40 protein-coding genes and 1 tRNA gene are annotated in these 57,671 nt (G+C 37.2%); 17 read left to right on the plus strand and 24 right to left on the minus strand.

Annotated features, from left to right (window positions below; translation table 11 throughout):
* Window positions 1–166: 166 nt before the first annotated feature.
* The 4 genes from BZG01_RS09995 to BZG01_RS10010 all read left to right on the plus strand — a co-directional run bounded on the left by BZG01_RS09995 (window position 167) and on the right by BZG01_RS10010 (window position 3,347).
* Window positions 167–739, plus strand: coding sequence for a DUF6261 family protein (locus tag BZG01_RS09995; RefSeq protein ID WP_101309697.1), 573 nt, complete (start codon window positions 167–169; stop codon window positions 737–739).
* 70 nt (window positions 740–809) lie between these two features.
* On the plus strand, window positions 810–1,373 hold the full coding sequence (locus BZG01_RS10000) for a uracil-DNA glycosylase (protein ID WP_180327277.1): 564 nt from the start codon (window positions 810–812) through the stop codon (window positions 1,371–1,373).
* 347 nt (window positions 1,374–1,720) lie between these two features.
* Window positions 1,721–2,833 carry a hypothetical protein gene (locus tag BZG01_RS10005; protein WP_101309699.1) on the plus strand — a complete coding sequence of 371 codons (1,113 nt, stop codon included), beginning with the start codon at window positions 1,721–1,723 and terminating at the stop codon, window positions 2,831–2,833.
* Window positions 2,834–2,906: 73 nt separating this feature from the next.
* A complete protein-coding gene (locus tag BZG01_RS10010) occupies window positions 2,907–3,347 on the plus strand; it encodes a septal ring lytic transglycosylase RlpA family protein (RefSeq protein WP_180327278.1) in 441 nt (146 codons plus the stop codon).
* A gap of 541 nt (window positions 3,348–3,888) precedes the next feature.
* Here the strand turns inward: BZG01_RS10010 and tnpA are convergent.
* From tnpA to BZG01_RS10035, 5 genes are all read right to left on the minus strand, one after another.
* Window positions 3,889–4,362: an IS200/IS605 family transposase gene (gene tnpA, locus BZG01_RS10015; protein WP_101309701.1), complete on the minus strand. Its 474-nt coding sequence runs from the start codon at window positions 4,360–4,362 to the stop codon at window positions 3,889–3,891.
* Window positions 4,363–4,921: 559 nt separating this feature from the next.
* Window positions 4,922–5,683, minus strand: a complete 762-nt coding sequence (locus BZG01_RS10020; protein ID WP_101309702.1) for a succinate dehydrogenase/fumarate reductase iron-sulfur subunit — start codon at window positions 5,681–5,683, stop codon at window positions 4,922–4,924.
* 59 nt (window positions 5,684–5,742) lie between these two features.
* Window positions 5,743–6,093, minus strand: a complete 351-nt coding sequence (locus BZG01_RS10025; RefSeq protein ID WP_180327279.1) for a four helix bundle protein — start codon at window positions 6,091–6,093, stop codon at window positions 5,743–5,745.
* A 71-nt stretch (window positions 6,094–6,164) separates the two neighbouring features.
* Window positions 6,165–8,105, minus strand: coding sequence for a fumarate reductase/succinate dehydrogenase flavoprotein subunit (locus BZG01_RS10030; protein ID WP_101309704.1), 1,941 nt, complete (start codon window positions 8,103–8,105; stop codon window positions 6,165–6,167).
* A 22-nt stretch (window positions 8,106–8,127) separates the two neighbouring features.
* Window positions 8,128–8,784 (minus strand): succinate dehydrogenase cytochrome b subunit, encoded by a 657-nt coding sequence (locus BZG01_RS10035; RefSeq protein WP_101309705.1) that lies wholly within the window; start codon window positions 8,782–8,784, stop codon window positions 8,128–8,130.
* 448 nt (window positions 8,785–9,232) lie between these two features.
* Here BZG01_RS10035 and BZG01_RS10040 point away from each other — a divergent pair, with 448 nt between their 5' ends.
* Window positions 9,233–10,024 (plus strand): alpha/beta fold hydrolase, encoded by a 792-nt coding sequence (locus BZG01_RS10040; protein WP_101309706.1) that lies wholly within the window; start codon window positions 9,233–9,235, stop codon window positions 10,022–10,024.
* A 168-nt stretch (window positions 10,025–10,192) separates the two neighbouring features.
* On the opposite strand, the gene BZG01_RS10045 is transcribed toward BZG01_RS10040, so the two are convergent.
* From BZG01_RS10045 to BZG01_RS10065, 5 genes are all read right to left on the minus strand, one after another.
* A complete protein-coding gene (locus BZG01_RS10045) occupies window positions 10,193–10,771 on the minus strand; it encodes an outer membrane beta-barrel protein (RefSeq protein WP_101309707.1) in 579 nt (192 codons plus the stop codon).
* A 233-nt stretch (window positions 10,772–11,004) separates the two neighbouring features.
* Window positions 11,005–12,744: a bifunctional metallophosphatase/5'-nucleotidase gene (locus tag BZG01_RS10050; protein ID WP_101309708.1), complete on the minus strand. Its 1,740-nt coding sequence runs from the start codon at window positions 12,742–12,744 to the stop codon at window positions 11,005–11,007.
* A gap of 119 nt (window positions 12,745–12,863) precedes the next feature.
* Window positions 12,864–13,736 carry a Spy/CpxP family protein refolding chaperone gene (locus tag BZG01_RS10055; protein WP_101309709.1) on the minus strand — a complete coding sequence of 291 codons (873 nt, stop codon included), beginning with the start codon at window positions 13,734–13,736 and terminating at the stop codon, window positions 12,864–12,866.
* Window positions 13,737–13,923: 187 nt separating this feature from the next.
* Complete coding sequence (locus BZG01_RS10060) at window positions 13,924–15,528, minus strand: S41 family peptidase (RefSeq protein WP_101309710.1); 1,605 nt, start codon at window positions 15,526–15,528, stop codon at window positions 13,924–13,926.
* Between the two features lie 10 nt (window positions 15,529–15,538).
* Window positions 15,539–15,994, minus strand: coding sequence for a deoxycytidylate deaminase (locus BZG01_RS10065; protein ID WP_218973071.1), 456 nt, complete (start codon window positions 15,992–15,994; stop codon window positions 15,539–15,541).
* Window positions 15,995–16,443: 449 nt separating this feature from the next.
* Between BZG01_RS10065 and BZG01_RS10070 the strand changes: the two genes are divergently transcribed.
* The gene (locus tag BZG01_RS10070) at window positions 16,444–18,450 is read left to right on the plus strand and encodes a T9SS type B sorting domain-containing protein (protein WP_101309711.1); all 2,007 of its coding nucleotides are present in this window, start codon (window positions 16,444–16,446) and stop codon (window positions 18,448–18,450) included.
* An 18-nt stretch (window positions 18,451–18,468) separates the two neighbouring features.
* On the plus strand, window positions 18,469–20,046 hold the full coding sequence (locus BZG01_RS10075; protein ID WP_101309712.1) for a PorP/SprF family type IX secretion system membrane protein: 1,578 nt from the start codon (window positions 18,469–18,471) through the stop codon (window positions 20,044–20,046).
* 120 nt (window positions 20,047–20,166) lie between these two features.
* Here BZG01_RS10075 and BZG01_RS10080 read toward each other — a convergent pair whose 3' ends face one another.
* Together BZG01_RS10080 and BZG01_RS10085 are read right to left on the minus strand one after the other, a co-directional pair.
* Complete coding sequence (locus BZG01_RS10080; RefSeq protein ID WP_101309713.1) at window positions 20,167–20,613, minus strand: hypothetical protein; 447 nt, start codon at window positions 20,611–20,613, stop codon at window positions 20,167–20,169.
* 585 nt (window positions 20,614–21,198) lie between these two features.
* A complete protein-coding gene (locus BZG01_RS10085; protein WP_101309714.1) occupies window positions 21,199–22,314 on the minus strand; it encodes a glycoside hydrolase family 130 protein in 1,116 nt (371 codons plus the stop codon).
* Window positions 22,315–22,511: 197 nt separating this feature from the next.
* Here BZG01_RS10085 and BZG01_RS10090 point away from each other — a divergent pair, with 197 nt between their 5' ends.
* The gene (locus BZG01_RS10090; protein WP_101309715.1) at window positions 22,512–26,651 is read left to right on the plus strand and encodes a hybrid sensor histidine kinase/response regulator transcription factor; all 4,140 of its coding nucleotides are present in this window, start codon (window positions 22,512–22,514) and stop codon (window positions 26,649–26,651) included.
* 81 nt (window positions 26,652–26,732) lie between these two features.
* On the opposite strand, the gene BZG01_RS10095 is transcribed toward BZG01_RS10090, so the two are convergent.
* From BZG01_RS10095 to BZG01_RS10120, 6 genes are all read right to left on the minus strand, one after another.
* A complete protein-coding gene (locus tag BZG01_RS10095; RefSeq protein ID WP_101309716.1) occupies window positions 26,733–28,205 on the minus strand; it encodes a RagB/SusD family nutrient uptake outer membrane protein in 1,473 nt (490 codons plus the stop codon).
* A gap of 18 nt (window positions 28,206–28,223) precedes the next feature.
* Window positions 28,224–31,283 carry a SusC/RagA family TonB-linked outer membrane protein gene (locus BZG01_RS10100; RefSeq protein ID WP_218973072.1) on the minus strand — a complete coding sequence of 1,020 codons (3,060 nt, stop codon included), beginning with the start codon at window positions 31,281–31,283 and terminating at the stop codon, window positions 28,224–28,226.
* A gap of 247 nt (window positions 31,284–31,530) precedes the next feature.
* On the minus strand, window positions 31,531–33,246 hold the full coding sequence (locus tag BZG01_RS10105; RefSeq protein ID WP_218973073.1) for a hypothetical protein: 1,716 nt from the start codon (window positions 33,244–33,246) through the stop codon (window positions 31,531–31,533).
* Between the two features lie 164 nt (window positions 33,247–33,410).
* The gene (locus BZG01_RS10110; RefSeq protein ID WP_101309717.1) at window positions 33,411–34,739 is read right to left on the minus strand and encodes an MFS transporter; all 1,329 of its coding nucleotides are present in this window, start codon (window positions 34,737–34,739) and stop codon (window positions 33,411–33,413) included.
* Between the two features lie 3 nt (window positions 34,740–34,742).
* Complete coding sequence (locus tag BZG01_RS10115) at window positions 34,743–35,789, minus strand: glycoside hydrolase family 130 protein (protein WP_101309718.1); 1,047 nt, start codon at window positions 35,787–35,789, stop codon at window positions 34,743–34,745.
* Window positions 35,790–36,192: 403 nt separating this feature from the next.
* Window positions 36,193–36,993: a helix-turn-helix domain-containing protein gene (locus tag BZG01_RS10120; protein WP_101309719.1), complete on the minus strand. Its 801-nt coding sequence runs from the start codon at window positions 36,991–36,993 to the stop codon at window positions 36,193–36,195.
* Window positions 36,994–37,093: 100 nt separating this feature from the next.
* On the opposite strand from BZG01_RS10120, the gene BZG01_RS10125 reads away from it, so the two are divergent.
* From BZG01_RS10125 to BZG01_RS10135, 3 genes are read left to right on the plus strand one after another with little or no spacing between them, the layout of a single operon-like run.
* Window positions 37,094–38,428, plus strand: coding sequence for a TolC family protein (locus BZG01_RS10125; protein ID WP_101309803.1), 1,335 nt, complete (start codon window positions 37,094–37,096; stop codon window positions 38,426–38,428).
* The gene (locus tag BZG01_RS10130; RefSeq protein WP_101309720.1) at window positions 38,428–39,489 is read left to right on the plus strand and encodes an HlyD family secretion protein; all 1,062 of its coding nucleotides are present in this window, start codon (window positions 38,428–38,430) and stop codon (window positions 39,487–39,489) included. The genes BZG01_RS10125 and BZG01_RS10130 overlap by 1 nt, the downstream gene beginning before the upstream one ends.
* A gap of 3 nt (window positions 39,490–39,492) precedes the next feature.
* Complete coding sequence (locus BZG01_RS10135) at window positions 39,493–41,094, plus strand: MFS transporter (RefSeq protein WP_101309721.1); 1,602 nt, start codon at window positions 39,493–39,495, stop codon at window positions 41,092–41,094.
* 543 nt (window positions 41,095–41,637) lie between these two features.
* On the opposite strand, the gene BZG01_RS10145 is transcribed toward BZG01_RS10135, so the two are convergent.
* The 3 genes from BZG01_RS10145 to BZG01_RS10155 form a co-directional block, all read right to left on the minus strand.
* Window positions 41,638–42,876, minus strand: a complete 1,239-nt coding sequence (locus BZG01_RS10145) for a type II toxin-antitoxin system HipA family toxin (RefSeq protein WP_101309723.1) — start codon at window positions 42,874–42,876, stop codon at window positions 41,638–41,640.
* Window positions 42,877–42,879: 3 nt separating this feature from the next.
* Window positions 42,880–43,158, minus strand: coding sequence for a helix-turn-helix domain-containing protein (locus BZG01_RS10150; protein ID WP_101309724.1), 279 nt, complete (start codon window positions 43,156–43,158; stop codon window positions 42,880–42,882).
* Between the two features lie 144 nt (window positions 43,159–43,302).
* Window positions 43,303–43,384, minus strand: a tRNA-Leu gene (locus tag BZG01_RS10155).
* A gap of 373 nt (window positions 43,385–43,757) precedes the next feature.
* On the opposite strand from BZG01_RS10155, the gene BZG01_RS10165 reads away from it, so the two are divergent.
* The 5 genes from BZG01_RS10165 (at window position 43,758) to BZG01_RS10185 (ending at window position 53,142) form a co-directional block, all read left to right on the plus strand.
* Window positions 43,758–44,750: a dihydroorotate dehydrogenase-like protein gene (locus tag BZG01_RS10165; RefSeq protein WP_101309726.1), complete on the plus strand. Its 993-nt coding sequence runs from the start codon at window positions 43,758–43,760 to the stop codon at window positions 44,748–44,750.
* Between the two features lie 307 nt (window positions 44,751–45,057).
* Entirely contained in the window at window positions 45,058–46,590 is a 1,533-nt protein-coding gene (gene amaB / locus BZG01_RS10170) for an L-piperidine-6-carboxylate dehydrogenase (RefSeq protein ID WP_101309727.1), read from the plus strand.
* Window positions 46,591–47,044: 454 nt separating this feature from the next.
* Window positions 47,045–49,807: a hypothetical protein gene (locus tag BZG01_RS10175; RefSeq protein WP_101309728.1), complete on the plus strand. Its 2,763-nt coding sequence runs from the start codon at window positions 47,045–47,047 to the stop codon at window positions 49,805–49,807.
* 170 nt (window positions 49,808–49,977) lie between these two features.
* On the plus strand, window positions 49,978–51,651 hold the full coding sequence (locus BZG01_RS10180) for a hypothetical protein (protein WP_101309729.1): 1,674 nt from the start codon (window positions 49,978–49,980) through the stop codon (window positions 51,649–51,651).
* 18 nt (window positions 51,652–51,669) lie between these two features.
* Window positions 51,670–53,142, plus strand: a complete 1,473-nt coding sequence (locus BZG01_RS10185; protein ID WP_101309730.1) for a DUF5723 family protein — start codon at window positions 51,670–51,672, stop codon at window positions 53,140–53,142.
* A 918-nt stretch (window positions 53,143–54,060) separates the two neighbouring features.
* Here the strand turns inward: BZG01_RS10185 and BZG01_RS10195 are convergent.
* The 3 genes from BZG01_RS10195 to BZG01_RS10210 all read right to left on the minus strand — a co-directional run bounded on the left by BZG01_RS10195 (window position 54,061) and on the right by BZG01_RS10210 (window position 56,942).
* Window positions 54,061–54,885, minus strand: coding sequence for a hypothetical protein (locus BZG01_RS10195; RefSeq protein ID WP_101309732.1), 825 nt, complete (start codon window positions 54,883–54,885; stop codon window positions 54,061–54,063).
* A gap of 589 nt (window positions 54,886–55,474) precedes the next feature.
* Window positions 55,475–55,879, minus strand: coding sequence for a hypothetical protein (locus BZG01_RS10205; protein ID WP_143470875.1), 405 nt, complete (start codon window positions 55,877–55,879; stop codon window positions 55,475–55,477).
* A gap of 10 nt (window positions 55,880–55,889) precedes the next feature.
* Complete coding sequence (locus BZG01_RS10210) at window positions 55,890–56,942, minus strand: hypothetical protein (protein ID WP_101309735.1); 1,053 nt, start codon at window positions 56,940–56,942, stop codon at window positions 55,890–55,892.
* Between the two features lie 316 nt (window positions 56,943–57,258).
* Here BZG01_RS10210 and BZG01_RS10215 point away from each other — a divergent pair, with 316 nt between their 5' ends.
* Window positions 57,259–57,507 (plus strand): DUF4834 family protein, encoded by a 249-nt coding sequence (locus tag BZG01_RS10215; RefSeq protein WP_101309736.1) that lies wholly within the window; start codon window positions 57,259–57,261, stop codon window positions 57,505–57,507.
* Window positions 57,508–57,671: the final 164 nt, after the last annotated feature.

The raw sequence follows: 57,671 nt of genomic DNA on the forward strand, positions 1-57,671 counted from the left end.
TTTCCATGACGTCGTAATGGAAATAGCATGTGGGCTACAAAATTTGAGAGTTTCTATCAGACGATGGAAGTATCCGAAGTTAAAAACAAATAAACAAAACTATATTTCTAATTAGGAATAATGTCTAATAACCGAAGATCTGATCGACTCGATTAACCGTGGGGGTGTGCACAATGACAGGAAGGAGAAAGATGCGATACGCGACGCCGATGTGCGTGCCGTTTTTTATGAAGTTATGGCCAGGTGCAACCGCAGGGCAAGTGAAGATCAAAAAAAAGCTTTGCGGATTAAAAAAATACTGGATCGGTTTGGAATAGAGATTACTGATTACACCTACATCAACGAAAGTGCGAGCATTAACGCCATGTTGATCGATTTAATGGCTCCTGAATTAGCCGAAGAAAGAGCTTCGATACCCGATTTAAATGAATTACTTGCCAACCTGGAAGGCTCACAGGCCGATTTTAACTTATCGAATATACAATTGCTTGAAGATAGTATTGATCGTAAGAAAACAAAATCGGCAACAGTTCTGGCTAAAAACGTAAGAGATTTAATCAACAATGAGCTTTCGGTTTATCTTCAATCAATGGCAATGGCAAAACCAAGCCAATACAAAGAATTTGCAGAATTGCTGCATACAATTATAAAGGACAATAATAATTCAGTAGCAGATCATTTGGCTGCAGTAAAGCGCAAAAAGGAAAAGTTGCAGGCTCAAATAATACAAAAAGAGTAAAACTATCTTCCTGCTCTAGTCTTATTTTTAAATATTTGTATCAGAATCAAACCTCTTAATATAAATACATATGCTTGAATGGGAAGAATTAATTCAGGAATGTGAAAATTGCACCAAATGTGAGCTCGGCAAAACGAGACACAAAGTAGTAATTGGTACAGGCAACCGAAATGCCCGGCTAATGTTCATTGGCGAAGGCCCAGGACAACAGGAAGATGAAACTGGTGTACCCTTTGTAGGAAAAGCCGGACAACTCTTTGATAAAATATTACAGGCAATAGATCTAAAAAGAGAAGATGTTTATATTGCCAATGTTGTTAAATGCCGGCCTCCCAATAACCGGGATCCGGAAGAAAATGAGAAAAAAACATGTCTCCCTTACCTGCGAAATCAAGTACGGCTAATTCGTCCGAAAATTGTCGTTTGCTTAGGGAGAATTGCAGCTCAGGAAATCATTGATTCATCCTTCAGAATTACACGTGAAAGAGGAGTCTGGTTCGAACGAAAAGGCTTCTTGATTACTGCTGTTTATCATCCTTCGGCTCTTCTTAGAGATCCCGCGAAAAAACAAGTCACCTGGAAAGATTTTAAAGAAATAAGGCGCAGATACGATCTACTTGCCACCATAAAATAATTCACATGATTCACAATTTTAATTTCACTGTCAAAACTTCTTGAATTAAAAAATCTGCTGTTGGGTTCCTTACTTTCTTGTGTAGACTTATTCTACACAACTGTCTCCAATTCTACACAAAATGAATTTAAATTTTTCTTTAAAATAATTTTACCCCACCCAAAACAAAGAATCTTATCTCTTAATTTTCAAGACATTACACCTCATGCTTTAGGAGTAACAAACCAAATAAAGTGAATTGGTATCCTATTTGCATAAGTAACTAACGTTAATTTAAAATGATTCTTTAAATCAATCTAAGTTGGTTTTATATTGATTTCAAAAACTTATAATTTAAATTTTTAGATATGAAACGAAACATTATTGCCGTTGGTGCATTATTATTTTTTTCTGCAGTTCTTTTTAGCTGTTCAGACAATTCAGATAATAATCCGGAGAAAGGACTTTCTTTAGAGCAATCTTTAAAAGAAAAGACTGTTAGTTTAAGTACTGCTGTTGATGAAATTACCAGCTCGAAAGGATTTGATATCATCACAATGAACGATCCAACTACCAAAACTGGTGTAGAAGGAGAAGACGATACCAGATTTTCTGCAAACATCACTCTTGATGATGTAAAAGGTGTTTACGAATACAGTGCCGCAATACCTGCTGCAACCACCGAAACAAAAATGGGTTATAACTCAAAGTTTGAAAAAACAGGCGACAGTGAAAATTTCGTTGTTAAATTGCCTAAAGAAAAAGCCGGTAATCCTTGGAAACTGTACATGGCAGAAGATGGTGACAGCGCATTGGTAAACGATTTTGTGATCACTACAACTCAGTACAACTATTCATTTTCTGCGGGAGAAGGATTTAGCTTTGATTATCTTTTAAATTCAGCTATTGAGGTGGATAGTGTTCCTGCTGGTGAATTATTCGTTGATTGGTCTATAAACAACAATCTAAACTTTGAGTACGAATCTAAATTTTCATTTACTGATGATTACTCTGTAGGTATTAAATTCTCACACGGAGATACTGTTTCTTATGCCTACAACCTTAAAAACGGGGAAGATGTTCTTTTTAAAGAAGAAATGCAATTCACAAAAGGAGATAGTACAAACAGCAGAGCCTACGAATACAAACTGACAATCGGAATTATCGAGATTGTTAAGAATTCAACCAGCGATTCGTACATGGTATACCGAGATGGTGTTTTAGAGGAAGGTGCTGTTATTGAAGTAATCAACAACAGTGGAGAATCAACCGAAGCTGACGCTGTATTCTGTAGAAAAGGCCGTGATTTAAAGATTACTTTTGCTGATGATTCAGTTGTTGTTCTTTCGGAACTATTAGGACAGGATACCCGCGATAAAATGGCTGAGATTTTCAGCTCGATGTACGACATGTATTTCGTGAATCACGTGGTTAATAAAGTAGCTCACGAAGCATATTATATGAATCAGGCAGGCAGCTAATACCTGTTTAAACAATATTTGAATCCGGTCTAACGACCGGATTTTTTTGTATGAACTCAATAAATTTACCAGCATGATGTTCCGATTGTCTATACTAATTTGCTTCACCCTATTACAATTCAATTTGCATGCACAAAAAACACAAACAAGCATCGAAAAAGGGAAAGCGAGTTTCTATGCAGACAAATTTGAAGGAAAACGAACATCCTGCGGGGAAAGATATCATCACAAAAACTATACTGCAGCTCACAGAAGCCTTCCTTTTGGCACCTGGGTGAAAGTGGTTAATATGGACAATAAAAAGGCTGTAATCGTCAGAATTACCGACCGGGGGCCATTTATCAAAGGCCGGATCATAGATCTATCCAAATCGGCAATTAAAGAGATAGGCAATATCAATCAGGGAGTATTTTCCGTTTCGGTAGAAGTTTATCAGAAGGATCTGGATATGATTCCAATACAGTATATTTTTAATCCAATACCAGAAAAGGAACAAATGCAGTTCGGCTTTTGAATAAAGCCACGGTGCGATGCACCTTAAAAAGATAAACTCACGATATAACTACAAAAACTGCGCGACTCTGTCGCTTAAAAACTTCAATCAGCCTATAAATCTACCATAAGCATTTTGGTACAAAGCACCGAAGCAAGCTTAGCTTACCTATTATCATCGCAAAAAAAAACAATCAAATCAAAAACCTCGGTGCTCTGCACCTTAAAAAATCAAACTTACGATATGCTACAAAGACTGCGCGACTCTGTCGCTTAAAAAAACCAATTACACAATTTTGTTATTAAAGTGCAAAGCATTTTGGTATTTGTAGTATAAAGCGGTTGATGAAATGAAACAGGTGCAGAGCACCATAGTATTTGTAGAATTATTCGCGTGTAACTATTTTAGGTGCAGAGCACCGAAGCCAAACTGCGTTGCACATTTAAACCTAATTCCCAAATTTACGACACAAACTGCGCGCCCCTGTCGCTTAAGAAATTCAATCAATCCAAAAAATCAAGTAAAGCATATATTTTGGTGCAGAGCACAAGCAAACTTGATATTAATCCATCTCTGCATCTAAAAAATCAAACAAATATTTCACATCAAAAGTGACACTATTTTTTGCAAGAATATCTAAATATTCCTCTTTAAACGACTTCTTCTCATGATGAGCCTCCTGATTAAGAATATAGTTTACAACAGAATCAATCTGCGATTGGGAATGTGAAAAACATCCATAACCTTTCTGCCAACTAAAATCAAATGGAGTTAATCGGTTTACCTTAATCCATTTATTAGAGGAAGTTTTAATTTTCTCCACAAGTTCTGGAATTAATTGATTCATATTGTAGCCAATAAAAATATGAATATGATCGGGCATTGTACCAATCGACAACAATTTGTGACCCTCCCCTTGAATAATACCTGTAATGTACTTTTCCAAACTTTCTTTCCAGTTTTTACTTATGAGTGAATCGCGGTTCTTTACTGCAAAAACCATATGCAGATAGCATTGAGTGTAGGTATTAGCCATAAATTATAATTTTTAATTATGATGTTGTTAAATTTACATTTATCAATCTTAATAATCAAAATAAATGCTGCGGTGCTCTGCACCTTAAAAAATCAAACTTACGATATGCTGCAAAGACTGCGCGACTCTGTCGCTTAAAAACTTCAATCAGCCTCTAAATCTACCATAAGCATTTTGGTACAAAGCACCGAAGCAAGCTTAGCTTACCTATTATCATCGCAAAAAAACAATCAAATCAAAAACCTCGGTGCTCTGCACCTTAAAAAATCAAACTTACGATATGCTGCAAAGACTACGCGACTCTGTCGCTTAAAAAACCAATTACACAATTTTGTTGTTAAAGTTCAAAGCTCTTTGGTGTTTGTAGTATAAAGCGGTTGATGAAATGAAACAGGTGCAGAGCACCATAGTATTTGTAGAATTTACAGCACAATGTATATGTAATGATTTAGGTACAGCGTACCGAAGTCTTAGATTTAATATCCTCCCGCTAATTCTAAATACAAAAAAAGAGCGTCACCCTTAGGTAACGCTCTCTATATTTGGATTACAGTCTAAATTAATCCTTAATTTTTGCTGTTAAGAACTCACGGTTCAAACGAGCAATATTTGCAATAGAAATTCCCTTAGGACATTCTACCTCACAAGCTCCGGTATTGGTACAGTTACCAAATCCCATCTCATCCATTTTTGCAACCATGCTTTTTGCACGACGAGCTGCTTCAACACGACCTTGTGGAAGTTTTGCAAGGTGAGATACCTTAGCAGAAACAAACAACATTGCCGATGAGTTTTTACAAGTTGCAACACAAGCACCACAACCAATACAAGCAGCAGCATCCATTGCTTCCTCAGCATCATCCTGAGAAATTAAAATTGCATTACCATCAGGTACACCACCAGTATTAACTGAAATGTATCCACCCGACTGAAGAATTTTCTCGAATGCAGTACGGTCTACAATTAAATCTTTGATTACCGGAAATGCTCCGGCTCTCCAAGGCTCTATTGTAATGGTTGCGCCATCTTCGAATTTACGCATGTGCAACTGACAAGTAGTAATGTCATCATCTGGTCCATGAGCACGTCCATCAATGAACAAGCTGCACATTCCGCAGATACCTTCTCTACAATCGTGATCAAAAGCAATTGGCTCTGTACCACCATTAACCAACTCTTCATTCAGGATGTCAAGCATCTCCAAAAATGAAGTTCCGGTTGAAATATCATTAATTTTGTAAGTCTCAAACTTACCTTGGGCTTTAGCATTCTTCTGACGCCAAACCTTTATTGTTAATTCTTTTAATATCTTGTCTGCCATTTTTTTTGGTATTGAGTAATTAGATTTTAGTAGATAGTACGTTAGTCAATTAGAACAGCTTATTTAAGACTTTCTTTTAATTTGAAAATCATTTTTTGAATCTCTTGAATTAATAGATTAACCGCATTAAACTGCCCTCTTTGAATATAATTTAAATCGATAGATAGTATCAACAAGCTTTCCAGTTCATAAGAACTTCCGTTCGAAATATCCAAAAAACGTGCAAAGTCTGCATTTGTATTTCTCCCACAGCCTTCGGCAATGTTGGAGGGAATAGAAACAGCACATCTTCTTATTTGTGACACCATTCCAAATCGTTCATCAGAAGGTAATTCATTTGTTAAAATGTAGACTTCTTTTACCAAAGTTCTACTTTTTTGCCAAACAATTAAATCTTTAAAACGATTCATTTTTATTCAGTTTATATTTATTAGACTATGTACTAGTTACTAATTACTATCTACAAGTTACTATCTGCTGATTACTTATATGACCTTTGAGTCAACTTAACGTTTTCAAAAACGAGCTCTTCCTTATGCAAGATTGGATCTTTACCTTCGCCTTGGAATTCCCATGCCGAAACATATGCAAAGTTCTCATCATTACGTTTAGCTTCACCATCTTCAGTAGTTGATTCCTCACGATAGTGACCTCCACAAGATTCTTTACGATCCAGAGCATCGCGGGCCATCAATTCACCTAAATCGATAAAATCTTCTACACGACCGGCTTTTTCCAATTCAATGTTCATTGCATTGTAATCGCCTGTAATACGTAAATCTTTGTAGAAGTCTTCACGAAGCTTCTGAATTTCCTTAATCGCTAATTTCAGACCGTCTTCGTTACGAGCCATTCCAACATACTCCCACATGATGTTCCCCAAACGCTTGTGGAAAGAATCTACAGACTTGCTTCCTTTGATATTGTACAAACGAGTCATACGATCGGTAACCGCCTTTTCTTTCTTAACAAATTCCTGGTGATTTACATCGATACGTGGAACCTGAATCTCATCAGCTAAGTAATCTCCAATAGTGTATGGCAATACGAAATATCCGTCAGCCAAACCTTGCATCAAAGCAGAAGCTCCCAAACGGTTGGCTCCGTGATCAGAGAAGTTAGCCTCACCAATTGCGTAAAGACCCGGGATGTTAGTCATCAAGTTGTAATCAACCCAAACACCACCCATAGTGTAGTGAATAGCAGGGTAAATCTGCATTGGTAATTCATAAGGATTCTGATCAGTAATCTTCTCATACATCTGAAACAAGTTACCATAACGAGCTTCGATAACATCCTTACCTAATCTTTCGATAGAATATTTAAAATCAAGATAAACCGCTTTACCTGTTTCGTTTACACCGAAACCTTCATCACATCTTTCTTTTGCTGCACGCGATGCAACATCACGGGGAACCAGGTTACCATATGATGGATATCTTCTTTCCAAGTAGAAATCACGATCTTCTTCAGCAATATCGTTAGCTGTAATCTGACCTTTTTGCAACTTAACTGCATCTTCCTTTTTCTTAGGAGTCCAAACTCGACCATCATTACGCAAAGATTCCGACATCAATGTCAGTTTTGATTGCTGTTCGCCGTGAATTGGAATACAGGTTGGGTGAATCTGCACATAACAAGGATTCGCGAAGCAAGCACCATTTTTGTAAGCCTGCCATGCAGCACCACCGTTACATCCCATAGCATTTGTCGACAAGAAGAATACATTACCGTATCCACCTGTTGCAATTACTACAGCATGAGCACCATGACGTTCGATTTCACCGGTAACCAAGTTACGGGTAATGATACCACGGGCTTTTCCTTCGATAATTACGATATCCAACAGCTCATTACGTTCGTGCATTTCAATTTTTCCTTGTCCGATCATACGATTCATAGAAGCGTAACAACCTAACAACAACTGCTGTCCGGTTTGACCACGGGCATAGAAAGTACGGCTTACCAATACACCACCGAATGAACGGTTAGATAATGTTCCGCCATATTCGCGTGCAAAAGGTACCCCTTGAGCAACACACTGATCGATGATATCACCACTTACCTCAGCCAAACGATGAACGTTTGCCTCACGTGCACGGTAGTCACCACCTTTAATTGTATCGTAAAATAAACGATGAACTGAATCGTTATCGTTCTGATAATTCTTTGCAGCGTTAATACCACCCTGAGCAGCAATAGAGTGAGCTCTACGACCTGAATCCTGATAGCAAAATGCTTTTACATTGTATCCCATCTCTGCCATAGAAGCGGCAGCAGATCCACCGGCTAAACCAGTTCCTACAACGATAATATCTAATTTTCTCTTATTCGCAGGACTAACCACCTTGATGGCAGCTTTGTGGCTTGACCACTTTTCAGCTAATGGTCCGGCTGGAATTTTTGAGTTTAATACTGTCATAACCGTTTTTTATTATTAGCAATTAAGCAAAAAAGTGTAAATACAAAGGAATGATTGTGAATCCGGCTGCAACAAAAATTGCATAGATATAACCCACTTTTTCCAATCTTGATCTCCAAAGCTTATTGCTTAAACCAACCGACTGAAAAGCTGACCAAAATCCGTGAGCCAGATGCATTCCCAACAAAATAGCACCTACAACATAAAGTCCGGTATAAACCATTCCCAGCGAGCCATTTGTAAATAGATTTTTCACCAACTGATAATCATCGTGAACATTCCCTTCGATCTGAATAGGAATAAAGAAATGCATTAAGTGCATTGCGATGAAAACCAAAACAAGACCACCCAAAACAAACATGTTTCGTGAAGACCAGGTACTGCTTTCTCCCAAATTTTGAGAAGCATACTTCTGTGGACGAGCTTTCATGTTTTGGATGGTTAATATCATCGCATAAATAATATGGATAATGAAACCACCAAACAATACCGGCTGTAAACCAAAACGAATCACCGGCAAAGACATAAAATGTGCTCCGGCATTAAACAACTCTCCTGTGCTGTCAAACATTAAAAAGGAGTTCAATATCAGGTGTACTAAAATAAATAGCACAAGAAAAAGACCTGATAAACTCATTACCAACTTCTTCCCAATAGATGAACTTAAAAAACTGCTCATAAGTTTAAAGATTTAATTAGACTGTTTCTTTGTAAGCTTTACTATATTAATTTGCAAATGTAAATGCTCCTGATTGATGAAACGATATTTAGGAACATGTATAAATTATTTAGACTGATTCTACAACAAATTGATTTCTTAGGTTCATTATAAATTTCAAGATTTGAATCTATATATAATTCTAATTTAAAACCAATTACAGAATTAATTCATTAATTATTTTCCGCTAAAGTCCGCAAGTTATCAAATATTTGTATGTTATAGAACAAGGTTTTGAGATATTGTTTTAATTTAGAATCCAGGATTTGTTCAGATGCTTAAATTTTAGTTCATAAAAAACACCTGATTTACAGTATCATTGAAAATAAAAAGACTAAAATTGTCTCATCTGCAAAACACACTTTAATAATCGAATAACTAATATATATAATAAGTACAGAGTTATAACATGGATCAATTTTTACAACTTAAAAACTACAACTTACGATACCGCGACAAAGGAAAAGGGAACACAGTACTGTTACTGCATGGATATTTGGAATCACTGGAAACATTCGAAAGTTTTGCCAATGATCTGTCCAGATTAGCACGGGTAATTACAGTTGATTTACCCGGACATGGATTATCTGATTTAAAGATAAAATCGTGCAGCGTGGAAGATATGGCTGAAGCTGTGAATGAACTGGCACAACATCTTCAACTCAAAAAAATCAATATCATTGGCCATTCAATGGGTGGTTATGTGGCTCTGGCTTTCGCTGATAAATACAAAGAGAAGCTCGAAAGTTTCTGCTTATTCCATTCCTCGCCAAATGCTGATACCGAAGAGAAAAAGAAAAATAGAAAACGGGAAATAGAACTGGTGATAGAAGGCAAAAAGGAGCAAATTTGTAAAACCAGCATCCCAAATACGTTCTCAAATAAGAATCTGGATAAATTTGCTCATGAAATAGAGCGTGTTACACAAATTGCCTGCAAAACTCCCGATCATGGAATGATTGCTGCCTTAGAAGCCATGATGAACCGACCAGACCGCAATCATGTTCTAAAAGCCCTTGATATGCCCAAAGTAAGCATAATGGGCAAAGAGGATAATTTTATTCCTTTGAAAATTGCCGGTGAAATTGCCAAAGAAAACGGCCTGACGCCTTTTGTATTGCAAACTTCAGGACATATGGGCTTTATTGAACAACGACAGGAATGTTTGAGGGAAGTGTTTCGGATTATTTATGAATGCTGATTTAACCACAAAGTACTCGAAGTTTTTCACGAAGAGCACGAAGTAAAAAATATTTTAGATATAAAAACCTTGTAAACAAGCGCGTGAAAATTCCTGCAAAATATTTTACAAATAAAAAAGGATGCTGTAAACAGCATCCTTTCCATTTTTGTATCTAACAATACAGTCTTATTTTTTTCCACCACCAAAATGGAAACCAACTTTAACAGACATATAGTTATACTCATCATATCCTTTTTCTTGACCGAAAATCAAGTTGTACTGAAGAGCCATATCGAAATGACCGTAAGAAAAACCTACTTTTGGAGCAATACCAAATTTAGATCCTAAATCATGATCTTCATTAATCTCTAAGGTACTTCCACCAGCAAAATTTTGATTAGAATCAAATTCGATTGAACCCAATGAATAAATACCTGCATCCATACCAACAAACGGACGGAAAGAATTTGTGTTGAAATAGTAATCGAAAGTTGCTGCATATGACACTACTGCAGAAACATCAAATGCATCTTCATCAGCTGATCCCATAACAGCACCTTCAACTTTGGCTCCTAATAATATGTTATCAGTAATTTGATACTTAGGATTTAAATAATATCCAACACCAGCATCTAAAGCATCTCCACCTGGAATAGCATACAATAAACCAGCATCAACACGAAACGATTTAAAAGAATCAGACTGAGCTGAAGCAACTCCTGCAAACACAACGCAGGCAACAATTAGAGTTAAAATTTTTCTCATATTACAATAGTTTAATTAAAATTAAGCTCAAATAAATACATAAACTATTATAATAACAAGATGAAAAACAACACATTCTTAACTTAAGAATATAAATACATGTAAAACAGAAGATTGCATTAAATATTAAATTCCCGTTTTTGATTAACAACACAAAACCTTATGTCAGCGCATAAAAAAAACTGGCGTTATATTTCAATAATAACACCAGTTAATTAACAAATAATATTTGGTTAGTCTTTTAAACCATAAAGCAATTCATATTCCCTTTTGGTCGCTTCGGCATGCCACTCTTCCGGAATTACTTTCCAGTTATGGTTGCACTGAATATCAACAATTCCTTTCTCCTCAATCCATTTCATCAGGTAGTAACGCAAATCTTTGGTGGTAGAGTTGATCAAACGAGTGGTCAATTCCTCTTTTGTGAGCCCGGCACCTTCGGTTAAGTGATTGCCACCGCCGTTTCCCCGATAGGAATTTAAGGCTACCCGATACATTTTTGCCTCATCGAAAGGATCGCCATTGCTCATCTTCAAAATTTTTACTCTTTCTCCATATGGTTTTCTAAGATCTACTACATAATCGATTCCTTCAGCCGAGCTGTAATTAAAGAACATCGTACTAAGCTTGCTGCCCTTCTCAGTGGTTTTAATAAATAACATAGGATCACTTGCTTTTTCCATCTGATGAAACCAATCTTTATAACTGAATTCCAAAAATCCATGAATTTCTTTTCCTGTAAGATTTATGGTGTACAACAAATTTTCAAACCGATATAAATTAAATAAATCGCGCACCTGAAGTTCTCCTGAATCAATAATCGCATTAAAAGAGAGTGGTGATGCGAAAGAGATATCGGCATCAGCCAAATCCAATTGAATGTTCTGCACCAAATCAATAAAAGGAGAATCACCAAACATAGCATCTTTTGTAGAAATGCTATGTTTAAAAGTGCCAACCGGGCGCGAAACATATTTACTCACCTCATCAAATAAAGGCTGAAAACGATCAATATATTCTTTCGACGCCGGCAAATCCCGAACCTCAATTAATTTTGGATTCAGAATTTTTTGATACTTTTTTGTTTCCTGGTTCCAGCTGAAATCTACATCAACTTCAGCCAAAAAATGAGCTCTGCTTTGCGGATTTATCACCAAAACCTTCTCCTTGTCAGGATTTTCCACCCAAATAATATTCTCCTGATGATCGTGTCCGCAAATAACCATATCGATACCCGAAACTTTCTCTGCCACAAGAACAGATGCATTTTCAGGATTTATCTCTGTTTTATCATGTTCTACTCCAGCTCCTGAATGAAACAAACCGATTACAAAATCAGGATTCTCTTTCTCCTGAATAATTTTCATCCATTTCTGCGCCGACTCAATCATTGGCTCAAAATGCATTCCCGACCAAATTTTTTCCGGTAACCATTTCGGAATTGCCGGAGTTATCAACCCCAGAACAACAATCTTAACACCCTTCTTCTCAATTATAGAATAAGGCTGAAAGTAAGGCTTGCCGTCTGAGTTACGAACTGCATTGGCAGCCAGCCATGGAAATTGAAATTCTTTCACCAATTTATCGTAAACATCATGACCTGGTTCAATATCATGATTTCCAACCGTCGCCGCATCATACTGCATAAAGTTCATTACTTCAGCACAAATATGTTTGGTTTCAGTCTTTTCAAAATTAGAATAGTAAACCAAAGGGTCACCTTGAAGAATATCGCCGTTATCAAGTAAAATAACCTCAGCCCCTTCTTTCTTTCGCTCCTGATCAACATAGTAGTATACCTGCGCAAGAGAAGAAGTTGTCTCTTTATCGCCAACTAAATCGTATGGAAAAAGTGCTCCGTGAACATCACTTGTTCCAAACACTTTCACCTTAACATGTTCTGCCTTATGGCCATTACAAGAAGAAAAAACAAAAGCTGTAAAAAACAGGAAATAAATATAGAATCTTTTCATTTTTATTTTTTTTGGGCTGATAAGATACTACAAAAATGAATACGGAATTACATAAAAATCTATTTCATAAAAAAAGGGAGCCAAATTACCTGGATCCCTCAATCACAAATCTATAAAATCTAATTATTAAAGCGTCTATGTCTGTTTCCATTCCCAAAATCCTGTCCCTTTCCCGAATGACTTAAAAACAGAGTCAGTTGATCTTCAGCTAAAAGCTTACGAACCTCCATATTGTGATCTACTTTCATCTTTGCCAATTTATTTTGAATTCCCGATAAGCGATCCATATTTTCAATGATCATTTTCTCGTCAATATTTTCTGAAGTCATGATTTGTTTTTGCCTTAACTGCAACATTTCCACCTGATCTCTTAGCTCTTTTGATGCATTAAAATGAGCAATACGAAGATCTTTCATCTGCACCTTCTGCTCGTCCGAAAGATTCAGCCGGTTTTTATCTTGTCTGTCCTTTTGCATTCCTTGATGCTCAAAACCTCGGCCTCCTGCCACAACTCGCCTATCGCGAACACCCTCTCTCTGCATTTTACCTTCTCCGTTTTGCATCATGTCTTTTCCGCCCCGTTTCATTCTCTGATTTCCCATCACACAATTCGACCTCATTTCTTTTTGCTCCTCAGTAATCACAGATTTTATATCCATTCTCATAGCAAACTGTTCCTTTTTCAAGCGGTTTTTTAAATCAGATGCTTTGTCAATATTGGCGTAAATTGCTTTTAAATTTGGTTTATCCGCCGACATCAATGTGTTTTGCCGAGCGCGAAGTTCATTCAATTCATTTTTCAAATCCTTTGTTGCCTTGGCAAACTCTATTTTAGCCTTTTTTATTTGTTCTTTTTGCTGATCACTATACTCAATCCCTTTGGGACAATCTTTATTCAAACGCATATTTCTTTGCGCATTCAGATTTAAACCTGCACACATCAATAAACCTGCAACTCCAATTACTGCGATGTTTTTCTTTATATTTTTCATGCTATTTCGTTTTATGGTATTATCAAATTGATTTATATTAAGAACTTAATATTCTCACTACTGCACCATTGTAAAATCGATTTCAGATTTTAGACCTAATCTTTTTAAAAAGGTTTAAATCACCTTATCAGAAATAAAAAAGACCCGCAAAATGCGAGCCTTCCTATGAAATATATTTTTTAAAAAACTACTTAAACAAAACTTCAGCTTCGAGTAAGGTTTTATCAAGATCTTTAATAATCGGGTAAAAACCTTCGTCGTCAATTACATCTCTTGCAATATAGGCCTTCAACTGAATCTCAATTACATTTAACGATTGAGCCAATCCGTGAGGGTCTGGTTTTACTCCTTTATTTTTAGCGTAAGCAACCAATTCTTTAACCACAGGCTGATGTTTAATAAATGCAAGCACAGACTTATAATCTTTCAATTCAAGCATTTCAGCCCGATGATCATCAACAAAAGAAAATGCATACTGATAGATTACCCCTTTACTTCTTAGTTCTCTAAAGTAATTTGAATAACCGGAAGTGTCAACAGGAATAAATACATCAGGCATAATACCTCCGCCACCATAAACAATATTTCCCCCCGGAGTTTCAAACTTTAATGAATCATCAAAATGAATTGAATCTTGTTTCTCAAATTCTCCATGCAAAAAGCGGTGATTCAAATCATTATAATAATCTTCCTTACCATTCTTGTATGATTTCTGAATGCATCTGCCTGTTGGTGTATAATATCTGGCAACTGTTAATCTTAGTGCTGATCCGTCGGGAAGACTTCTCTGTTCCTGCACCAATCCTTTACCAAATGACCTGCGCCCAACAATCCTTCCTCTATCGTTATCCTGAATGGCTCCCGCAAAAATTTCACTTGCCGATGCAGAAGCTTCATCAATTAAAACCATAAGAGGAAGATCCTGAAACTGCCCGGTTCCGTTTGACAAGTAATCCGCTTTAGGCTGAGATTTGCCCTGCGTGTATACTATCATTTTACCTTCAGTCAAAAACTCATTGATCATGTTTGTTGCTTCGGAAAGATACCCGCCTGTATTCCCCCGCAAATCAACAATCAGCTTTTTCATTCCTTGAGCTGCCAATTTTTGCAATCCTTCGGAGAACTCAAAATAAGTAGTGGCTGCAAATCGACTGACTTTAATATATCCGATGGAGTCCGAAAGCATATAAGCAACATCAACACTGGCTACAGGTATTGATCCTCTCAATAATTCTTTATCAATGATCGTTTTCTCACCTCTTCGATAAATTCCAATTTTAACAGGAGTTCCTTTCGGTCCTTTCAAACGATCAATAATATCATTATCCGACATTTTAACGCCGGCAACAAGCGAATCATCAACCATAACAATTCTGTCACCAGCTTTTATTCCTGCAATTTCCGACGGACCACCAGGAATAACCCGTACAATAGCAACAGTATCCTGATAGCGTATGAACTGAACTCCAATTCCGCCAAAATTACCTTTCAAATCTTCGTTTACACGTTGCAGGTCTTTAGCCGGAATATATACAGTATGAGGATCCAAATCTTTCAATATAGCAGGAATAGCCTTTTCAACCAGATCCCCCGATGACACAGTATCCACATAATCTTTCTCAATCATATCCAATACAACATCCAACTTACTACCTGAACCAGGTAAATTAAAAATGCCTGGCTCAACACCTGCTCCTTTTTGAAAAACGGAATTCAACACCATACCCAATACCACAGCAAAAGCCAAAAGTATTGGAAATAATATTGTGCTTCTCTTGTTATTAATTCCCATGAAAAATATTTTAAATCGGTTCTTTTACATTTACATATTTCACTTCAATCCCTGCTCTTTTCAACAAGTCTTTTCCATCCGTGCTATGATATTCTTCCGAATAAACAACCCGAACAATCCCAGCCTGAATTATTAATTTTGCACACTCAATACATGGTGTAGCAGTTACATAAAGCGTTGCATTTTCACTGCTGTTACTTGATTTTGCAACTTTGGTTATTGCATTTGCCTCTGCGTGCAAAACGTATGGCTTAGTCTGAAAGTTTTCATCCTCACAAACATTCTCAAAACCGGAAGGCGTTCCATTGTATCCATCCGATATAATCATTTGATCCTTCACAATTAATGCTCCAACCTGTCTTCTTACACAATATGAATTTTCAGCCCAAATCAAAGCCATTCTCACATATCTTCTGTCTAATTTATCTTGTTTTTGGTCAAAATCCAACTGTTTAGCATTTTGCATATATACTCTCTTATTTAAAATGGTTCAAACAAATGTATAAAAATATATTGGGAGAACTTCTTCCACTGCATATAGATTCAAATAATTTTGAACCCACTTCCTTGCCATTAAATAAATGCTTATTTGTCATTGTTTTTCCATTGTTAGTCAAAATAAAGTAGAGGCGAAATTAACCCAGTACAAACAATTGGCAATCATGACAATACAACAAACACTTAATTCAGGAAGAATTTGCAAACATAAATTAAACGAGGGGATTTCCTAAGATTTACAGCCACATAAATATACAAACCGGAAACCAATGATTTGCTCCAAATTTCTTAAAATATCAAAAACACCAATCTTAAATTGTTAATATTTCTTAAAAGAACATATTTTACATGCCCCTTTTACAGATATAAATAAAACAACAAATACATTTTAAGAATACTGTAATCAAAAATAAATTAATGAGCCGGATTTACAAACAACTGCGATATATCTTACTTATTATTTATTTACTATCAGCAAGCTTTGTAAAAGAAGGATATTCATTACATCATAACAAGCTTAATCTTTTAACTTCAATTCCGGATAATTCACTTACAGTTACTATTGATAAGGAAATAATCTGTGAAGGAGAACTTACTCAAATCCATATCACACAAAGTGAGATTGGTGTAAACTACCAACTCAAATCTGAAGATACAAATATTGGCAGTCCGCAGGCAGGAAATGGTTCAACAATCCACTTTACCATAACTCCTAATTGCTCAACCTTATACCATATTGCTGCAATTAATGCAATAACATCAGAAAGTATCAGCCTGTCTCAAACTGTAAGCATCGAAGTTATCAGCAAGCCAGTTGACAATATCGCCGTAAGCATATCCGAAGATCAAATCTGCATTGGGGAAAAAACAATCATTTCACTAAACAGCAGTCAATTAGGAGTTAGCTACCAGTTATATGATGGCACATACATGCAGCAAAGTCCAATTCAAGGTAACAATTCAAGCATTTCTTTCCCTGAATTCTCTCCTTTTCGATCTGTAATTTATCATATCGTTGCAACGAACAACACCTGCGCTTCCACCTCAACACTTCAACAAACAGCTAAAGTTTTAGTCGGCCTTCCTCCGGAGGATCATTTACACCCGACTATTGACAAACATACCATTTGCAAAGACGAGGAAGTAATTATTTCTTTGACACCAACCGACCCGGCTGTTAGTTATCAGCTTTTTGCCGGAGATACTCCAATTGGATCACCTTTAACTGGAAATAGTGAGGATATAAACTTTGAACCAACTATCCCCTCTTCTTCAACTACCTATCGAATTGAAGCACTGGGAAACAAATGCATAAACCCAGTAAATATTAGATATACTGTTGACGTTGACGTTCACAATCCACCTCAAACCGATCGGGAGCTTATAGCCAGTCGCGAAAAAATATGCATCGGCGAAGAGGTCGTTTTATCTATTAAGAATAGTGAAGAGGGCATTTATTACCAAATTCACGATGGAAGTAATTTTCTGGAAGCAAACATTATAGGCAATGGAAATACAATCACCTTTCCTTCATTAAAGCCATTAAAACCGACCAAATATCAGGTTTACGCCTATGAATCTGTTTGTACAGATAAAAAGATTTTAAGCAGCAGTAAACAAATTGACCTTTTTGATATTACCCCTCTCTCACTGGAAAGTTTTGTAACTCCTTCGGAAATTTGTCTGGGTGAACTTGTAGATGTTGAGCTGCCCACGTCAATTGATGGAATAGAATATATTTTGCACGATGGAAATGAGGAGATTGGCAGCATAACCGGTTCGGGAGAAGCAATTGTTTTCGAAGAAATTCTGCCAAGCGAACAATCCAGCTACAAAATAACAATTGGCAATTGTGTAGATGAGTTTATTGGCTCCAAACCCGAAATTGTGGTTCATAAAAATCCAAAACTGCAGATTCTTAGCAAAGATGTTCAATTTAAGAATGATGGACAGCTCACAATTAGTACTACTGACGGAATGCCTCCTTACAAATTTATTATCGATCCGGGCGATACCTACTCGACCGACGAGAATGTACTGGAGTTAGATAATTTAGCCATAGGAACCTATCAAATACTTGTTGTTGATGCAAATTATTGCCGATCTTCAGATGCTGGTCAGCTAACCGAAATACATTTAGAGGATGGTAAAAAGGTTGTTGTCGGCAATGCACTCACTCCGAATGGTGACGGAATAAATGACAAATGGCTGATTCAATACGAATCGGATTTAAATGCTCCTGAGGTATCCATTTTCAATATCTACGGACAGGAAATTTATCATGCCAAATCTTATCAAAATAATTGGAAAGGAAGTTATAACGGATCGATTCTGCCCAATGGTGCTTACTACTATCTGATCGATTTTAACTCAGAAAAAATAAACCCAATCAGGGGAACGATATCCATTCTTGGCAAGAATTAAGCTGAATATACGCATATTATGAGAATCCAAGTAAGGCTTACAACAATCATTTTAATACTAATAGCTTTTGCTGATTTTTCTGCAAAAGCACAACAGGTTCCATTACTTGATCAGTATTACATTAATCCGGTTGTATACAACCCGGCAGCTTCAGGAGCAAATGGATTATTCAATTCATACCTTATCCGCAATCAAAAATTCATGGGTTTTGATGGTGGCCAGGTTACCCATGCTTTCACAGCAGATGCTGCATTAAATGATGGGAAATATGGTGTTGGATTAAACCTGACGAACGATGATGTAGGTATTTTTAGTAACACACAAGCATTACTTAGCTATTCGTACCGTTTAAAATTCGCCGACAAGCACAACCTTCGATTCGGCATTTCTGCCGGAATTTCAGATTTCAGAATGGATATGTCAGGAATTATAGCAGACTCAAGCGATCCATACTTACTTAACAACAACATCAAAAACACTGAGTTTATGGCCAACTTAGGTGTTTATTACTCTTATAATAATCTATTGCTGGGCATCACAGTACCTCAACTACTCAACAACTCAATATCCGAATCGAGTGGCGGTAAACAAAGTTCCTACCAATTAAACCGACAATTGCTGGTAACTGGTGGCTACAGGTTTCCAATCAATATGGTTAAAAACCTTAGCATTTCTCCGTTCCTGCTTCTTAGATATGCCGATAGCTCTCCTTTTCAATACGATGTGAATGTTATTGCTGATTTAAAAGACAAAGGATGGTTTGCAGTTAATTATCGTGATGATTTCTCACTGGGACTAAATTTAGGTGTTAAGATTCTTAAAAACTTTACGATTGGATATTCTTATGATCTTGGTATCAAAAAAACCGGACGATACGCATCCAACAATCATGAATTCCTTCTTGGCTTTAGTCTCCCACTATCTTCCGATAAAAAACCAGACAGAATTTTGGACAACGACAGCAGTATCCTTAAAACCCTGTTGGCCGAGAAATACAAAAAAATAGATTATTTAAGAAAGGCTTTGGAGGAAATGGAAAAAAGAGATAAACAGTCTGACCAGGACAGAGATGGCGTGGCCGACGATATTGATCAATGTCCTAATACGCCTTCCTATTACATTGTTGACGAAACCGGTTGTCCGGTAGATTCTGATGGAGATGGAATCGTTGACAGTGAGGATCTTTGTCCGGAAATAGCAGGAAGTTTCGAAAACAAAGGATGCCCGGAACAGAAAGAAGAAAAAATAGATATGGAAGATCATCTTGAAAACATCTATTTCTCGTTTGGAAACTATACCCTTACCGAATATTCCAGAAATAAGTTGGCAACCTTAATAAAAATCCTGAAAAAGAACCAGAACTACACGCTTAAAATGCACGGACATACAGATGACATAGGTTCCGACAGCTCTAACATAGAGTTGGCTTACAAACGCTTGTTAACTGTAAAAAATTATTTGGTTCTAAACGGTATTCCCGATAATCAAATAATTGTTGTACCTCACGGAGAAAGCTTACCTGTTGTGGCAAATACAGACAACAAAAGCCGCGCTAACAACCGAAGAGTTTCCTTTGAAATATACAATTACCAGTAAGAATATAAATTTGCCTTCGATACAAAAATTAAAAAAACAAGACTATTTAACGGGTCAACTAAAGAAAGTCCTGCCGATTTGTATCAGCAGGACTTTCTTGATTTATTCTATTGCAAATTTTTATTTAAACAGAAACACTTTTCTCTCCTGAGAACCTGGTCGTCCAATGATATTTTTAAGGTAATCATTTACTTCAGATAAAACACCCGCCTTTTGGATATAGCCTTTCCCCATTGGCATGCATGCACCCCATGCGCCACTAGGACTGCAATCTTCAAAATCGGTAACCTTAACAATTGTGTGCACTCCTACAGTGATAATGCATGTAGAATAGTTTTTTGCTTCAGCTAAAACTTCAGTAACATTTTCCTTTGTTAAATCCGCTACTTTATCAGCTTTACTGGCTGCCAACTCGTTAATGGTAAAGATTGGTTGTTCTAAATCAATATTGCCTTCATCCAATTGAATAGTTCCTTTTAGAAACTCTTTCAGCACTTCAACTTTGGTATTTTGTGCGCTAAGAGCGAACCCGACAAATACAAAAAGTATTAAAATAGATTTTTTCATGGTCTAATTTTTCAGATTAAAATTGATAGTATTCAATTAAGTTATGATATCAAATCTACGAAATATGTTCACTAATTCCACTATATTTGATTAATAAAAGTTAAATAGTTATTCACTATGTTCTCCAAATGCAAATAAATTAAACAAGTACATCAAAAATAACCGGCTGAAAAACGAATATTATAAAATGAAAAAAGCCCGGGCATCACACCAGGCTTTTTCACTAACCACTAATTACTAACCTAAATCTTTAATCTATGAAAAAAACCACTTACTAGTTTTATTCTCTTTTAAAGGTAAATCATTAAAATGTTAATTGCCTGAAAAAGAAGTTAAAGAAGCTTAAATTAATTGGAGTAATTGGTCTGGTAAGATGAACTGTAGTTAAAAAAAAGAAACCCGGTGTTCGGCCGGGTATCAATTTATCTAAAATCCTAAATCTAATCTACTAAATCTATGAAAAACCTAATCTTTAATCTCTATGAAGCAAATGTACTTCAAAATGTAGTTAACAGATTGGAACAAGTGTTAAAGAATACTAAAATTGCAATCCTTAAAAAGAATCCACTATCCGCTTTTTAAAATCTAAAATGGATACGCCGGAATTCCATTCATAGGATTTTGAGGGTAATTAAGGCAAAGTTCAACCAGCACATCTTCATGTGTAACTCCAACATTCATTACGGTATCATTTCCCCCGTAATAAATAAATATTGTACCATCATCCTTACGATGAGCACCACAACAAAATACGACATTGGGAACATGAACATACTCTTCGTCTTTCGTTCTACAGTCTGCTTTAGCAGGAAATAGAATCGGAATATTAGATACCTGAACTTTCTCCGGTTTTTTCAAATCATGAAGAGCGACACCCAAAGTATAAGGATTACCATCCATAGTGCCTCTCACCCCATGAAAAATATTAATCCACCCATATTTTGTTTTAATGGGAGTTGCTCCCGGTCCTATTTTACTGCCAAATGTGCTTGGTCCTCCAGCCTGTCTCATAATTGGTTCCTTTGTTAAAATCCAATTATGATTAAAAATATCTTTATTGCAACCAATTTGAATCTCTTTAAAAACGCCTCCGGTATGATCTTCAGTATGATCATTAGGCCGGAAAAGAGCATAATACCTGCCATTAATTTTCTCAGGAAAAATTACGACATTCCGCATATCCACATCCATTAACGGACCATGCCTTACAAACGACTTAAAATCCCGAGTTGTAATCAACGAAACCCGAACCTTATCTTTTTCCAGTGCATGATAAGCGCTGTAAGTAATAAAATAAGTGTTTCCTATACAGGAAATCCTTGGATCTTCAACTCCTCCGGTTTCATTTTCAATCAAGTTATTCTTATTTGTTTCTTCAGCAAACACATCCTTATCATTACAGGGTTTTATACTTGGTTCAGGATCAATCGCCCAATTGCTTATTCCATTGCGGCTACGAGCAGTACCAATCACAGAAATTCCATTTCGAAGATGCGATCGAAACAACATAATCACCTCATCGTTATAGAATGTAATACCCGCATTGTGAACAGTAATTACCTGGTATATAGGATCTTTCCAAACACAGTTAACATCGGCACATGTGATAATTGGATTCCCCGGATATCTGGCAACAGGTTTATTTAGATCAACTTCAGTCTCCCAATCAGTAATGTGTAATTTTCTTTTGCAAATCTCCATAAGTCTATCTTTTTTAATGGCTCAAGCCATATTAATTGTCCTACAAATAAAATCCTTACAGCTCACCGGCAAGTATACTCTACTTCCTTATCTGTATACTTTATTCCCTAATTTACTAAAAACGAGTCTAACAGATAAAATTAGAATGACTTCACCTTGTCAGCGTATTCGTATTTTGTTACTTTTCCTAAAAAAAAATGTTAAGGGTTTTTACTTGGGGATTAATACTGTTTTTATTTCTTACTGGTTTTAAAGCCAGCAACTGGAGACACAATCAAATAGGAAGTACAGAAGGACTATCCAATAGTGCCGTAACTTCATCTTATTTAGATTCGAAAGGATACATGTGGTTTGGGACATGGGATGGACTAAATCGATTCGATGGAAGCAATATAAGAGTATTCAAGCCCAATGCCTTTCGCAAAAACACAATCAACAACAACATCATTAGGAATATTCTTGAAGACCGGTTCAATAATTTATGGATCGTGACCGAAAATGGCCTCAATACATATGATTACGAACAAAATATTTTTACATCCTACCTAAACAACACTGATTTTATAGAATATCGTGAAGAAAGTTACCGTACCAGTTTAGATTCTGACTCGATAATTTGGTGCAGTAAATACAATTACGGCATTTGCAAATTTGACTATGAAAACAGACAATTTTCTGAACCAATTCAAATCTCAAATCAGGAAGACATTACCAAAAAAACAGTTGGTTTTGCATTTGCATCCAATGAACAGTTGTGGTGTTTATCGGAAGAAGGAAATGCTTATAAACTGGAGCACAAAGACACATGGAAAATTACAGAAACAATTTATCTAAGCAGTAAATACAAGTTCGATTCTGATAAAAACTGGTTTTACACCTACCATAAACAGCTCTTTCTTTTTGTAAGCTTAACCAATGGAGGACTTCTATCCATTAATCTTGAAGACGGAACAATTCAAGAAACCAAACCTCAGCCCACTCCCTTTTCTGTTACTTCTTTATCGGTAAGCTTAGATGGTGAATTTTTGTGGGGAGGTACCGATGAAGGGGAAATATTTAAATTAAATTTGTGTGAACCCCGCCAAATTAAACTTTTAGAGAACTCTGAAAACAAAAAGGTTAAGATCTGGTCGATCACCCAAACCGAACCAGATCTTTTATGGATTGGCACCGATGGAGATGGAGTACACGAATACATCATGGAGGGCAATTTCTTCGAATTGATAAAAAAAGGAGACCTTTCGGAAGGCAATTTAAACCACAACATTGTTAGAGCCGCGCATGAAGATGAAAATGGAAATTTATGGATAGGTACCAGAGGAAACGGATTAAATTTAATCGCTAAAACTAATACGCCCACCAAGGTTTTTGACACCCGAAACGGACTTTCGAACAATGCAGTATTATCCTTAGGCAATGATTCTTTTAAAAATATTTGGATTGGTGTTGATGGCGAAGGAATTGACATGTTTGAATCTAAAACCGGAAATATCTTGCATTTTCCCAATGATTTTGAAAATACATCAGACATTAAACTGGGATCTGTTTATTCCATTTGTTTGGATGCATTTAACGATTTATGGATAGGTACCAGTGGTTATGGTTTGTTTCGTTTGACAATTGTGCGCAAAAAAGATGGGAAATACCGTCTGGCAGATTACAGCCACTACAAAAGTGATCCTCTCAATAAAAAAGGACTAAACAGCAATATAATCTATTCGATAGTAGAGGGTGAACCCAATATAATGTGGATAGGTACCCGTGGTGGCGGTCTTTACCGCTTAAATACAATTTCAGAAAAATTTGAGGCTTTCAGAAGCAACTCAAACGATCTTAATTCCTTACTGAATGATGATGTTTTAAGCCTGTGCAAATCGAATAATGAGAACCTGTGGATAGGCACCAGCGGAGGACTTGACAGATTAAACCTAACCACTTTTCCTTATCAGTTTACTCACTACACAGAGCAAAATGGATTGCCAAACAATACAATTCACGCTATTCAGACTGATCAAAACCACAATATCTGGGTAAGTACAAATAATGGATTGGCAAAACTAAATTACAGGAACGGACAAATACGGAACTATTTTTATTCTGACGGACTGCAGAGTAATGAATTTACTGATGGTGCATCGTGTTTTGGAAAACAGACCGGCAAATTATATTTTGGAGGTGTTAACGGTCTTACTTATTTTGATCCGAATAAGGTTGCAGACATAGAATATTTCCCAAGGCTTGCCATCACTAATTTTTCGGTATTTAACGAACCTGAGAAAGAAAAGAACCCTGTTCCTTTCTACATTGATATGTCTGATTCGTTAAAACTAAACTACGACCAAAATTTTTTCCGATTCGAATTCACCACCCTAAACTTCCATAACAAGCAAAAGTGCATGTATGCTTTTAAGCTGGAGAATTTTAACACTGATTATACATTAATTAAAAAAGAAGGTGAAGCCACTTACACCAATGTTCCGCCCGGAGATTATATTTTCAAAGTAAAATGTACGAATGAAGACGGTATTTGGAATCCGGACACACGTGAAATCAAACTCACAATTTATCCCCCTTTCTGGAAAACAACCTGGGCATATATTTCATATGTCTTCATTGCATTTATGGCCATTTTTCTATTCATCTTTTTACTTCTTCGCAGAACAAAAATGAGAAACAAGTTGGAAATTGAGAGGTTGGAAATTCAAAAAACCAAAGAAATAAACCATTATAAATTTCAATTTTTCACCAATATTGCTCATGAGTTTAGAACTCCCCTTACCTTAATTATGGCGCCCGCAGCTCAACTCATGGATCTGCACCCCAACGACAAAGAAATTTCTCCATACGTAAAATCCATTTACAACAATTCAACCCGTTTATTGCATCTTATTCGCGAATTGATCGATTTTAGAAAAGTTGAGACTGGTCATTTTGAATTACGGGTTCAAAATTACAACCTTACTGATTTCACAAGAACAATAACAGAGGCATTTACTCAATATGCTCAGGAAAAGGACATTGAATTAAAACTGATCGACAACTCGCAAGATATCATTGGCTGGTTCGATAATAATATCATGGAAAAGATATTGCTGAATCTGATATCTAACGCATTAAAATATACGCCGCAAAAAGGAAGTGTTAGTATTGAATTACTACGCCAACAAAAAAATGCAGTCATAAAAATAACTGATAACGGAATTGGAATCCCAACAAAATATCAGGATAAAATATTTGACCGTTTCTTTCAAAACGCAAACTCTTTGCCTAAAGAAAAAAGATTTTCGGAAAGTGCCGGGGTTGGTTTGTCATTAACCAAGAGTCTGATTGAACTTCACAAAGGAAGTATTCAATTGGAGAGTAAGCCCAATATCGGCAGTTGTTTTACAATCTCAATCCCTATATCTAAAAATCAATACTCAGACAGTGAAAAACAAAATGAAATTGTAATTGATGAGAGTAGAATAAAAGACAGAGCAATTGAAGAAATAATGGGATTAGAACCTGTCTCTTTTGTAAACAAAGACACAGAAACTTCTGATGGAGAGAACCCTAAATACAATATTCTGGTTGTAGATGATAATGAACAGCTTCGAAATTTAATCGACGACATTTTACATCAGGACTATAATGTTTTACTTGCAAAAAATGGTCTTGAAGCACTCGATAAAATAAATTCAAATGATGTTTCGGTCATTGTAAGTGACATTATTATGCCGGAAATGGATGGACTGGAATTGTGCAATGCCATAAAAGAAAACATTAACACCTGTCATATTCCGGTTATTTTATTGACTGCAAAGGGAGAATTAGAACATCGGATTCAAGGAATTGAATCGGGTGCAGACAGTTACATTCCAAAACCATTTGATCCCCGTCATCTTAAAGTGCGAATTCGAAAATTAATCGAAATGCGAAATCAAATTCGGGATGCTTTTCAATCGGTTCAAACGGTTTTGGTAAAAGATGTATCGGGACTTTACAAACGAGATGTGAAATTTGTGGACAATTTGCAGAAATTTGTCGATGACAATCTGGATAAAACCGAATTAAACGCCGACCTATTGGCAGATCAACTGGCAATGAGTAAAACCCAATTGTACCGTAAAATAAAAGCGGTTACCGGATTTACGCCTCATGGATTCATTCGTAATTTTCGATTGAAGAAAGCGGCATCTCTTCTACTGGAATCTTCTTACACGGTCTCTGAGATTATTTATGAAACAGGATTTAATAACCGAACCTATTTTTACCGTTGTTTTAAAGAGCTTTATGGTGAATCGCCTACTGATTACAAGAAAAATATCATCGGGAAAGCCAAACAGGAAAACTCTTGAAGACCATTGGTTATGGTACCAAAAAGATGTCCCCAATATCACATTTGATATTGAGAACATTTCATTAAAAGAATATATATGCTAATATCCCGAGTTTTGTGTAATTGATCCGCCAGACTTATCAATATCTTTTTGAGGAATTGGATAGAGAGCATTGTGATCCCGGTAATTTCTTCCAAGTGCTGCTAATACCGCTTTGGCTATTCCCCATCTTTTCAAGTCATTAAATCTTTGTGATTCAAAACCTAACTCAACTCTTCTTTCAGACATTAACCAAGCTTTTATTTCTTCCGGATTTGTTGAATTTCCTCTGTTTGCAAGTGTTCCTGCAGGCACCACAGAACCATCAGCTGTTGGACTGGTTCTGGCTCTGGTTCTTATCTGGTTAATGATTGCAACAGCTCCAGAATAGTCTCCTGTTTCGTTAAGAGCTTCTGCTTTCCAAAGTAATACATCAGCATAGCGTATGTATACTTTATTTCCATAATCAATTAGCTCAGTTGTTGATCCCACTATTTTTGATGCACGCTTGTTGGGAACATCAATGGTATACAGCAATCTGGGATCGTTGGCTTCAAAAGCATTGATAAAATCATCAGTAGGAGAAAAGAATCCCCACCCAATTACATCGCCAAGTCCATTCGTATTATTGGGAGTTTCACCTGAACGATGATCGTACGCAAAAATAACCTCATCTTCCGTAAATTCCTTACTTGCATCGAAGCTATCAAAATAATTTCCATTCAAACTGTAAAAGCCAAGTGCGTCCAATTCTGTAATTAAACTAAGTACTGCAGCCCAATCATTACTGTACAAAGCTACTTTAGCCTGTAATGCAATAATAGCTCCTTTTGAAGCTCGCCATGGTTCTGCAGCATCAGGATATTTGGCATTCGGAGCGATCGCTTTCGCTGCTGTTAAATCTAAATTTATCTGTGTTCTGACTTCATCTGCAGATGCTCTGACCGAAACAGCAAAAGCTTCTTCAAATGAATCCGGAGACTTAAGCACCAATGGCACACCGCCAAAATTATTTACCAAATCAAAATAGTAGAAAGCTCTTAAAAAATAAGCTTCTGCCAGCAATTGATTTTTGCGGGCATCATCAATTCCTGTTTTCTGAACTATCTCAGCATCAGTTAAAAAGTTAATGGCCAGGTTTACTCTGCTAATTCCTTCATAATCGTACACCCATATTCCATTAAACGCCTGATTTTCGGGTGTAAAGGTAAAGCTTGCCAGTTCATCCATCCAAGCTTGGTCACCATCTGGATTCCATTTCTTATTCATATCATTGGCTGCAATATCCTGCAAAACAATATCATTTCTAAATACGGTTCCCAAATCCCATCTCCAATCAGGAATAATCCCATTTAAAGTGTTTTTAAGAGGTAAGTATGATGAGCTCACCGAAGACTCAATTGTAGTAATTGTAGGATCTGAATCGACCTGATCTTTGGTTAAAAGGCCAATTGGGTAATTGTTTAATTCATCTGTACAACTCGTAAGACCTGCAAAGAAGAAAATAATGATTATACTATATATGTATTTCATAATTTATACTTTTTACGATTAAAACTTCACATTTACGCCAAACAAAACTGATTTTGACTGAGGATAAGTTCCTAAATCCATTAAATCGGTAGATTCCGGATCTAAACCGGTATAGTCAGTTATTGTCAATAAATTTTGCCCGGATACATAGAAGCGTATATTATCAATGCCTTTTAGTGCCGTTACTGTGTATCCAATTTCAATATTCTTTAGTCGGAAATAGGAAGCGTCTTCAACGAAAATGCTCGATACCTTACTGCTTCCATTGTCTTCAAAAGCAACTCTTGGTATGCTATTGCTGCTGCCTTCCCCATCCCAAGCACCTAATATTGCTGTGGTATAATTAAACGGGCGTGTATCATAGTCTACAATTTGTTTCCCTTGATTGTATCTGTCAACACCCGCTACTCCCTGAAAAAGCATTGAAAAATCAAATCCTTTATAGGTAGATGAGAATGAAAAACCATACGTAAATTCGGGAATAGGACTTCCAATAAATTCTCTGTCATAATCTGCACTAATTTTCCCATCACCATTTACATCCTTGAATTTAATATCTCCTGGTTTTGCATTTCCTTCAGTAAACAAATGGCTATCTATTTCAGCCTGATTTTGATAAATACCAACCATTTTGTATCCGTAGTAGGAATTTAATGCATGTCCAACTTCAGTTTTTGTTACATCCGTTACGATATTGGGAACGTTTGGATGCAGCTTTTCAACCTTATTGGTTAATGTCGCAATGTTCGCGTTTACATTGTATTTGAATTCTTTGCCTGAATTGCGGTAATCGATAGAGAATTCGAATCCTTTATTACTCACTTCACCTGCATTTACAATTGTAGGAGATACATCACCAACAACAGATGGTAATCCAATCGGCAATAAAATATCTGTCGTATTCTTTTCAAAATATTCTCCCGTTAGTACCAGTTTACTATTAAGAAAACCAACATCAACACCAATATTTGATTGGGTAGAACTCTCCCACTTCAAATCAGAATTACCAAAACGATTCGTCTTAACAATGCCATCTACCTGACTAACCAAAGTTAAATACGCATAATTGTCAATCTCCTGATTTCCTAATTTACCCCAACTTGCCCTTAATTTTAAGTTAGACAACCAATCAACATCCTTCATAAAATCTTCCTTGGAAATTGTCCATCCGGCAGAAACAGAAGGGAAATACCCCCAACGATTGCTTTCAGAAAACCTTGATGAAGCATCAGCTCTCAGATTAGCAGTTACCATGTATTTATCATCATACGCATAAGATGTTGATCCAAACAAAGAGAACAATGCCCACTCTGAAGCAGATCCGCTATTCCAAAGATCAAGATCCGATCCTCCATAATCCAAATACCGGTATTCATCAGTTGTAAAAGGGAAACGAGCTCTGCTGGCTCCTATTGATGATTCATAATTGTCAATATATTCGGTACCTGCCATTGCACTAAAATCATGCTTTTCGTTGAAGGTTTTCGCGTAATTTAATGTATTATTAAAGGTAATTGTACGTGCTTCTCCTCTTTCTTCACTCAAACTATTAGGTCTGTTCTGTCTGCCCAATCCTTGATCAACTGCAGATCCACCACCATCATCATCACCATAATTCTCATTAAAAGCTTTGTTGTGAAACATTGATAAATCAACCCCGATATTTGTTCTGAATTTTAGTTCTTTATTACCCAAAAAAGCAAATTCACCATAAACATTTCCAAATGTTTTATAAATCTTTCGCTGATCATCTGTAAAATAGGCTTTGGCAACAGGGTTTCCTACCATTTCATACATCGATCTTTGTAATCCCTGATCATAGCCTGTTGGCGTGAAAAACGGCATATCCGTAAAAGGATCTCTTTCAGAGAAAGTAGGGTCATTCACATCTTTACGAACAGCTAATACGGGAGCTCTTAACAAAGCATATCGAATTAGACTTTCACCTTTTGATGCTGTTTTATCTTGTGTTGAATAGGACAACTGCAGATTTGTTCCAATTTTAATTCGATCCGTTACATCAATATTGAGATTGGTTCTGTAATTTAATCTTTGGTATTTATCATTATCAAATACAACAATTCCATCCTGTCCATAATAACCCAAAGACATTAAATATTGCATTTTTTCAGTTCCTCCACTAGCTGTCATCTGCAAATTTTGTGATCTTCCTGTTTCAAACAATTCATCAAGCCAGTCTGTGTCAGCAAAATCAGATCTGCCTTTATCAGCGGTATAAGGATTTGCTCCTGATCTGTCTGAATTGTCCCAGGCTTTCTCGAGGGTATTCATGTACTGCTCAGTATTCAGCATATTAGGAAGATTCGCTGCCTTATGAATTCCAGTATAATAGTTTACATCGAAACTTGTTTTCCCTTTCGATCCGCTTTTAGTGGTAATTAATACCACACCACCCGAAGCTCTGGAACCGTAAATTGCCGCAGCGGCCGCATCTTTTAAAACAGTCATAGTTTTAACATCAGCCTGATTTAAAAAGGTGATATCCCGTGAAGGAATTCCATCTACTACATACAACGGATTGTTATCTCCAATCGTTCCTTCTCCACGAATACGTATCTGAATAGGATCTCCCGGCGCTCCTGTACTCGATGTTACCAATACCCCGGCTATTTGACCCTGCAAAGCCTGAGAAACATTCGGCACCCGCGTTTTCTCCATATCTGAAAGATTAACAACCGATACAGCTCCTGTTAATGTAGATTTTTTTCTTGCTGTATAACCAACAATAACAACCTCATCTAAATCTGTAATATCTTGCTGTAAGATGACATTGATACTGGTTTGTCCGGTAAATTCAACTTCCTGATTTTTCATTCCAATGAAAGAAAAAACCAAAAATTGTGCATTTTTAGGCACTTCTAAACTGTAACCTCCATCAATATCAGTAATGGAACCAACATTTGTGCCTTTTACAAAAACACTAACACCTGGTAATGATTCTCCACTTACGTCGGTAACTTTTCCTGATACAAGAACCTGCCCAAAGACAGCACTTGTCAAAAAGATAAATACAAAGCTCAGTATTCCTCTTTTTAAATTTAAAAACATAGTTTTCATAGATTTTATTTTAATTAACAACAGTGAATTAAAAGCGTAATTTTTCTATAAATAACAATTCATCCAGGATCCTATTTGAAGAAATTGCTATCGTTTCCGTAATCGTTTAATTAAATGATACTATATCTAAAGCACTTGAGATCTTATTATTTCCAGCTGAATTGAACCGTTTAAACAATCCAATTCAATCAGATATTTATTTTGTCATTTTACCAATAGAGCCGCCCATTTCAAAAACCAGTGTTTCTTAAAAAAACGATATAACAATTCCATTTGCGGTCACTTTCTCTTTTGATCGTTCTATTTTTGATCCCGCAGGAATTTCAACAACTACCATCGCTTTGTTTCCTTCAATTGAAAAACTTCCTTTGCCAAAAATTTTTTCCGCAACAAGCTTCCCCGAAACAATATCATAGAGATCAACTCCTTGTTCTGAAGAATAGTCGATTTTCTTTACCTCATCGTAAGGATTGAAGTATAAATAAGTAGGATAGGATTCATTTTTATAGAAATCAGTCGCAAGACAATCCAATTGCAGAATCTTCTCCACATTAGTTTTCCTGATGATAGAACCAAAGATTCCGGCATGTGCCGATCCGTAAATACTAAACATGGATAGTTTTGGCTGACTAACCACCCAATTTGGTCCATCGCCCAGTGCTACCGGCGAAACTCCTTTAAACTCCTTGGTGTTATAAGCATCAACCTTCTTTAATCCCTCGTAGGCGATTACATTACGGGTTATGCTTTTATTTTCAGGCAAATACTGATTTCCGTCTGGAATTTCGTAGGGATAGAACAAACGAGTGGAATTTGCTGCATTCAACATCCATTTCCCGATCGAGCGCGCATACTTTTGATCGTATCGAACCATTGGTATCAGAGGCCAGGCCATGTCGAAGGTGTTCATTAAAAAACCGTAGCCACCATCCTGAATCAGGCTTCCCTGTATACCCGAAACATCGTAATCTCCCCAGCGATCTGCAATAATTCCCCAGCCAGTGCGTCCCTTTTCTGCAGTACATCCGTCGAAAGTCCAATCAAGTATTTTCGAGACATCGTAATTTGTTCCCTGTTCCGCATTTAAGCGGGCTGCCACATAGGCTCCAAAAGGCATCAGTACTTCGTAAAACCGACTTTCCTTTTGGCTCAACAAAGCCTCAATTGCCGATTTTGCACCTTCCAGATAGCGGGGATCTCCAAATTTCTGATAAGCTGAGTAAAGCACATAAGCATGTCCTGCTGCTGCATCCTGCTGGTAAGGAATCTGATTTCGTTTTCCTTTCATCTCAGCATAATCAAAATAGGAATAATCGTAATTTCCATTCAAGGTAGAATCGGCCTTAAAGAATTGCTCGGCAATGGTTTTCTGAATCGCATCTGCACCTTCTACATTAGGCTGTAATTCCGAAACGGCATAATACAGCACATTTGGAAAGACATCGTACCACCAGTCGCGGCCATATCCTCCACCCAAAAGGGCAACTTTCGGACAAGTATTGTTCATCATGATATTCCAACCATTATCCGTGTTGAAATAGTTCTGAACCATTTTCACATAATTGTATCCCTTCTGATCCCGCTTGTCAATTCCCACTAATCCGGCACTCATCAAAGCGCCCAAAGAATTGATTGCTTCGTGAAATTCACCCTTATTTTTATTTGGTCCTTGTCTCACATCACCTATAACCGTGTACAAACCAAATGTTGTCTGTGGAAGATTTCTCTTTGCATTATCCAACCAAATAAAAGGCCGGAATTCACCTGTGGCATCAAAATCGAATATTGCTTCGTCGAAATTCACTGCCTTTTCATGCCAGTCAAGCATTTTATATGGCTGTGGCTGATTAGGCATGCTTTCTACACGACTAATCTGCAGCTCTTTTACTGCTGTTTGCGGTTGTGTCGTGCACGAAGCAAAAACGAAACAACATAGTATCCAAAATAAATAGTTACGATTCATGTGTTATAATTTATTTTTTAGTTGTTATATGGAACTCCCAAATTACACTCATCCAACTGTGTGTAATAGTATTACATGGTAGTTTCACCTGTTAATGGATTTGGATTTTTTATATTTTCAGAATTGACCTTTCATTATTTTTTCCCTCAAAGCTTGCGAAGCTATTAAACCAAAGGTTCTACTACTAATTTATCATCAACATCTCTCAATCTTACGTCTTGGCCATTTGATTTGAATTCCTCTTTACTGGTATGTTTAATTACCATTTTAGCAACAGGAACAGAGATTAATTGCAGCAGTGCAATGATCAGTAAAGAATACTTAAGCGCAAACACCTCCGAAACGTAGTGTGTTAATAACAAAAACATCACTAATCCAAATACACGACCAACAAAAAGTCCAAATTCGTGATTAAAAATATAAGCAAATTCGTTTCGTTTCTCCTTTCGGGAAAGCACATCAATCACTCTCATCTGAATCGGGAAATAGGCGATATCGTGCAAGGGTCTGAATAAAACCATCGCCAGCATAAACACCATTGCACCTGTTGCCGAAAACATAATTGCATTGGCCATTGTGCCTGCAACAAAAATGAGTAAACCCACTGTAAATATGTAAATACGGTGTTCCGGTTTGGAAAATCGGCCCAGGAGATACAATACTATTGCTGTAACGATTCCACTAATAGCCTGAATGGTTCCCAAAGATCCTTCGTCACCAATTAAATACATGATCAGAATAGCCGGTGCTGTCACCAAATATCCCTGTGCAAGTCCTTTTAATCCGGCCAAAAATAACATTTTGTGCCACAATCGGTCGAAGTGGAAATGCAGAAATTTCTTTTGCTTCGGATTTTTAAATTTTTCCCTGTGGATTACAATGGATGAAATAATCGTTAGAATGAATACGCAAAGCGTAATCATCTGATAAGCTCTGTGTTCGCCAAACCAACCCAATGTTTTTGACGATATAATAAACCATCCAACAATTAAAGGAATTATTATTGATGTTATTGTAAAAAAGAAGGTTTCCAAACCGTAATAGTAATTCCGGTTTTTATCATTTGTGGTATCCAAAGCCAGAAAATCACGGTTGGCCCAGAAAAAACCAAAAGATGCACCCATTATTAATCCGGAAAAAACAACTCCTGCAAAATTAAGATGATCAAGCGTCATCATAAACAACATGGAGATACCACTTAAAAGCATTCCAAAACTATATAGATTGGCTATTTTGATTTTTTTCAAGAGAAAACCATTGATAAAGAAGGTAAGCGGTATTCCCGTATAAATAGCCAGCTGATAATAGGCTACCAATGTAAAATCGTTATTGGTGAAACGCATGATATAGGCGCTTACAAAAATATCGACCACCGGAAGCACAAAGGCATAAATCATGTTGGTAATCAACAAAACCCTCATATCTCTTGGGTTACTGAGGAAAAAATAATACTCTGAGAGTGCTTTTTTCAATATTTTGGTAACAGCAGCCATAAATCAATAGTTTAACGATTGTAAAATTTCACTGATAGAGAATTCGGCCCCACAAATCACTTCATCCGAAGCTCCGTAGTAAATTGTAATCGTATCGCCGCTAACGATATGCCCATTGGTAAAAACCACATTGCCAAAAAATCCGGCTTTCTCATATTCCATAATGGGTTCCATAATGGGCTCCTCGCTTCGGGCAAGTACTATCGAGGGATCATTTAAATCCAATAGCAATGCACCCAAACAATACCTGTGTTCCTTTGTTGCTCCGTGGTATATTTCCAGCCAGCCCTTTTCAGTTCTAATGGGCGAAGCTCCTGCACCAAGCCGGGCACTGTCCCATTTTCCGACACGTGTTTTTGCCAGCAATTGATGATTCCCCCAATGAATACGATCGGGCGATTCAGCAATCCAAATATAATTCCCGCCTAATTCGGGACTACTCGGACGATGAAGTGCATAATATTTACCGTTAATCTGTTCTTCGAAAACGGCACAATCCTTATTGTGTGGCGGGAAGATCATTCCGCAACGATCAAACTGTTTCCAATCCTTAGTCTGAATATATCCAACTCCAACCCCATCGGCAGAAACCTTTGTATAAGTCAAATGATATCCATCATCCATGGTTGCAACCCTGCAATCTTCTATTCCGAAAGTTTCCTGAGAACCAACTCCCATAATTGGAGCGTAACCTTCAGGCTCCGCGAAAGTAATCTGGTCATCACTGCAAACCAAGCGAAGATGTGAAAGAGTGGTTAAGTAATACTCCCCTTTATAAATCACGATCCTGGGATCGGACAAATCCAAATCTGCATCGTTTTCGTCGAAGCTTAAAATTTCGACGACTCCCTCTTTATTGTAAACAGGAAAACTAATTTTACCCTCTACTTGCTGAGGTCGTTCTGCCACCCGAAGCAATAACCAGGTTTTATTGTTGCAGCGAAACACACCCGGGTTTAACAAGCATTCAATTTCCATCCCTACCATACTTGGCAGGATGTCTTTTGGTGCGAGCAAGGGGTTTTGCTCAAATCTCTTTGCGATATCCATAGTTCTATTCTTTTTCTACTGCAAAGAACGACCATTTTTCACTCCATGCAGTTAACTATACTGCCATTTCTGTGTGTTATAGGCTTAAAGTAAGCACATTGAAAGTATACCACACAGAATTGAAGCTATTGTGTACACTCCCATGCCGGTGTACTAAAATAAATACCGCCAATCGAAATATTTATTTGATTGCCTCCATTGTATACAAATCTTTTTTTTTAGACTTTGGAGCTCCCGTCTAATTTAAATGTGGAAATTTGGGGGCTACTTTTAGATGAAAAATAAATGCCCGGTAAACAAGCATTTGGGTAGAAGAATTGAGTGATTCCGACATTAGTCAATGAATAAGAAGTAAACCATTCCCGAAGATATTTAAATTCAATAAAACAGGAATCACGACTATTCACAGTAAGCTTTGCTTTCTAAATTCAGCAGGTGATTTGTGAACAACCTGCTGAAAGGTATAACTAAAGGCAGAAAGACTATTGTAACCACTCCTGTAGGCGATCTCACTTATTGAAAGATCTGTTTGGAGCAATTGCTCCATACTTTTAATGATTCTGACAAGCTTGACATATTGCAGAAATGAGATATCCATATTTTTCTGAAACAAACGGGATAATGTTCTGGAACTGCAGCCAAATTTTTCGGCAACATGATCCAGATTCAAGGGCTGATCGATATTCTGGTGGATGTATTTAAACACTCTCCTTAAATTTTCGTTTTTAGTAGTTGGAAGCACTACAGGCAAAGGAGTGGTGGATACATCTAAAACAATATTTTTTAAAGCAATCAGAAATTCATATTTAGAAACACTGTCCTTGCCAATTTCTTCCTGCCAGTTTACAGTATAATAAATCATCTCCATCAACAAATTTGTTACAGGATAAATACCCTCCCGCTCCCTTACCTGATGATCTTCGGGAAATAAATTTCTTGGAAAATAAATGTTATGCACCATTTTCACAGAAGTGCGTGAAACAACGTTATGCTCTATTCCCGCAGGAATCCACAGGAAATGACGCGCAGGAAGAAAATACGACTTATCGGGCGTATTCAAAAACGCAACACCACCTTCCACATAACACATCTGATGTTTGTTGTGACTGTGCATGGGAAGTTTCTCCTCGATTTTTGAATGCAGCACGTAAAACACATCCTCATTCCTGTTAACATCTTTAATAAAAGAATCAATTACCGACATAAACACAATTTTAAGTGGCCTAAATTATAAAACAATTGTCCAACTTTCGAAAACATGCCTAAATATTAAACGGGATATTTGCAAAATGAAATTTTTGAAAATGAATCGTAAATCAAAAAATGCAATTGCATTCATCCTCATACTACTAAGCTGCCACTGCATAACTAATGCTCAGGAGAGTGTATCGATAAGTTTGCAGGAAGCTTGGCAAAGAGCAAATACCTTTAGCAAAGAATTGCAGTTAAGAAAAATTGACACAAAAATAAGCGAAGAAAAAATTCTGGATGCAAAGAACAAATGGCTGCCTGAATTCGGTGCAGATGCGAGCTACGGCAAACTCGCCAACATTCCCATCTTTGAAAATGGAATTTTAAAAAGCCCTGAATACATTCCGCTGGAAGACCATAGTGTTTATGATGCAGGGATTGAAGCTTATTTTAATTTGTACAATGGACATAAAACTAGAATTCAGGTGAAGCAGGCGGAAACCAAGCAGGCTTTATTGCATTACCTGGAAGAAGCAGGCTTTTCGGATATCCACTACAAAGTAGCCCAAGATTATTTGGGGATACAAGCTTCGCTGGCCTTTAAAAAACTGATTGAACGAAACATCTACAAAAATAACAAACGGCTGAATCAGATTACAAAACTATACCATAACGGAGTGGTTTTAAAAAGCGATTTATTAAGGTCTCAATTGCAGCTTTCTCAGCAAAAAACAAACCTTCTTAAAATAGAAAACAATCTGGAACTATCTACGCAGCAATTGAATATTCTAATTGGATTTGACGATGATCAAGCCATTGAGCCCACAGACAGTATTGCAGTTGGTTCTGAATTTATTAAGACGGAACTGCTGTATCAGGATTACTTAGGGCAGGCAATTCAGTTATCTCCACTTGAAAAAATTGCCCGGGCTCAAATTACAATGATGCAGCTTTACGAAAAAGATGTAAAAGCTGAAAAGCTTCCCAAAATCGGCTTTTTTGGAGAGTACACCTATTCGTACCCACAAATTAAATTGTATCCTTACTCAAATTCTCCCTATTTAATGGGCGTTGCAGGAATCAAAGTTTCGTACAACATCTCGGCCTTGTATCATGACAAACACAAAGAAAGGGCCGCTTCTATATCGATAAGAAAACAAGAGCTGGCGCAGAAACAGACCGAAGATCAGCTTCGCATAGATGTGAGAACAGCCTACAAAAGGTTTCACGAAAATTTAAAGGAAATAGAAACTGCAAAAATGAACATTCAACAGGCCGAAGAAAATTACAGAATTGTAAATCAAACCTATTTCAACCAATTGGCTCTGCTCACCGATTTACTAACTGCGGATACCCAGTTACTGCAAGCCAAATTTGAATTGGTGAACAGTCAGGTTTCGGCCAAATTACATTACTATCAATTACTTAAAATAACGGGGCAACTATAATGAGCGATAAATTAAAGAATTACGAAAAAATAGACCGTGCAGCTGTAAAAATAACCTACGGAGCAGCAGTAAGCATTTTAGCCGCCTTACTCGTTTGGGCACTATTTTTAATGGTGAATTTTTGGAAATACGAAGAAACCAACGATGCACAAGTAAAAGAGTATATCAATCCTATTTTGAGTCGTGCCACTGGTTACGTGCAGGAAATCAGATTTAATGATCATCAAAAAATTCAAAAAGGAGATACCTTGGTTGTTCTGGATATTGAAGAAGCCAATGTAAAGCTGCTCGAAGCCGAGGCTGCCTTAACAACTGCCGAAGCTCGTTTAAAAGTACTGCAAAGCAATGTGAAGACCTCATCAAGCAGTTCCAGTATCAGTCATGCAAAAATTAGTGCTGCGAAAGCCCAACTGTGGCAGCAGCAGCAAGAGTTTGCACGTTATCAGAAACTACTGGAAGGCGAAGCTGTTACCCAGCAGCAATTTGAGAATGTTAAAACAAAACTGGAAGTGGCCGAATCAAATTATCAGGCCATTCAAAACTCCTTTAGCGTATCGCAAGACAAAACCCAGGATGTTACCGCTGAAGTTGCAGTAGCCAAAGCCAATATCGAACAGAAAAAAGCAGCTCTGGAACGCATTAATCTAGAGATTAAATATGCCGTAATTACCGCACCTTCTGATGGAACCATGGGAAACAGAAGTCTTCAGCAAGGACAATACATTCAGAAAGGACAAACCATTGGTTTTATGGTGGATAAAAAACAAGGCAAATGGATTGTGGCCAATTTTGAAGAAACGCAAATCACGAAAATGGAAGAGGGACAGGAAGCCAAAATTACGATAGATGCTTTCCCGAACAAATCGTTTCATGGAAAAATAGAATCGTTCTCTCCTGCCACCGGATCGCAGTTTTCATTGCTTCCGACCGATAACGCAACCGGAAATTTCGTAAAAATTACGCAGCGGTTTCCTGTGCGCATTCAGTTCACCGATAATGATGCTTTGCTGGAAAAACTACGCGCCGGTATGAATGCGGAAGTATCAATACCCAAGAAATAGGCTATGCCAAACGAAAATAACAAACTCATTTTTAAAAGCCGGGTACCTTACTGGTTGGTATTGTTTACCATTTTTATAACACTAATGCCCATTGCCTTGGTATTGGGAATCTATCTGAGCGGAGCATCCAGCGCGGCAAGTTACTACGGCGTTGACATAATCGATGTTAAATATTCCACGGTAGTTTACTACCTTGCCATTGCCGCTTCGTTTCCTCTCGAGGCCAAATTTTTCAACTACTTTTCGTCCAAACCCTATTTAATAGGCTGCAGCATTATCTACGCAGCAATAAACCTTATTCTATACTGCAGTGATAGTTTTGCTTTGCTATTGGTGCTCCGATTTGCCGGCGGCATGCTTTCGCTGGGCTTTATTGGCATGATATTCTCTCTGGTTTTTAGACAATTTCATGCACAACGCAGCCGGATTTTAGGCTATGCAACCATGTATGCAGCCTTATTTTCCAGTGCTCCTATTGCCCAGTTACTGGACGCATTTATATTTACCAAATACGATTTTAACAGCATTTTTCTATTTAAAATTTATAGTGCCTTACCCGGAATTATATTGCTTTGCTGCATTCTTAAAAAAGGCACAGATTTAAGACGCGATGGAAAAATTCCCTTAAAATTAATTCGCTGGGAGAGCTTTGTTCTTTATGCATCATCCCTGTTATTGGCAGCCTATATTTTACTGTATGGGCAATATTACCATTGGTTTAGCAGCATACGGATTACGCTTTGCACAATTGCTTTAGTATTTTTTATGTGCTTGTTTTTCCTCCGGCAATTTAAACTCGAAGAACCCTATATCGATTTAAAGATTTACAAGTCGCGAAATTTTCGAATAGGCATGCTGCTGTTGGTGCTGTTTTACTTCAGCAAGGGCGACATGAATTTGCTCAATGGATTTTTTTCCAACAGTGTTCATTTAGATATGTATCACAAAGGCTATATCATGCTGATTAATTGCGCAGGAATTACCGCAGGATCGCTTATATCTGCCCGGTTTATTTTAGCCGGACGAAAAATACGGCTGATCTGGATGACTGGTTTTGGCGCGCTGTTGGCTTATCATGTTTATATTCTTTGCATTTTAAGCAATCAGGCTGAGATCGCAGATTTACTCATTCCCCTGTTTTTACAAGGATTTGGAAATGGAACTCTGATCATCTCTATTGTGATTTTCTATGTGACTTCAGTTCCTGCCGAAATAGCTTTTTCGGCTTCGGTTACGGGAGTAGCTTTTCGCGCCGTTACCTTTACCGCCAGCATGGCCTTAACTTCCTACATGGGTCTGCACCTTCAAAAAATTCATTACCAAAGTGCAGCCCAAGAAATTACTTCGCTCAATCCGTATGCTGTGCAGCGCATCGGTCAGTACAAACAAGCATTACTTAATGGCGGAGCAAGTATCCCTCAGAGCAATGCCGGTGCCATTAAACTTTTGGGAAAAGCAGTCGCAAATCAAGACAATCTCTTATTTGTCAGAGATTATTATTTATATATGAGTGCTTTTATCCTGCTTATCATCATGGGCATCGCTTTAATTCCTCATTTTCAGTATCACATTAAAAAAATTGGAGCCAAACTAATCCCAATGTAAAAGCAGTAACAGTTCCATTCTAAATAGAAACTACAACTGCAATAGCCTGAAAATGGTTTTTGGGTCAATGCCAAAATAGGTAAAGCCTGAAAAAATGATTTTTCACCATTCAATGCCCTCCTTCGCCATATATAGCTTCCCTGTGGCAAAAATAGATTGTCCTGTGGCACAATCAGTAAAATCTGCGGGTTTGCAATACGTTCTGCGTGCAATTCAATGCGTCCTGTGGCAAAATATCCAATTCTGCGGGGCAAACCCTGCTTCCTGCAGCATTTCACCCCTTCCTGCGCCATAATCACCTAGCCTGCGCGCGGGTTTCAGAGCTATTCACCTTACTTCCGTGTCCTTCTCTTTCTGCTTTCGCAGATTACAAAAATACCTGACTGGAATCAAAATAAACACTCCTTAAATCTCCTTTACAATAGATCCTTTATTGCCGAATAGAAACACATCGTTTCTTAACTCAATATTCAGTTTATCCAGTTATTGAGATAACGACTTCTTATAAATGTGGTTTAACGTATTTATTTCTCTCAAAAGAAATTAATTCTCAAGTGCATTTAGCTTGTTAAAAGTCTTTTCAATTTCTGAAATTACCGGTTTTGAGATGCCACAATCCTGAGCTATGTACTTCCACTTCGAAAGGGCTTCTTTTACCTGCTCAATTATTAATTCAGGTTTCTTAATTCCAAAATGATCTGCCAATTTCAGCAAGTGCTTTTCTCCCGGACTCTTGCTCTCTCCCGCCACCATCGTACTATGTATGCCATAAGCCGAAGTAGAGAATGTGAGATCGTAGGCAGGTGCCATTTTCCAGTTTCTTTTGCCATCCATTAAAAAGGAGAAGTTTTTACTGTGATCATCCCGGTTGTGAGCAAATACGTTAAATGCAGCAAGCCGAAGAACTTTTTCATAGGCATTTACATGCTTTTCAAGTCGAAATGCACAATCCATCAAATGACCGTAATCCATAGTGCTCATTCTAAAATTATCGTGCATTAAACCACTGGCAGTATGCACATGAAGTCTGCCCGTTTCTGTTCTGTCGAAACGCCTGGTACCAAAGTAGGTTTGATCTGTTTTGCCATGAAACAATTGACATTCACTCATTTCTATTCCTGCTTTCAGAGCCATTTGATAGTAAGCATATTCAATTTTGGCAATTTCCTGATTATCCTGAGATGATGGGAATTTAATCAACCATTCTTCAAAACCATCCTGCATTTGATCATATCCATGAACCAGTTCGTTGTTTTGTTTATTGAAGCCTGCTAAAATTTTAGGACGGGCTCCACCTGAAGATCCTCCCAAAGCGAAAAGCTCTTCTATCATCTCTGTACTCTCCCCTTTTAGAACATGCTTCATCTCCTGAGCAATTGCATCCAATTCCAATTGCTTATCAAAATCATGTTTACCTTCCTGTTGCGGCTGATAACACAAAGCTCCCAATCCGGTCCTGCCCACATAAGCCAATCGATCCAAGGGTGTTAATCCATAAATATCAATTCCCTTGGAACTTAAACTTCTATCCAAGAGCAATCTGCCCCAGCCATCGGGTAATGAATCGTTAAAAACTCCGTAAAGTCCTTCAAATGGTTCTTTTTCAGCATTGTTTATTTCTCCGGTAAATGGAAGTTTTAGAGGTGAAATATTTAATCCTGTCTTTAAAAACTCCTGATGATATCGAAAATAAATCTGTCTGTTATTCACAACCAGCTCTCCTACCTCATAAGTTTTCCCTTCCAACTGAAGAGAGACCAATATGTTTCTTATCTCTTCCATTGTCTAAACTTTTGAAGTAAATAAATTCTCAATACCTGATTGATCTTCCTGAGCTTGAAACACCTTTTCAAAATCTTCAAGACGGTTCATTAAATGAGCCAATTTTAAAAGCGATTCCAATGAAATTTTTCCAGTGTTTTCAAAACGCTTCAGGCTTCCTAATGACACGCCTGAACGTTCAGCCATCTCAAACTGAGAAAGTTTTAATTGTTTGCGCAAAAGCTTATGGCGTTCTGCCAAGGCTCTGCTAATGTCTGATGGTGTTGTTGAAAGTGAATACATATAGTTAATATTTTAGCTAAAAATACACATTTAAAGCATAAATAGCTAATATATTAGTCCAGAACTTAATTGGATGTAGAAATAAAATTGATCCATTTTTTGCCATAAAAAAATCCTTCCGAAAATATCGAAAGGATTATTTTGTACCCAGGGCCGGGATCGAACCGGCACGGGTTGCCCCACTGGTGTTTGAGACCAGCGCGTCTACCAATTCCGCCACCTGGGCATTGCTTTTGAATGCGATGCAAATATAGATGTTTGTTTCAATCCAGCAAAACAAAAGCGGTCTTTTTTTTCAAAAAAAACACACCTCTAAGATCTCTGCAAAACGGGCAAACATCAGATGTGCTGAGCTTCATTTAATTATCACATACAAACTCCTGCTGTTTTATTTCTTCCGGCAACAGCATCAAAGAACAAAAGTGAGTCCAATATCGAAAAAGAAGATGCAATTCTCACTTTGCACGCAAAAACAACTTGGCAATTCACATCAGGATTCTCTATATTAGCATAAAGATTATTGATTTGTTATAATCTGTTTGCAAAACTACATTTGAGTAAACAAAATCAACACAAAACATAAACTAAAATTTTCTGACATGCCAAACTTAGCCACCAATTATCTTGGATTGGATTTAAGCAGTCCTATCATAGCTGCAAGTTCGGGTCTTACCGACTCTATTGAGAAATTAATTGAATTGGAAGTTCATGGCGCCGGAGCTATCGTTCTAAAATCCCTTTTCGAGGAAGAAATAATCATGGAAATGGATGAGAAAATACACGCCATGACCAGTCGTCCGTATGTATATCCTGAAACTTTCGACTACATGGATGAAGATCCTCAGGAAGATACCGTTCGAAAATACCTGCGATTGATAAAAGAAGCCAAAGCAGCCGTTTCTGTTCCTATTATTGCGAGCATAAACTGTGTAAGTGCTCAAAAATGGACTTATTTTGCCCGGGAAATTGAAAAAGCCGGTGCCGACGCTTTGGAAATTAATCTATTTGTTCTTCCTATGGATATGAACAGAACCGGTGATGAAAACGAGCAGATTTATTACGATGTTCTTAAAACTGTAAAAGATCAGGTTGCCTTGCCTATTGCCTTAAAAATAAGCCCGTATCATTCCAATCTATCCAATTTAATTAAGCGGCTTGACGATATGAATGTAGATGGTATTGTGATGTTCAATCGCTTTTACAGTCCTGATTTTGACATTAAAGATTTAAGTGTAACCAACGGTCAAATTTTATCGGGACCAGACGATTACAAGAACTCCTTACGATGGACAGGAATCATGTCGGAACGGGTAAAATGCTCCATTGCCGGCACGACAGGCATTCACACATCCGAAAGCATTATAAAACACCTGCTTGCCGGTGCCGATGCCGTTCAATTGGCCTCTGTACTATACAAAAACGGCCCCGAATACATTGATGTTCTATCGAAAGAGATTTATGCCTGGATGGAAGAGCATGGATTTAAAAGTATTCGCGACTTTAAAGGCAAAATGAGCCAATCTAAATCGAATGATCCGGCGGCTTTCGAAAGAGTGCAGTTCATGAAACAATTCCGGAACTTCGTGATGTAATTAAACAACCTCAAATTTCAATTCTCAATATCACCTAAACCCGAATCAAATACGATCCGGGTTTATTTTTACTCTTATTTAAACGAATCACATGACATATATCATAAGGAAAAAGACTTACAAGTGTTATATTGTAGGTTCGATGTAAAAACACGATAGTGCTAACCCCTTTTGGGCGGATAATTATACTTCCAACAAAAGACAAATCATACAAAAACATGAAACGTCCATGTATAAAACTTTCTGCGCACAGGGGGATGATTATAATGGTAAGTTCCATGTGGCAAAAACTTAAAATCATAGACACATGAAAGATTTTGGAGTTCAGGAAACACTTAAACGCTTAGGCATTGAACCAATTAATCAAGGAGTTTCGACAGGTACACATTGGTTCGATTGCAACGGAGCCGTAACCGAATCGGTTTCTCCCATTGATGGATCTGTAATCGCAAAAGTAAAAAATGCCAATGCAGCTGATTACGAAGAAGTGCTGGAGACTGCACAGGAAGCCTTTAAAGTGTGGCGCAAAATGCCGGCTCCCAAACGAGGCGAAATTGTCCGGCAAATTGGCAATGCTCTTCGCGATGCCAAAGATGATCTGGGAAAATTGGTTAGCCTCGAAATGGGAAAAATTTATCAGGAAGGACTAGGCGAAGTACAGGAAATGATCGATATCTGCGATTTTGCAGTGGGTCAGTCAAGAATGCTTTACGGATTTACCATGCATTCCGAGCGTCCGGATCATAAAATGATGGATCAGTATCATCCGCTGGGAATTGTGGGGGTAATTTCTGCTTTCAACTTCCCGGTTGCTGTTTGGGCATGGAACGCGATGCTGGCAGCGGTTTGCGGCGATGTGATTATCTGGAAACCCAGTTCGAAAGTACCTCTGTGTGCTCTGGCTTGTCACAACATCATTCAAAAAGTACTAAAAGACAACGATGTGCCCGAAGGTGTTTTCAACTTGGTAGTTGCAAAATCATCAGTAATGGGTGATAATTTTATAGAAGACAAACGTGTTCCTTTGATTTCGGTTACCGGATCGACAGCCATAGGCAAACGGGTTGCCGAAAAAGTGGGTGCCCGTTTGGGAAGAACCATTGCAGAATTGGGTGGCAACAACGCAATAATCATGGCTCCTTCGGCCGATTTAGATATGGCCATTCCGGGAATTGTATTCGGATCGGTTGGTACTGCCGGACAGAGATGCACCTCTACCCGACGTCTGATTATCCACGAAAGTATTTACGAAGATGTGAAAACCCGTTTGCTGCATGCGTACAAGCAGGTAGAAGGAAAAATTGGGAATCCACTTGATGAAAAAACATTGGTTGGCCCCGTAATTGACAACGGTGCGGTAGAAGTATACAAACACGCCATTGCCGAAGTGAAAAAAGCAGGCGGTAAAATTGTTTACGGCGATAAAGTGCTGGATGGTAATTTTGTGGTTCCTACCTTCTGCGAGGTTGAAAATCACTGGCAAATTGTTCAGGATGAATCATTTGTTCCGGTTCTATACATCATGAAATACAAAACCCTCGACGAAGCCATTCATTTGCACAATGATGTGCCTCAAGGTTTATCCTCATCGATTTTCACCATGAACATGCGCGAAGCTCAAACCTTTATTTCTGCTATTGGAAGCGATTGTGGAATTGCCAATGTAAACATTGGAACATCAGGAGCCGAAATTGGCGGTGCTTTTGGCGGCGAAAAGGAAACCGGCGGCGGACGTGAATCGGGTTCCGATTCCTGGAAAACATACATGAGAAGACAAACGAATACCATAAACTATGGCATAGACCTGCCATTGGCACAAGGAATTAAATTCGATTTTTAGACACAACACACCAAACACTTACATTTTAACAAATGCAAATACCTCAACAATCGTTGGGGTATTTTTTATGAATAAAGCTGTAATAGATGAAAGCAAGCGCTTTTTATCCCGACAGTTAGTGGTATCGTACCACGACAACCATTGGTATGCATCGACGACAACCAATGGTAAAGTACCACGACAGTGATTGTCGAAATACTGCCCTTGTCCTTGTAAGTATCACATTCCGAATCCGCTGGTTTTCAGAAATTCAGATATTAATTTTTATTTTTCCTGATACTTTTATCTTATTACTTAATGCTTTATCGGACAGAAAAATATAAATAACAGGACTACAACCAATTGCACGATACTTTAATTCGAATAAAGATGCAGAATATCCTACACATAATTTTTTAAACATTCGATAAATTGCTATTTTTGCTTCATTACTATTCCACGCAACCTACCAAATATGTTGAGAAAAATTTTAACCTGCTTACTAATTATTTTGCTTCTGACAATTACCGTTTTAGGCTATCTATACCTTCAAAAACAACGCGAATACAAAGGAATAGATCCTTTCTCGGCCATTCCGGTTAATTCCGAGATGATTATTCAATTTGAGAGTCTGGAAGATTTAATCACCAAATTGGAGAACAATACCGGTGCATGGAAAGAACTGAGCAAGTTCGATAAAATTGCTGACATCAATAAAAATCTTCAATTTATAGACAGCCTGATCAGTCATTTTGATTCGGAAGGCACTTTATCTTTGGATCGGTCGTTTACCATGGCGAGCCATTTGCAGGGTAAAAATGAAATTGAATACCTGTACATTCTTCCGATTACTGATTATCTGGAAGAAAAGAAAATTAAAAATGCCATCATTAATTGGGTTGGTTTGGACAGATCGGTTTCGGAACGGAAATACCACAACACAACATTATATAGTATTCCGCCTCAAAACCCAAAGGATAAAGGAATTCACTTTACTTTTTCGAAAGGATTATTCATTGCCAGCAGATCGATGTTACTGGTTGAAAATTCGGTGTTGCAGCTAAGTACTGAAAACTCCATTTGCAATTCGAAGGGCTTTGAACAAATTCGTCGTACAATCGGTAAAAATGTGGATGCCAACATCTTCCTGAACCTAAAAACCTTTCCTAAACAGGTTTCCTTATCTCTCGATAAAGATTACAGCAAATTTATACGAAACTATACCAATTTGGCGAACTGGACAGAGCTTGATCTTAGTTTCAGAAATAAAATTATTTTGCTAAACGGATTTACCTACAGCGATCCTCAGCAAGGCAACCTGATGAATCTGTTTCTTCAGCAGGAACCAGTTAAAATGGAAATGGAATCGATGATTCCATCGAGTACCAGTATTTTAGCCATACTGGGTATTGATGATGCTCCTTTACACAAAGGGAAATACCGGAAGTACCTTGATCAGATGGGGCAATTATCCGAATATCTGAAAAACATTAACGACGTAAAAAAGAAAACCGGAGTGGATTACGAAGAAGCAATCTATTCTATTATTTATAAAGAAGTTGGTATTGCTTTTACCGAAGGCCAAACCAACAAACGCTTTACCATTATACGAACTAAAAGTGCCAGCATTGCCAGGGAAAAAATGCTGGAAATGATTAATGGAAAGGCAAAAAAAGAACAACGCACTCTTGCCTACTACATGCGAACTTATCATCTCGACAAGGAAACCAGCTTCGATATTTTCAGATTGCCTGAAGACCAACTTCCGGAAAAGCTTTTTGGAACCTTCTTTGCCGGCGCCTCATCGGCCTACTTCACTTTTATCGATAATTACATGGTGATGGGACCTGATATCAGCTCTCTTTCGGAATTTATTAAAGAATCGGTTTTGGGTAAAACCCTGAATACCAATCAAACCTATATGGAAAACAAAGAGTTCCTGTCCAATAAGGCGAACTTTTATTTTTATGCTTCAACACCCAGAGCCAACGCCTTTATTTCAGGGTTCCTAAATGCCGGTTTGCAAAAGGAAATTCAAAACCACAAGCAGAGCGTAAATAAATTTCAGGCTGTCGGCCTGCAGTTAAGCTCGAACAGAAATCTGATTTACAATAACTTATTCATCGAATACGATCCGATACTAGAGTTGGCTCCTCAAACCGAATGGGAATCGAGGTTGGATACCTGCTTTGCTCACAAACCATATTTGGTTCAGAATCATTACACAAAAGAGAATGAAATTTTGGTTCAGGATATTAATAATCAGCTTTATCTTTTAAATCCTTCGGGACGTGTGTTATGGAAAAAAGCTTTGGAATCTAAAATCGTAGGGACGGTTCAGCAAATTGATCTATTTAAAAATGGCAAACTGCAGTATCTGTTTGCCACTAAAAACAAGCTTCATTTGGTAGATAGAAATGGCGACAACGTGGGAAATTACCCGATAAAACTAAAATTTGAGGCTGTTCAGGGTGTTTCTATCTTCGATTACGACAACAACAAAAATTATCGGTTTTTCATACCCTGCAAGGATAAAAATATTTATGCTTACACAAAAGATGGCAGGACTCTTACCGGTTGGAATCCGGCTAAAGCTGAAAATGAAATTAATTGCGAAATTCAGCACTTTCGGGTAAAAAACAAGGACTACATTGTTTATGCCGATCAATATCGCATTTACATTCTAAACCGTCGTGGCGAAGAAAGAATCAAATGCAAAGAACAGTTTTCAAAATCGAAGAACAATCCATTCTTTTTGGAGAAATCTGTTGGAAATATCAGCGACAGACTGGTGACAACAGACATGAATGGAAACATCTACTACTGCTATTTTGATGGAAGCATTGAGAAAAAAACATTCACACAACTATCCGATTCTCATTTTTTTACAGCTGCTGATATTGATACGGATGGCAGAAATGAATATCTGTTTGCTGATTACAATCTATTAAAGATATTTGACGATTCGGGAGAACAAATTCTCGAGAAAAAGTTCGATTCCAATATTAGCTTCCGACCAAATGTTTACAGCTTTTCGCGAAGAAACATTGAAATTGGAATTTGTCTGGAAGATGAGAACAAGATATTTCTGATTGATAAAGAGGGAAATAACCATGAAGGATTTCCTCTTAAAGGAAATACGGAATTCTCAATCGGCTTTTCAAAAACCGGTGATAAATCCTTTAATCTTTATGTAGGAGATAACCGAAACTTCCTTCTCAACTATTCCGTACAATAATCTTTTGTCATCAATAACGAAATATTCATGCACCAAAATCAATGCTCTGCACAAACTATTGATTTTTTTAGAATTTACAATCAGAGCCTAATAATTTATCATAGCATTATTAGGGTTTCAAATGCTTTGTTCGGTGCATTCTATATAAACGCATATAAAATAAAACAACTATGATATTAAAACTTAGATCCCTAATTCTATTCTTGCTTGCCGGCATTTTAGCCATTTCAACGCAATCCTGTTTTAACGGAGACGACTACGACTTCGACAAGCTTTCCGATAAAATAGACTGGACACCCAATATGATCGTTCCGGTTGGTTACGGAACCTATTCATTGTGGTATTTACTGAATCAGCATGAGGCAAACCCTGCCGATCAAACCATTACTCTTGATGCGGAAGGTATGCTTCACATCAAATACATGGAAGAAGATATTTTTTCTTACAATGTTGATGAAGTCCTGAACTTTCCCAATCAATCTGCCTTAAATTTAAGTTATTCTTTACCAAGTTTTGGTGTTGGCCTTCCTTATTCAGCTATTGCCGGATTAGGCTTAAGCGCACAAACAGATCAAATTCAGATTATCACGGGCAACACCGGCATTAAACTTTATGAATTGGATTTGGATGCAAACATTCGATTTGCTTTATCAAATCCTTTAAATACTGAGGTTGAAATCACCATTGCAATTCCTAATGGAACTCAAAATGGAAATCCAATCAATCAGACATATACCTTAGCTCCTAATGCAATAAATCAAATTGAAACCTTAAATCTGGCAAACCTAAATTTAGCTTTCAACACACCATACACTACCAATAACGATGTTGACATTACTTTTGACATTGATATTAAAGACAATGCCAGTCATATAATTAACAGTACTGGTGATCTGGGAATTAACCTAACTGTTCAAAACATCGTTTTCCAATTGGCTCAAGGCGATTTTGGAAATCAAATCATTACTCTCGATGCCGGAAACTTTGACATGAATGTTGATTTTTGGGATGACATTGAAGGTGATTACCAATTTGCTGATCCCCGCATTAATCTTGTCATGGAAAACTCTGTTGGAGTTCCGTTCCAAATTAATGCCAACATTACCGGTTATGCAACAGATGGAACTACGGCCTCATTAAACCCTAATGCTTTGCAACCGGCCTATCCCGATAAAGTATCTGTTACAAATCCGTTAACGATCGATGCAATATCAGAAACAATAACCTACGACAAAAACAATTCCGGTATTGTAGATTTAATGGCTCTGCCACCATCAGACAGATTGGAATATTCTGGAAATATTGCTTTAAACCCAGCTGGAGCCGTTGCTCCAACACCAACAACTCCAAACATCATCAGCAACAGTTCTGCTATTAATGTAGATATTGAAATTGATGTTCCTTTGGATTTTACGGCTACAAATCTGATGCTTAGAGATACAGTAAACGACATTGACATTAGCGATGCAGATAAAATTATGAATGCCGCCGTGGTTATCGTTACTGAAAACGGTTATCCGCTCGACGTAACAATCGATAAAATTTACTTTACTGATGCGGCTTACCATGTAATTGATTCCATTTCAGACAATCAAGTAATTGAGGCGGCAAGCGTATTTACATCTGGTGCCAATATCGGTGAAGTTGATCCTGACTCGGTAAAAGAGGTTGAGCATCAAATACAATTAAACCAAAGTCAGATAAAAAACCTGAACCAAACCAAAAATCTAATTATAAACGCTGGCGTAAGTACAGAAAATGATGGCGTTCCTGTAAAACTTAAGGGGGACTACGAACTCAAATTCACCTTATCTGTTCAGGCTCAAATCGATCTTAATAACTAAGTCCCCAGACACTCCGCTATGATTAAATTTATATACAAAACATCTATAGCAGGATTGATATTCCTGTTTTTATCTGTTTCGGCTTCAGCCCAAAAAATGAACAACACTTTGTATTTAATGCAAAATGTTCCTCAGTCAAATCAGTTGAATCCGGCCATTCAACCCGAATGCAAAGTCTTCGTTGGCTTTCCGGCGCTGAGTTCAATTTATCTGAATTACAGCAACAGCAGCTTTGCTTACAGCGATATTATTAAAGATGGTACAGGAATCCGAAAAGATTCTTTAGTTGTTGATATCAATAGCTTTCACGATGCATTGCAAACAACCAATTTTGTGTCGCAGCAATTTGAACTGACTCTTTTTGCCCTCGGAATACGCGCAAAAGATTACTTTTTCACTCTGGATGTGATTGAAAAGGAAGATTCCCGTTTCAGTTTCGATCAGGAAATGGTGACATTTTTGAAAGACGGCAACGCCTCATACAGAGGAAAAACTGCAAATTGGGGCGGACTGGGATTGGATGCAAGTTACTATCACGAAGTTGCCCTTGGTGTATCAAAAAAAATAAACGACAAATGGACGGTTGGTATCAAAGGAAAAATGCTGTTTGGTATTGCCAACATGCACATGGAAGATTCCGACATGTCTGTATTCACCTCTGCTTCCGGTAACGAGATTGTTTTAAATTCGGAACACCGTCTTCGAGTTTCCATGCCAATTAATCAAATCGGTTTGGATGCTGACGGATATGTGAACGACATTGACATAGATGGTGATAATTACGATGCAGATTTCTTCGCAAACACCGATAATAAAGGTTTTGCCGTTGATTTGGGTATGACTTACCAAATGGATGAAAAAACCCGCTTATATGCCAGTATATTGGATATAGGATCGATTAACTGGAAAACAGATGGTCATGAATTCTACCAAAATGGTTCGTTTACCTGGACGGGAGCCGATTGGTCGCAATCGGGAAATTCAAAAGACCCAAACTACAAAGAAATTGAAGATGTATTTGATGATTTAACAGACTCAATTGTTGACGAATTTCGCGTAACAAACGGAATAGATTCATACAAAGTTGGACTGCCTGCCAAAATATATTTAGGCGGAACACACGACCTTAACAAAAGGGTAAACGTAGGAGCATTAAGCAGAACCGAAATTTTTAACGGTAAAATTCAATCGTCATTAACCTTTTCGGCCAACGCACGTTTTTTCAGAAATCTTAGTACTACATTGAGTTACTCGGTGGTAAACCATTCGTACAACAACCTTGGTTTTGGATTGGCCGCCAAATTGGGTCCAACACAGTTTTATGTGGTTAGTGACAATGTAATGGCAGCCATTAAACCAAACACAGCTCACCTGGCAAACATTCGTTTCGGAATTAACTTTTTGTTTGGCTGTAAGGACAAAACAAAGAAAAAAGATTCCTGCTCTTTCGAGGATGAAGTTAAAAACAAGAAGAAGCCATTGTACAAATAAATAAAACGATTTTTTTACTCCATTACGGAGAGTTTACATCAATTTGAATTCGAGACTGCCTTGCGGGGCAGTCTTTTTTTTTGTTAACAACTCTGAAACCCGCGCGCAGGCTAGATGATTTTGTCGCAGGAAGGAGTAAAATGCTGCAGGAAGAGATGAAATTCCGCAGGAAGGACAATTTCCCCGCAGGATGTCTTAATTGATCCGCAGAACTGACAAAAACACCACAGAATAGAATGATTTGCCTGCAGAACGAACTTTTTTACCGCAGAAAAGCAATAATAGAGCAAGGATGTGTCTTATCCTGCAAATAGCTTTGACAGATTTTTAGTGTTTATTCGGGATAATTGCATCACTTGTAAACTTATCCTATCTAGGATGGTTAATATAGTATTCTCGAAGTAGTGCTCCTAAAAGAGAAATAAACTTGCAGTTGCTTACGGATTCTGCACTCTTTTTCTATTGTAGATTTTACACTTTGCAATAAAACAATCATTATATTTTTTAAGTAAGTATTCCATATAAGATTGCAGTAACAAACGCTAAAATCGCAATTGTAAATGAATAAATAGGAGCGTACCTTAATTTAACATCTCTATACTTCTGGATTATTTTCTCGTATCGATTATTATAGAATACCAAGAAATAATTCAAAACACCAAAAGGCAATGCAAACATGATAGTAAATGCAACAAATTTATTTATCATATCACTTATGAAAACATCTATTGTTATGAGTGGGATATTCAGTACATCAAAATATTTTAACCAAATAAAGATTATCCACCAATTTAATGCATGTATCCAAGTAATATATACAAATAAAGTAAATTTCCAATTCGTTCTATCTGGTTGATGCTTTTTAAAACTTATAATTGCATCAGACCATATCATATAATAAATATTCCTCATAAAATTTTACTCAAACCATTTATTATCATTATCACCATACCAAGTACTCGGACCATAATGTATGCCCAAATTAAAAGATACATCCCAAGTTAATCTAAGCGTTCCATAAATCGCAACCACTTCTCCAACTACAGGTATTTGTACACCGTAAAAATAAGAGGCTCCAGAAGCTAATATACCCATTGTTCCAACCCCAGCATCAACATAAGTAATCAGATGTGAATCTCCTTTAGCAATATCATAATAAGACATTCCTGTGGTTACAACATTTCCTACTTCTCCAATATATTTCAACGTTTTTGATGCATTTGCATAGCCTTGTGCTCTAGCTGATCTAATGCGTCCATTTGCCTTATAGATATTTTTTGTTAATCCATTAGTTGTTGTATAACTCGTATGATTATGCAACAATGTACTGTATGCTCCTTCCGTTGTTAAAGCTCCACCTAAGACATCTCTGCCTGTTATCCCTCCACTAGATACATCCTCACCAGTTACTGAAAAGAAACTTCCCTCTGAAGATTTCAGAAATGGCGCTTCTATATATTCCACACTTAACGATCCATCTTCATTTAAAACAAGACATGACCCCTCGGGTAAGTTTTTACCCAATGCTTTAAAATTTTCTGGATTGGCAAAGTAATTCGTAAAATGATACCTCATTTGCCCATCTTTGTCTACTATCGCGCGTAATTCCAAAATCATTTCGGGTGCTTCAATAATCATGGGTTTTACGGGAGGATAATGATGAATGGCCAGTCGAACCTTTACACCCCAATCAGAAACTTCGCTCTCGCAGCTATAACTTATTGGCTGAATGGGAAAACCCAATACCCGATCGATATTTTAATATTTATTTGGTACAATTGCATAGCAAATCACAACTTATAAACTCATACTATTTTGGGATGGACAATATTATATTCCCTTATTAACGCTCCCAAAAGGAAAAAGGATACAAATAAGAAGAGTAGATAGATGATACTGTAAACTTTTAGTTTCTTCTTTCTCTTATTCGGAAGTTCTTTACAGGATTTTATAATTACCAGGTATCTTTTTTTATTATTAACGTACAACAGTGCTATCGCAAAAATTACAAGTGCAAAATACTTATAGTACTCTCCGTAATAATTAAACCTAATTGGCAACATTAAATACTCAATCAGAGATAATAGAATGTAAAAATTAGCGGTGATAGCAAATGTAAGCATCCCTGTTGCAAAATATTGCGGAAATTCCTTTTCCTTAAAAATGGTAATGCAAAAAAAGTATGCTTTTGTAAATATGTATCTGTACAAATCCTTCATGCGAGTATTATTCAAAATATATATAATCAACCACAAATAATTTCCCTTCTAAAAAATTAGATCTAAACAAATATCTCCTTAAAAAAGAACCGAAATGTAAATCTTCCTCCATTTTAACATAATGAACTGTATGTAATTATTGAACCAAACCAAATGAGAACACTTATTACTAAGTATATCATAGCTAATTTTCCATTTCTATGTTGGTATTTTTCAATTAAACTCTTATATCTTTCCTTATGAAAAATCAAAAAATAATTTAATACCACGAAAGGGGATGCAAACTGCAAAACAAAACCTGTAACACTATTAACAATCGGGTTAGAGAAGAAAGCCACACTAATTAAATAAGAAAACATACCAGTAAATTTAATCCATAAATAAATAGTATACATATTAATCGCATTGCAAATTGTAAGTATTAAAAACAAGGTGAATTTCCAAGTTGGATCTTTCTTTTTATAATCTTTCGAATTAACAATTCCATCAACCCAAATCAAATAATATATATTCTTCATATATCCAAATTTACTCTTTAAAATAAATAAATTGCATTCCTGGATTAATATCATTTTCCATATAAAACTTTGTCATATCTAGCGTTAAATCGTAAAACAATCTTACTCCTGAATATATCGCCACGGCTTGACCAACGACCGGGATTCCATAAGTTGTCCATTGAAGTGCACCGGCATTTATTAATCCCACAGCCCCAAAAGTCGCATCTGAATAGTCTAAAAATGAACTATTCCCTGATGCGATATTATAACTTGAATTTGCAACCATAACCACTGTCCCTATATTACCTAAAAATTTAACAGCTTTGGATGCATTAGCAAATTTTGCTGCTCGTGCTGACCGAACCACCCCATTGCCTTTAAAGATATCCTTTGCCACTCCTTTAGTTGTGTTATAAGTAGTATGGTTATGTCCAAAATTATTGTAAATATCTTCAATAGCAAAAGCTGCTCCCATACCAAAAACTTCTGAACTTCCACAATCTCCTGCACTACCATGATCATGTGCTATAGTATGCATAGACTGCCCAGAACTAAAAGTGTTTTGGGCAGAAAATTCTCGTGAAGATTCCATTCCTGATTCATCAAAAGACTGAACACTTAACGAACCATCTTCGAGATAAATTAAACAGGAACCTTCGGGCAAATGATTCCCGAGTGCTTTTAAATCTGTTGGGTTGGCAAAATAATTAGTAAAGCGATATTCCATTCTGCCATCAGCATCTACTATTGCCCGCAATTCCAAAATCATTTCGGGTGCTTGAATAATCATTGGTTTTACCGGAGGATAATGATGAATGGCCACCCGAATGCTTACACCTCGCTCAGAAACACGCGTTTCACTACTATAGTTCATAGGTTGAATGGGAAAACCCAATACCCGATCGATATTTAGGTAGGTATGCATATTGTGCACATACTGCTGCATTTTATAATTGAGCTCCGACTGAAATGCATTTTGCGGGTTTACACTGGAGCTGGTGCACTGCCTTTTGGCAGCTTCCTGGGCAAATTGTATGCTCCGGCCAAGCTCTTGTATGGTATTGTAAAGTTTGTTATCCATGGCTATGAATTAATTTTAAGTCATCCTGTTTTTATGACCTCTACTAAAATCATAAAATAAATTATAGAGATCAAATTTATGAAAACAATATCACTAATCAAAATAGTTAATATTAGATTATATAGATTTTACCAATTCAAATTGTGATTAACAAAATTTCACCTTGCGTTAGGGATTGCAGTGGAAACCCCACAGCGAAAAATGAGCGAGGAGTTGCAGCGAAAAGCCTGCCCGCAGGGAACGCCCAAAAGCAAATGCCGAAGAACATCAAAAAAAAAAATGAAATGCTTATATTTGCCTTTCAAAACAAAAGAATATGGCATTTATTAGATTTATAATCATAGCTGTTGGGATCTACTACATATTAAAGTGGATTTTGAAGGCAATATTCCCGTTTTTAGTGAAGAAAACCTTCGATAAAATGCAGGAACAAGCCAAGCAGCAACAGCAGCAGCAAACAAGAAAAGAAGGTGAAGTAACCATTGATAAACCATCGGGCAAAACAGGCGATCCACACAAAAAAGATGTGGGCGACTATGTTGATTTCGAAGAAGTGGATGATTAAATCGTAAGTGAATAGCTATTGGTAGTTGGCCTTTAGCTTTTTAACATTACACTCACCTAAATTTATTATTCAAAATATCTATAAAAACGCTATAAATTAATTGGATGTAAATCCATTGAATCGTATTTTTGCCTTTCCGTTTGGAAATTATACAATGCTAACAG

It is taken from the genome of Labilibaculum manganireducens, assembly GCF_002843385.1.
Classification (GTDB): domain Bacteria; phylum Bacteroidota; class Bacteroidia; order Bacteroidales; family Marinifilaceae; genus Labilibaculum; species Labilibaculum manganireducens.

Coding starts and splice junctions, on each gene's coding strand:
- BZG01_RS10000 (WP_180327277.1), top strand. CDS start 810: ATGCTTGAATGGGAAGAATTAATTCAGGAATGTGAAAATTGCACCAAA.
- BZG01_RS10005 (WP_101309699.1), top strand. CDS start 1,721: ATGAAACGAAACATTATTGCCGTTGGTGCATTATTATTTTTTTCTGCA.
- BZG01_RS10010 (WP_180327278.1), top strand. CDS start 2,907: ATGATGTTCCGATTGTCTATACTAATTTGCTTCACCCTATTACAATTC.
- tnpA (WP_101309701.1), bottom strand. CDS start 4,362: ATGGCTAATACCTACACTCAATGCTATCTGCATATGGTTTTTGCAGTA.
- BZG01_RS10020 (WP_101309702.1), bottom strand. CDS start 5,683: ATGGCAGACAAGATATTAAAAGAATTAACAATAAAGGTTTGGCGTCAG.
- BZG01_RS10025 (WP_180327279.1), bottom strand. CDS start 6,093: ATGAATCGTTTTAAAGATTTAATTGTTTGGCAAAAAAGTAGAACTTTG.
- BZG01_RS10030 (WP_101309704.1), bottom strand. CDS start 8,105: ATGACAGTATTAAACTCAAAAATTCCAGCCGGACCATTAGCTGAAAAG.
- BZG01_RS10035 (WP_101309705.1), bottom strand. CDS start 8,784: ATGAGCAGTTTTTTAAGTTCATCTATTGGGAAGAAGTTGGTAATGAGT.
- BZG01_RS10040 (WP_101309706.1), top strand. CDS start 9,233: ATGGATCAATTTTTACAACTTAAAAACTACAACTTACGATACCGCGAC.
- BZG01_RS10045 (WP_101309707.1), bottom strand. CDS start 10,771: ATGAGAAAAATTTTAACTCTAATTGTTGCCTGCGTTGTGTTTGCAGGA.
- BZG01_RS10050 (WP_101309708.1), bottom strand. CDS start 12,744: ATGAAAAGATTCTATATTTATTTCCTGTTTTTTACAGCTTTTGTTTTT.
- BZG01_RS10055 (WP_101309709.1), bottom strand. CDS start 13,736: ATGAAAAATATAAAGAAAAACATCGCAGTAATTGGAGTTGCAGGTTTA.
- BZG01_RS10060 (WP_101309710.1), bottom strand. CDS start 15,528: ATGGGAATTAATAACAAGAGAAGCACAATATTATTTCCAATACTTTTG.
- BZG01_RS10065 (WP_218973071.1), bottom strand. CDS start 15,994: ATGCAAAATGCTAAACAGTTGGATTTTGACCAAAAACAAGATAAATTA.
- BZG01_RS10070 (WP_101309711.1), top strand. CDS start 16,444: ATGAGCCGGATTTACAAACAACTGCGATATATCTTACTTATTATTTAT.
- BZG01_RS10075 (WP_101309712.1), top strand. CDS start 18,469: ATGAGAATCCAAGTAAGGCTTACAACAATCATTTTAATACTAATAGCT.
- BZG01_RS10080 (WP_101309713.1), bottom strand. CDS start 20,613: ATGAAAAAATCTATTTTAATACTTTTTGTATTTGTCGGGTTCGCTCTT.
- BZG01_RS10085 (WP_101309714.1), bottom strand. CDS start 22,314: ATGGAGATTTGCAAAAGAAAATTACACATTACTGATTGGGAGACTGAA.
- BZG01_RS10090 (WP_101309715.1), top strand. CDS start 22,512: ATGTTAAGGGTTTTTACTTGGGGATTAATACTGTTTTTATTTCTTACT.
- BZG01_RS10095 (WP_101309716.1), bottom strand. CDS start 28,205: ATGAAATACATATATAGTATAATCATTATTTTCTTCTTTGCAGGTCTT.
- BZG01_RS10100 (WP_218973072.1), bottom strand. CDS start 31,283: ATGAAAACTATGTTTTTAAATTTAAAAAGAGGAATACTGAGCTTTGTA.
- BZG01_RS10105 (WP_218973073.1), bottom strand. CDS start 33,246: ATGAATCGTAACTATTTATTTTGGATACTATGTTGTTTCGTTTTTGCT.
- BZG01_RS10110 (WP_101309717.1), bottom strand. CDS start 34,739: ATGGCTGCTGTTACCAAAATATTGAAAAAAGCACTCTCAGAGTATTAT.
- BZG01_RS10115 (WP_101309718.1), bottom strand. CDS start 35,789: ATGGATATCGCAAAGAGATTTGAGCAAAACCCCTTGCTCGCACCAAAA.
- BZG01_RS10120 (WP_101309719.1), bottom strand. CDS start 36,993: ATGTCGGTAATTGATTCTTTTATTAAAGATGTTAACAGGAATGAGGAT.
- BZG01_RS10125 (WP_101309803.1), top strand. CDS start 37,094: ATGAATCGTAAATCAAAAAATGCAATTGCATTCATCCTCATACTACTA.
- BZG01_RS10130 (WP_101309720.1), top strand. CDS start 38,428: ATGAGCGATAAATTAAAGAATTACGAAAAAATAGACCGTGCAGCTGTA.
- BZG01_RS10135 (WP_101309721.1), top strand. CDS start 39,493: ATGCCAAACGAAAATAACAAACTCATTTTTAAAAGCCGGGTACCTTAC.
- BZG01_RS10145 (WP_101309723.1), bottom strand. CDS start 42,876: ATGGAAGAGATAAGAAACATATTGGTCTCTCTTCAGTTGGAAGGGAAA.
- BZG01_RS10150 (WP_101309724.1), bottom strand. CDS start 43,158: ATGTATTCACTTTCAACAACACCATCAGACATTAGCAGAGCCTTGGCA.
- BZG01_RS10165 (WP_101309726.1), top strand. CDS start 43,758: ATGCCAAACTTAGCCACCAATTATCTTGGATTGGATTTAAGCAGTCCT.
- amaB (WP_101309727.1), top strand. CDS start 45,058: ATGAAAGATTTTGGAGTTCAGGAAACACTTAAACGCTTAGGCATTGAA.
- BZG01_RS10175 (WP_101309728.1), top strand. CDS start 47,045: ATGTTGAGAAAAATTTTAACCTGCTTACTAATTATTTTGCTTCTGACA.
- BZG01_RS10180 (WP_101309729.1), top strand. CDS start 49,978: ATGATATTAAAACTTAGATCCCTAATTCTATTCTTGCTTGCCGGCATT.
- BZG01_RS10185 (WP_101309730.1), top strand. CDS start 51,670: ATGATTAAATTTATATACAAAACATCTATAGCAGGATTGATATTCCTG.
- BZG01_RS10205 (WP_143470875.1), bottom strand. CDS start 55,879: ATGAAGAATATATATTATTTGATTTGGGTTGATGGAATTGTTAATTCG.
- BZG01_RS10210 (WP_101309735.1), bottom strand. CDS start 56,942: ATGGATAACAAACTTTACAATACCATACAAGAGCTTGGCCGGAGCATA.
- BZG01_RS10215 (WP_101309736.1), top strand. CDS start 57,259: ATGGCATTTATTAGATTTATAATCATAGCTGTTGGGATCTACTACATA.